This window comes from Micromonospora sp. NPDC002296 (genome assembly GCF_040296145.1).
Taxonomy (GTDB): domain Bacteria; phylum Actinomycetota; class Actinomycetes; order Mycobacteriales; family Micromonosporaceae; genus Micromonospora.
In genome coordinates, this window is sequence record NZ_JBEOWQ010000041.1 from 1 (window position 1) to 45,012 (window position 45,012).

Consider the following 45,012-nt stretch of genomic DNA (forward strand, 5'->3'; position numbering starts at 1 on the left):
GCCGCCACGTACGGGGTGAAGGCGACCGCCTGCACGAGCGGGCCCCGTTCCAGGCCGGTCAGCCGGACCACCGCCCAGGCCAGCCCGGCCGCCGACGACACGTCACACCGACACGCCCCGGAACAGCAACACGGCGAGCCCGAGCGCGAGCAGGAGGTTGAACACGGTGGCGCTGGCGAAGACCGCGACGGGTCGCCAGCCGGCCTCGCGCAGCGCCGTCACCCGGACCTCCAGGCCGATGCTGACGAACGCCAGGATCAGGAACCACACCCGCAGGTCGTTCACGATCGCGATGGTCGCCTTCCCGTCGGCGCCCGCCGCGTCGAGGTACCACGTGGCGATCACCGACGCGGCGACGAAGCCGAGGACGAACTTGGGGAAGCGCCGCCACAGCTCGCCCACCCCCGGCCGGGCCGCGTCGGGCCGCCGCTCCACCCGCAGGGCGAAGTACGCGGTGAGGGCGACCGCCACGACGCCCATCAGGGCGTTCTGGGTGACCTTGACGATGCTGGCGATCTGGAGCGCCTCCTCGCCGGCGAGCGCCCCGGCGGCGGTCACCGCGGCGGTGGTGTCGATGTTGCCGCCGATCCACGCGCCGGCCACCTCGTCGGAGAGGCCGAGCACGCCCGCCAGCCACGGCAGCAGGAAGATCGACGGCAGGGCGAAGACGATGACCAGGCTGGCCGTGTAGGCCAGTTGCTCCCGACGGGCCCGGACCGCGCCGGCGGCGGCGATCGCGGCGCTGACCCCGCAGATCGACACGGCCGACGCGAGCAGGGCGCGCAGCTTGTCGTCCAGGCCGAACCGGCCGGCCAGCCACCAGGTGAACAGGAATACGCCGCTGATCAGCAGGATCGCCTGGGCGATCGCCGGGCCGGCGGCGCTGGCGATGACCGCCAGGTTGATCGAGGCGCCCAGCAGGACGAGCCCGGTCTTGATGAAGAACTCGGTGCGGAACGCGGCGGAGACCCGGTCCCGCCAGCCGAGCAGGGTCACCGCGACGTTGCCGAGCAGGCCGAGCAGGATGGCGTAGACCGGGTACTCGACGGCCTTCGCGACGCCTTCGAGCGCGGTGTCCTCGGCGAGGACCGGCACCTGCTGTTCGAGGTACCGGGTCAGCCCGGCCAGCGCGAGGAGCACCAGGAGGCCGACCGCGATCCAGGCCGGCACGGCGCGGGGACGCGGCGCGGGGTCGATGGCGGGTCCGGCCCCGGCGCTGTCGTCCCCGGCCTGGTCGGGCCCGGCCACGGCGGCACCGGCGGGCCCGGCCGTCGACGTGCCGGCGGGCCGACCCTCGTCGTCCCCGGTGGGGGCGTCCGTCGCCGCCCGGGCGGCGTCGGCGCTCATCAGGGCACCAGCCAGGCGGGGATCGCGCCGACCAGGACCAGGCCGAGCAGGAGCAGGCCCAGCACGGTGGCCGCCCAGTCCTCGTTGACGGCGAACCGGGACTCCGGCGCGGTGGGTGGTGGCTGTTGGTTGTCGCTCATCGGGTTTCCTTCGAATGCGGGAGATGGAGAGACGTCCGTCGGGCGCGGTGGGGCCGCGCGCCGGCGGACGGGGAGGTCGGGAGGCTGCCGAGGGCGGCGGCGCAACCGTGGTGGGCCCGCCGACAGGACGACGGCCATGGCATCGGCGGGCGCGGGACGCGTGGTCAGGCGCGGACGCGCCCCGGGCCGGTACAGAGGTCGGAGGCGACCCGCATCAGGTCGACGACCCGGCGGGTGACCAGCCGGAGAGTGGTCCGCACGGATCGAGTTTCCTACTAATCGAGTAGGAGATCAAGGTAATGCCCAGCATTCGGGCGGCGATCAGCCCTCGACGCGCCGGTAGCGCCGGTCAGCGGGGCGTCGGCGCGTCCTCGGTGGCGGCGCCGAGATAGCCGCTGGCCTGGAGGTGGAACAGTTCGCGGTAGAGGCCGTCCGCGGCGATCAGCTCGTCGTGCGTGCCGCGCTGGACCAGCCGGCCGCGCTCCATCACGCAGATCTGGTCGGCGTGCCGGACGTTGGCCAGCCGGTGGGTGATCAGCACGACCGCCCGGTCGGGACGGCGGCGCAGGTGCTGGAAGAGGGCGTGCTCGGCCCGGGCGTCCAGCGCCGCCGACGGCTCGTCACAGATCAGCAGGGGCGCGTCCCGGTACAGGCCGCGGGCGGCGACGAGGCGCTGCCACTGGCCGCCGGAGAGGTCATGGCCGTCCTTGAACTCGCGGTCCAGCAGGGTGTCGTACCCGAACGGCAGGCCCAAGATCATGTCGTGGGCGGCGGCGGCCCGGGCGGCGTCCTGCACACTCGGCCCCCCGGCGGCCCGGTCGTGCCGGCCGACGCGGATGTTCTGGCCGGCGGTGAACGGGAACTTCCACCAGTCCTGGGTGAGCACCGCGACGTGCGCGCCGGCCTGGTGGGGGTCGAGTTCGGCGGTGTCCACGTCGTCCCAGCGGATCACCCCGCCGGTGGGCCGGTACAGGCCGGCGATGAGCTTGGCCAGGGTGGACTTTCCCGAACCGTTCTCGCCGACCAGGGCGATCACCTGTCCCCGGTGGACGGTCAGGCTCACCTCGTCGACGGCCGGGCTGTCGGTGTCCGGGTAGCACAGGCTGACCCTGTCCAGTTCGATGGCGTCGAACCCGTCGGTCGGCTGGTCGCCGCGGGGGCCGATCCGGCTGAGGGCCCGGTCCAGGAAGTCCCGGTAGTCCTGGTAGTAGAGCGCGTCCTCGTAGAGCGCGTTGGTGGCGAAAACCGCTATTCCGAGGTTGGAGCGCGCGGACTGGAGAGCGATCAGCGCGGTCGCGGCGGCGGCGAGCGCCACCATGCCGGTCAGGAGCAGGCCGGCGAGGACGGCGTACACGCCGAAGGTGGCCAGGCCTGCGGCGGACGTGCCGAGCACCCGGGTCCGGGTCTGGGTGCGGACCAGGCGCAGGTGGGCGCGCGTCTCGGTGGCCATCATCCGCCGGTACTCGCCGAGCAGGAAGTCCCCCATCTGGTACGCCCGGACCTCGGCGGCGGTGTGCCGGTTGGCCATCAGGTTGGCCAGCATCGACATTCGGCGGCGCCGGTTGATCCTGGCCAGCATCTCCAGGTACTGCCGGCGGGCGATCTTCACCGCGGTCGCCGCCTCGGGCACCGCGGCGAGCAGCAGGCAGGGCAGCAGCAGCGGCTGGATCACGGTGACCGCCGCCGCGGTGGCCAGCACCCCGACCACGCCGGTGATCAGGTCGACGGTGTGGTCGACGATCCAGGCCGCCTCGGTCACCCCGCGCTCGCGGGCCCGGTCCATCTCCTCGGCGAATCCGGCGTCGTCGAACGCGGCCAGGTCGACGGCCGTGGTGGCCTCGAACAGCCGCAGCTCGACCTGATAGTTGATCTGCGGGGTCAGCCGGGCCTGCGCCCAACCGGCGGCGATGGTCAGCCCACCCTTGGCCATCACGGCGGCGGCGGTCAGCGCCAGGGCCGGCAGGGCGCCCCGGATCCGGTCCGGCGTGGGGCCGGCCGCGAACAGTTCGCGCAGCGCGCCGGTGGTGGCCAGCAGGCCGAGGGTGGTCATCGCCCCGGCGGCGACGTTCAGCCCGATGGACGCGGCGGTGTCCCGGCGGCTGGTCGCCCAGGCCAGGGCGATCGCCTCGCGGACCAGCCGGGGCAGCCGACGGGCCACCGCCCAGAAGCTGGTGTGGGCGAAGTCGTTCGCGTGGTGCATCCACGCCCGGTCCTCCAGCTCGGGCAGGGTCGACGCCTCGACGCCGTCAGCCGGCGAGCCCTCGGCCGGCGCGACTGGGTCGGTTGGCGGGGTCTGGTCGGGCGCTCGGCGTTGGCGGACGGTTTTCTCCACGGACCCTCCCGGAGAGCTGGCTCCGGACCGCCCGCTACGGTCGGCAGCCACGGGGAGCCTACTGTCCGCGACATCACGGTGTCCCGTCGTAACCGGCGTGTCGTACACGTGTCGCAGGCATCGGTGGCGGGTCGCCCCCTTCCTGCCCGCCCGGCCGCCCGTGTACCGTCCGAACCGGACCGCCGGCGGGTACCGAAAACCGATTAGGCCGGCGCTGACGCCGTTGCCTGTCGACGGCGGATGCGCGGATGCGGTTTTCCATGAGCGGGGACGGCGTGATCCGAGAGCGAATGCGGCGAGAGCTGCGACGGCGGTCTCGGTGGTTTTACCGGGTGCTGATGGCATCGGCGGGTTGCACCCTCGCCTCGCTGCTGATGAGGGGCCCGAACCACAGCTTCGGTGGTCCGGTGCTGTACTTCGCCGTGCTGTGCGAGTCCGGTGCGCTGCTCGTGTTGTCGATCATCTTGGTGCTGCTGCGGGGCGGGAAGGGCCGACCTCCACGGCGTGCCGTTCTCGGCGGCCGTGGTGGCCCGAGCGCGCGACGACGGCCCGGGCGCGGACGGGACGGTCACGTCTCGACCAGGTAGTTCCACGCCGGCGGACCCTGCGGGCCGGGCGGCCGGGCCGCCGGACGGCGTGCGCCCGACTCGGCGATGACCCGCAGCTCCACCTCGTGCCGGCTGGGCACGGCACCGGGCGGGCTGAGCAGGACGGTGGAGCGCACCTGATCCTCCCCCCGGTTCCAGCGCATCGTGTTGGCCGGCAGGTGCGACACGCAGACGGCCGCGTCGATCTCGTGGGCGAACCGGGTCAGCCCGGTCCGCCACGACGCGCCGGTTCCGGCGACGTCGGCGACGAGCAGGAGCTGACGGGCCCGCTGTCGGGACTCGCTCCACCAGCCGCGGACGGTGGCCAGGGCGACGGCGGAGGTGCCGTGATCGGCGGGCTGGTCGGCCCAGTCGACGCCGCCCTCCGCGCCGACGGTCGGCAGCCCCGTCGCGGGGGCGGTTGGCCGGAGCGGGCCCACGGGCCGGCCCGGTTCGGCCCGCCGGCCGCCGGTCACCGACCCGTCCGCCGGCCCGGCCCCGGCCGCCGGCCGCTGCCGCCGCATGGTGATCACCACGACCGGCTGGCCCGCGACCAGCCAGCCGTCGATCTGCTCGTTGACCCGGTGGAACTGGGCGTCCCGGTCGAACCGCTGGCTGGCCACCAGCGGCCGGGAACTGCTCGACAGCCGGAAGCCGGCCTCGCGCAGCAGGCGGCTGACCGACCACGCCGAGACCCGGTGCCCCCGGCCCGCGAGCTCCTCGGCGAGCCGCCGGGTGGACCGGGTGGTCCACTGGAGCACCGGACGGGGCTGTCCCCGGGGCTCCATGAGGCCCACCAGGGCCGTCATCAGGCCGGGGTCGGTCTCGGTGAGCCGCTTGCGACCGCCGCCCGGCCGCCGGGCCCGGCGCGACGGGGTCCCCGGCGACTCCAACTCCTCGATGCCCTTGGAGACCGTGCTCGGGTGCACCCCCGCCGCCAGCGCGATCCGCCCGATGCCGCCGCGGCCGAGGGAGCGGGCCCGCGCCGCGAGCACCAGCCGCCGCTGGCGTTCGTCGAGATGCGGCTCCAACATCCGGAACTCCTCGGCAAAGCCCTTCACCCCATCCCCGTTAGCCATCACGGCCGAAGCGTACACATCTGCATAATCGCTTATCAAGATCATTACAAGGCACTAATTCAGTCGCCCTCAAATTGACGTCTAGTGATGTGGAACATATCCCTCGACTTCCCGCACGAGGGTCGGGCGCTCCCGCCAGACCGCCGCCCCCCGCCCGGGTGCGGCGCTTTTCGGGCGCCACGTCCGGCCCAGAGTCCATCGACGACCGCCTCCGGCCCAGAACAAGTCGCGCAGTTATTTACTCGCGAACTCGGCCACTCTCACCTCACACCGGACCGGCCTTGCGGAGAACCGGCAGGCAATCCCGAAACAAGCAACTGCGGCGCGCGACGACATGCGAGGAAATAGATATTTGCCGCTGTCGCAAGTGCCGTGTTACCTCATGGGTCTGTGCGGAGCGAACTCGGGGGAACACGAACGGCTACTGGGGAGGCGTCTGTGTTGTTCGACCACGACAGGGAGGTCCGGCCGCTGCTGGGCGCCCAGTCCGGTATCTGGTTCGCGGAGTCACTGAACACCACCGGGGCGTCCTACAGCATCGCCGACCGGATCGACATCCCCGGCCAGGTCGACGTCGCCGCCATGACCGAGGCGCACCGCCGGGTCGAGCGCGAGTGCGAGGCCCTGCGGCTGCGCTTCACCGTCACCGACCAGGGACCCGCCCAGTACGTCGATCCGGACGCGTCGTCCCCCCTGCGCCTGGTCGACCTCGGCGACGAGGCCGACCCGGAGGCGGCGGCGCGGCGGTGGATGGCCGACGACCTGGCCGCGCCCGTCGACCCGCTGGGCACGGACCTGTGCACCACCGCCCTGCTCCGGCTGGCACCCGAGCACTGGGTCCTCTACCGGCGGGTGCACCACCTGACCGTCGACGGCTGGAGCCTGGCCCAGCTGCACCGGCGCACGGCCGCCACGTACAGCGCGTTGGTCACCGGCGGCGACCCCGGCCCGCCGCCGCCCCCGTACCGCGTCCTGCTCGACGGCGAGGCGTCGTACCTGGCCTCCGCCCGGCTCGACCGGGACCGGCGGCACTGGCTGCAACGGCTCCCCGACCGCCGCGAGCCGACCCGGCTGGGCGGCCGGCGCGGGCCGCGCGGTGGCCCGGTGATCCGGCGCCGCGCCCGGCTCGGCCCCGACCTGATGGCCACGATGCACGCCTGCGCCCGGCGGCTGGGCGTCGGCTGGTCGGAGCTGGCGATCGGTCTCGCCGCGGCCTACCTGGCCCGGATGACCGGCGAGCATGAGGTCCTGCTCGGGCTGCCGGTCACCGGCCGCACCAGCCGCGCCGAGCGGGACGTGCCGGGCATGACCACCAACGCGATCCCGCTGCGGGTCGGGCTGCCGGCCGGCACCGGCCTCGCCGACTTCGTCGCCGGCGTCGGCGCGGAGCTGCGCGCCGGGCTCATGCACAGCCGGTACCCGGCCGCCCTGCTCGCCCGCGACCTGGGCCGCACGGGCCAGGGCCGGGCGTTCTGGGGTGCCGTCGTCAACGTCATGGGCTCCGCCGCCGAGCTGCGCTTCGCCGGGCACCCGGCGACGGTGCGCACCCTGTCGCTGCCCGACATCGACGACGTCTCGATCGTCTTCTTCCAGCTCCCCGACGGCGACACCGAGCTGCTGTTCGACGCGGACTCCGCCGCCCACCCGCCCCGGGACCTCGACGAGCACCTGCGCCGGCTCCTGTTCTTCCTGGGCGCCGCAGCCGCCGCCGACCCCGGCGAGGCGGTCGACCGGCTCCCGCTGGTGGACGAGGCGGAGCGGCAACGCCTGCTGGCCTGGGGGCGCGGGCCGGTCCACGACATCCCGCCGATCGGCATGCACCAGCTGTTCGAGGACTGGGCGGACCGCACGCCCGACGCCCCCGCGCTGGACGACGGCACGACCACAGTGTCGTACCGGGAGCTGGACGAGCGGGCCGACCGGATCGCCCGGTACCTCGTCGAACGGGGCGTCGGGCCCGGCCAGGTGGTGGCCCTGGCCCTGCCCCGCTCGGCCGACCTGATCACCGCCGTACTGGCCGTGCTGAAGTCCGGCGCGGCCTTCCTCTCCCTCGATCCCGCCTACCCGGTCGCCCGGCTGTCGTTCATGGTCGCCGACGCCACGCCCAGCCTGCTGCTGCTGCGCGCCGAGACCGCCGGCCTCGGCCCGGCGCTGTCCGTGCCGCAGCTGCGCCTCGACGACCCGGTGCTCGCCGAGCGGTTGGCCGTGCTCGACGGCGGCCGGCTGACCGACCGCGACCGGACCCTGCCGACCTCCCCGTGGCAGCCGGCGTACCTGATCTACACCTCCGGCTCCACCGGCCGGCCCAAGGGGGTGGTGGTCCGCCACCGGGGCGTGGTCAACCTGACCGCGGCCATGGTGGACCGGCTCGGCTCGGGCCCCGGCGGCCGGACCCTCCAGTTCGCCTCGGCCAGCTTCGACGCCTTCGTCGGGGAGATGACCCAGTCCGTCCTGGTCGGCGGCACCCTGGTGACCGCACCGGCCGAGCGGCTGACCCCCGGCCCCGAGCTGGCCGCCCTGATCCGGGAGCAGCGCCTCAACGACCTCGTCCTGGCACCCTCGGTGCTCGACGTGCTGTCCCCGGACGACCTGCCCGCCGGCACCACCGTCTCCATCGTCGGAGAGCTGTCCGCGCCGACGGTGGTCGAGCGCTTCGCCCCGGTCTGCCGGCTGATCAACGGGTACGGCCCCACCGAGACCACGGTCTCCACCGCCATGAGCCGGCCGCTGTCCGCCGGGCAGGCGGAGTCGCCCCCGATCGGCACGCCGCTGCGCAACCTCCGGGTCTACCTGCTCGACGAGCACCGGGCACTCGTCCCCGCCGGCGCGGTGGGAGAGCTGTACATCGGCGGCGCCGGGGTGTCGCTGGGCTACCGGGGCGGGAAGGCGCTCACCGACGAGCGCTTCCTGCCGGACCCGTTCGTCCCGGCGGGCGACGGGGCCCGGATGTACCGCAGCGGCGACCTGGCCCGCTGGAACGCCGACGGCGAGTTGGTCTTCGCCGGCCGCGACGACGGCCAGGTCAAGCTGCGCGGCTTCCGGATCGAGCTGGGCGAGGTGGAGGCGGCGCTGGTCCGCCGGCCCGGGGTCGCCCGCGCCGCGGCGACGATCCGCGACGACGGGGCCGGCAACCGGCAGCTCGTCGGGTACGTGGTGGCCGAGGCCGGGGCGACGCTCGACCCCGGACGGATCCGTTCCGGTCTCGCCGAGGTCCTGCCGGCCCACCTGGTGCCCGGGGTGGTCGCGGTGCTGGCCGACCTGCCGCGCAACGCCAGCGGCAAGCTCGACCGGACGGCGCTGCCGGACCCCTTCACGGTGGCGGACGCCCCGCCGGTGGCCGCACCCCGCACCGACGCGGAGGAGGTGCTGACGGGCCTCTTCACCGACCTGCTCGGCGTCCCCACGGTCGGCGCCGGGGACAGCTTCTTCGACCTGGGCGGGCACTCGCTCTCCGCGACCCGGCTGGTCGGCCGGGTCCGGTCCCTGCTCGCGGTCAAGCTGTCGGTGCGGGACCTGTTCCGGCACCCGACCGTGGGCGCGCTGGCGGCTCACGTCGACCGGCTGCCCGTGCCGTCCCGCGGGGCCGCCGTCCTCGTACCGCTGCGGCCGGCCGGCGACCGGCCGCCGCTGTACTGCCTGCCCGGTGACGACGGCCGGGTGTGGCCGTACCGGCGGCTCGTCACCCACCTGCCGGCGGACCTCCCCGTGCACGGGCTCCAGGGCGGGCTGACCCCGGACGCCGGCTTCGACGACCTGGTGGCCGCGTACACCGAGTTGATCCTCGCGGCCGGTGCCGGCCGGCCGCACCGGCTGGTCGGCGCGGGGCTCGGCGGTCACCTGGCATACCAGGTGGCGGTCGCGCTGCGGGCGGCCGGCGAGGAGGTGGGCCTGCTGGCCGTGCTGGACAGCCACCCGCCGGACGAGACGCACCCGCCCCGGGCGCTGACCGCCGACGGGGCGCTACGGGCGGTCCTCGCGCACTACGGCGAGGCCCCCACCGACGCCGGGGAGGCGCCGGGGCCGGCGGACGTCGCCGCGACGCTGCGCGCCCGGGGCGGCGGGCTCAGCACAGTGGACGCGCCCACCGTGGAGCGGCACGCCGAGGCGTTCCAGCAGCTCAGCCGGCTGGCCCACGAGTTCGTGCCGGGCCGGTTCACCGGAGACCTGCTGGTGCTGACGACACGTCGGGGCGGGGCGGGGGACGCGCCGCCGGGCCCGGACTGGGGCAAGTACGCCACGGGCCGGGTCCGCGAGCAGACCATCGACGGCGACCGGCCGGGTTGGCCGCTGGAGCCGCTCGGCGCCGCGCTGACCGACGCCCTGGCCGCCGACACCGCCGATGGCCGGGCCGGGGCGGCCGAGGCCACGGCAGGAGGAGACGGCAGACCGTGAAGACCACCGATGACCAGACCCGCGTTCCACCGGCCAGCCCCGGACCGGGGGGTGACGCGACCGGCGTCCGGCCCGGGGCGGCCACCCGAGCCGACGTACGGAGCACGCTCGGGCACCTGCGCACCGAGGTCGACGGCCGCCGGTTCGCCCTGAAGCTGGCGCTGTGCGCCCTGCTCACCGGGATCGGCGCGGTGCTGGCGACGCGGCCGCACCTGGCGGCCCGGGTGCCGGGGGTGATCCTGCTCGGCTGCATGTTCGCGCACGCCGCGGAGTTGCAGCATCAGACGCTGCACCGGCTGGGCTTCCGGGGACAGCGGGCCAACCGGTGGGCCGGGGTGCTGCTCGGCCTGCCGATGCTCATCTCCTTCTCGGCCTACCGGGCCACCCACCTGCGCCACCACCGCGACCTGGGCACCCCGGCGAACCGGGAGTTCTTCGACTACGGCGACCAGTACGGCACGGACCGACCCCGGTCGCGGACGCGGGTGGCGCGGGACTGGCTGGTCCGGTTCTCGATGCTGCACCACTACGGGATGTTCCTGGCCGACGTCGGGCGGGCGCTGCGCGGGGCCGACCACCCCGGGGAGACCGCCACCACCTCCCGCCGGATCCGGCACGAGCACCTGCTCATCGTGGCCACGCTGGTCGCCCTGACCGCCGTGTCGGCGCTGGTCGGGTCGGCGCTGGTGGGGTGGCTGTGGCTGGCCCCGCTGCTGGTGGCCGGGCCGGTGCACGCCATGGTGGAGCTGCCCGAGCACTTCCGGTGCGAGACGCTGAACGAGGACCCGTTCGCCAACACCCGCACGATCCGGTCGAACCGGCTGATGACCTGGTACACCAACGGCAACAACTTCCACGTCGAGCACCACCTGATGCCGAACCTGCCGATCGAGCGGCTGCCCGACCTGCACCAGCAGGTGCGACATCGGTTGTTGCACTTCCACCCGAGCTACGTCGACTTCTTCCGCACGCTGGTCCGCCGGTGAGCGCCCCGCCGTCACCGTCGGTGACGTTCCAGCTGGCCGAGTCGCCCGCCGACCGGGCCGCCGTGCTGCGGCTGCGCGACGAGGTCTACGTCCGCGACCAGGGACGGCTGCTCGACGCCGCCGACACCGAGGCCACCTTCGACCGCTTCGACCCGTACGCGCACTACATCCTGGCGGTCGCGGGCGACCGGGCGGTCGGCACGGTCAAGGTGATCCCCGACCAGGACGTCGGGCTGCCCTGCGAGGACGTGGTGGACCTCGGCGCGCTGCGGCCCGGCCACCGGCTGGTGGAGTTCGGCCACCTGATGACCCTGCCGAGCATCCGCAACCGGTCCATCGGGATGGGGCTGATGCGGGAGGCGCTGGTGCACAGCGTGTCCCGGTTCGCGGCCACCCACGTCATCGGGGACTTCTTCGTCGACGGCGACTCCGGCCGGCTCCGGGACTTCTACCTGGAGCTGGGCTTCGTGCCGCTGGGCGAGCCGTACCCCGACGAGCGGTTCGCCGGGTCGCCGCTGAGCGCGGTGGCCTACCTCGACCTGCCCGCGGCGGTCCGCCGCTCGCGCACCGGGCCCGGCCGGCAGAACCGCCTGCTCCAGTACTTCTTCGCCGACTACGACTCGTACGCCGGCGCCCGCTAGCGCCGAAGGGAAGGACGAGGGTTGCGCACAGATCGTCAGCTGCTGGCCGAGGCGAAGGCGGCCCACAACCATCCCACCTACTCCACGATGTCCTTCGTGATGGGCTGCGGGGTGCAGGGACCCGGCTCCGGCGCCCACGTCGGCGACGGCGCGGGCAACCGGCTGCTGGCCCTGTTCGACCAGTACGGCAACCAGTCCTTCGGCTACTCCCACCCGCGGATCGTCGAGGCCGTCGCCGACCAGCTCGCGACCGGCCGGCTGAACAGCACCAAGATCCTTTTTGAGGAGGAACAGATCCGGTTGACCAGCCGGCTGGCGGAGCTCACCGGCGGCCGGCTGCCGTACTCCTACCTGGCCAACGGGGGCGGGGAGAGCATCGACAACGCGCTGAAGCTGGCCCGGGCGGCGACCGGGCGCTCCGGCTTCGTCACCGCGGTCGACTGCTTCCACGGCAAGACCCTCGCCGCCCTGAGCGCCTCCGGCCGGCCGGAACACGCCGCGCTGTTCAGCCCGTTCCTGGAACGGTTCCGCCAGGTGCCCTTCAACGACGTGGCCGCCCTCGCCGCCGCGGTGGACGGCGACACGGCGGCCGTGCTGCTGGAGCCGGTGCAGGCCGAGGGCGGGGTGATCGTGCCCGACCCCGGCTACCTGACCGAGGTGCGCCGGATCTGCGACGAGGCCGGGGCACTGCTGATCCTGGACGAGATGCAGACGGCGTTCGGCCGCTGCGGCACGTTCTTCGCCCACGAGCGCTTCGGCGTCACCCCCGACCTGGTCTGCATCGGCAAGGCCTTCGGCGGGGGCGTGCTGCCGATCTCGGCGGTGCTGGGCAGCGCGGACGTGTGGCGGACGCTGCGGGCCCTGCCGTCGACCTTCGGCTCCAGCCTGGGCGGGAACCCGCTGTGCTGCCGGGTGGGTTCGGTGGCCGTCGACATCGCCACCGACGAGTCGTTCCTGCGCGGGGTCGACGCGCACGGGAAGACCATCACCGCCCGGCTCGCCGCCCTGGTCGAGCGCCACCCGGCGGTGCTGGCCGCGCACCGCGGCATCGGCATGATGCACGGCCTGGAGTTCCACGACGAGTCGCTGGGCGGGATGGTGCTCAGCCTGCTGCTGCGGCACGGGGTCACCTCGACCTACTCGCTGTACCACAACCGGGTGCTGCGGGTGCAGCCGCCGATGGTCATCTCCGCCGCCGACCTGGCGCGCGGGCTGGACGTACTGGAGATGGTGGTCGCCGAGGTCGACGCGCGGCGGCCGGAGGGCGTGGACCGGCCGACCGTGCCCTGTTCCCCGGTCACGCGCAGCGCGGTGCTCGCGGCGTCGCCCGGGAGGTTACGGGCGCTGCTGCGCCGCCGGCCGCACCTGCTCGACCCGTTCGCGCTGGACGTCGACCGGGAGACCGGGCCGGGCCTGGAGGAGGAGTTCGCGGGCACGCTGGGCCACGACCGGGTGGTCTGGGGCGACCTGGTCGAGCCGACGGAGGAGGGCGTCGACCTGCGGGCGGTGCCGGACTGGCTGTGGCGACGGCTGGACCGCTCGGTGCGGGTGCGCCCCGTCGCGGGCGACGAGGACCGGTGCGCCGTGGAGGTACGCGTCCAGTGGGACACCGGCTCCGGGGCGTACGAGCCGCTGCTGGCCGGGCACCTCGGACCCTTCGTCACCGATCGGCTGCACACCCTGCTCACCCAGCTGGGCCGGCGTACCGGCGCGGCCGAGACGACGGCGAGGACGTGACCATGAACCTGGCAGACCTGAGCGCCCGGTACCGCCACCGCGAGACCGCGCGGATCGTGGAGATCGACGCCGGTGGGGGGCGGCGCGAGCTGACCCACGCGGAGCTGGGCGCGGCCGTCGAGGACCGGGCGCGTTGGCTGCGCGACGCCGGGGTGGGCGCCGGCCGGCGGGTCGGCATCCGGGCGTCGAACAGCATCGACTGGGTGACCTGGGACCTCGCCGCCCTGGCGGTGGGGGCGGTGGTGCAGGCGTTCCCGGACGAGACCGAGATCGACGACCGGACGGCGTTCGCGGCCCGGCACGGGCTGGCGGTGCTCGTCGACGGCGACGCCGTGCACCGCGCCGAGCCCGCGCCGCCGGCCGAGGAGGTTCTTGGCGACCTGCACAGCCTGGTCTACTCCTCGGGCACCTCCGGCGCGCTCAAGGGGCTGCGGATCAGCCGGGCGGGCACCGAGTACGTGATCAACCGCTTCGTCGACAGCTTCGCGGTCACCCCGGCGGACCGGCACCTGATCTTCCTGCCGCTGGCCAACTACCAGCAACGGCTGTCGGTCTACTGCTGCCTGTGGGTGGGCGCGGACCTGGTGCTCTCGCCGTACCAGCGGGTGTTCGCCGCGATCCGGCAGGAGCGGCCGACCTTCGTCATCGCGCCCCCGGTGTTCTACGACACCGTCCTGCAACTGCACGCCCGCACCGCGGCCGGGACGCCGCTCGGGGAGTTCCTCGGCGGCCGGATCCGCTTCATGATCACCGGCATGGCGCCGATCTCCCGGGCCACCCTGGACGGCTTCCGGGCCGGCGGGGTCCGGCTTCTGGAGGCGTACGGGATGACCGAGAGCGGGATGATCGCCTGGAACACCGAGGACGCCCGACGGACCGGCACGGTGGGCCGGCTCATCGACCCGGACGCGGTCACCTTCCTGCCCGACGGCGAGCTGCTGATCCACCGGCCGACGCCGCTGAGCCTCGGCTACTTCGACGTGGAGCCGGCGGTCGCGGCGCAGACGTTCCGCCCCGACGGCGTAATCGTCACCGGCGACTACGGCCGGCTCGACCCGGACGGCTTCCTGACCCTGGTCGGGCGCAAGAAGGACGTCATCACCCTGGGCAACGGCCGCAAGGTGCACCCGGCGGAGATCGAGGGGCTGTTCGCGGGCGTGCCGGGGATCGCCGACCTGATCGTGGTGGCCACCCCCGCGCAGCGGCTGGGCGCGATCGTCACCCCGGTCGTCGACGGCGACGAGGAGCGGGCCGCGATCCGCGACGGCATCGCCCGGGTCAACGAGCGCCTGGACGGGCACCAGCGGATAAGCGGCGTGGCGTTCAGCGCCGAGCCGCTGCGCAGCGACCGCCGGTTCCTCACCGCCAACATGAAGCTGAGCCGGACCGCGGCGGCCGAGTGGTTCGCCGGGCAGGCCGACGCCGGCCCGCTCACCGTGGGGGCCCGTTCCGCATGATCGTCGACTCGCACGTGGTGCTCGCCAGCGACCGGGTCATCCCCCGGGAGTACCTGGAGGAGCAGGCCGCCAACATGCACCACCGGTTGAGGGCGCACGGCCGGGACGTCGGCCTCGGCCCGGTCACCGACCGGCTGCTGGCCCTGCACAGCGACCACGACGGCGACCGGCTCGTCGCCGAGATGGACTCGGCCGGGGTGTCGCTGGCCTTCCTGGTGGCGGCGGACTTCTCGCACGTCTCCCCCCGGGCCCTGCCCCCGGCCGAGCTGGCCCGGCTGCACGACGCGGTGTGCCGCCGCCACCCGGGGCGGTTCCGGGTCTTCTGGGGGGTCGACCCGCGCGCCGGGGCGGACGGCCCCGCCCTGTTCGAGCAACACGTCACCGACCACGGGTTCGCCGGGATGAAGCTGTACCCGCCGGCCGGGTACTCCCCGAGCGACCGCCGGTTGTACCCGTACTACGAGATCTGCGCGGCCCGCGGCCTGCCGGTGCTGACCCACACCGGCCCGGGTTGGGCCCCGCTGGACTTCACCCTCGGGCCGCCGTTGCTGGTGGACCAGGCCGCGCGGGACTTCCCGGGGGTCGACTTCATCCTCGGCCACGGCGGCGTCACGCACGTCGAGGAGGCGTCGTACCTGTGCGCCCACCGGCCGAACGTGTATCTGGACGTCAGCCAGTTCCCGGCGATGCTCGCCGCGGAGGGCTGGGCGGAGCACCTGAACCGGCTGTTCCGCGGCGGGATCAGCCACAAGATCCTGTTCGGCACCTGCTGGCCGTCGTTCCGGATGTCCACCTCGCTGCCGGCGGTGCTGTCGGCCTTCACCCCGGACACGGTCTTCGCCGGTGTCCGCCCCTCAGTACAGAAAATGATCATGGCGACTACCGCCCTTCGTCTGGTCGGCGACAGCGTCGCCGCCGTCACCCCGGGAGGCCACCAGTGACCGTCGACACCGAGGCGCTGCACGCGGAACTGATCGAGTGGGTCCGTTCCTGGAACGAGGACGAGTCGACGGCCGAGGTCGACCTGGACACGCCGTTGCTGGCCAGCGGGCTGCTGGACTCGATGGGCATGGTCGCGTTCGTGTCCCACCTGGAGGAACGCACCGGCAAGCCGTTCGACTTCAGCACCTACATGCCGGGGCCGACCGCGTCGATCCGCACCCTGCTGGACCACTGCCTCGGTCGATGATCCTCGACGGCCACTGCCACGTCGCGTCCACCGACTTCGTTCCCCGGGCGTTCATCGAGGACGTCGTCGACAGCATGCGGGCGCGGTTGGCCGCCGTCGGCCGGGCGCCGGCCCGGGAGGCGCTCGTCGACTCGTACCTCGCCCAGCACCAGGACCACCACGCCGACCGGCTGGTGGCCGAGATGGACGCCGCCGGGGTGGCCCGTGCCGTGCTGCTGGTGCCCGACTTCGGGATGGTCATGGCGGGCCGGCTGGACCTGGCCGGAATGGCCCGCCGGCACCACGAGATCCGGCAGCGCCATCCGGGCCGGTTCTGGGTCTACCTGGGTGCGGACCCGCGCCGGGGCGAGCGCGGCGCCCGGGAGTTCGCCGACCTGGCGGACCGGTACGCCGTGGACGGGCTCAAGCTGTACCCGCCGTGCGGGTACTCCCCCTCCGACCCGGCCCTCTACCCCTACTACGAGGAGTGCCGGGCCCGCCGGATGCCGGTGTTCGTGCACATCGGACCGACCGCCCGCAGCCTGAGCTTCCCGCCCGCGCACCCGCTGCTGATCGACCGGGCGGCCCGGGACTTCCCGGACCTGGTCTTCGTGCTCGGGCACGGCGGGGTCAGCCACGTGGACGTCACCGCGTACCTGGCCCAGCACCGGCGCAACGTCTACCTGGACACGGGCGGCTTCGCCGGGACGCCGGACGGCGACTGGCCGGCGCGGCTGAACCGGCTGTTCCGGCTGGGCCTCAACCACAAGATCATATTCGGTACGGACTGGCCCCTCAACCAGCTCTCCGGGGGGATGCCGCGGCTGCTCGACCGGGTGGTCCACGGGCCGGAGGTGTTCGCCGGGGTGCCCCGCGGGGACCGGGCCCTGCTGCTCGGGGGGAACCTGCTGCGGGTCCTGCCCCCGGCGCGGGACCGCTCCGGCCGGGAGGCCGGGGCCGGGGCGGCGTCGTGAACCGGCACACCCGCGGCGGCGTCGTGAACCGCGTTCCGGCCGGCCGGCCCACCCGGGCCCGCCGCCGCCCGGCGGACCCGGCAGGCCCGGCGGGACGGCGGACGGCCGGCTCAGCCCCGGGCCGCGCCGGTGGGTGCGCCGCGGCGCACGTCGTCGAGGAACCCGTCGAGGAACGCCTCCAGGTCGTCGAAGGAGTCCGCGCAGAACAGCACCGGCTGGTAGTCCTCAACCCGGTAGGTCAGCGCGCTCATCCGGGCGGCGTCGAGCGGGCGGATGTCGGCGGCCTCCCGGAACTGCTCCAGCTCCCCCACCGACGACAACAGGCTGGCCCCGCAGGCCCGGATCTCCCCGTCCTCGCGGACCAGGCCGTACTCGAGGGCGAACCAGAAGACCCGGGAGAGCGCGGACAGCACCTCGCGGCTCTCCGCCCGCCGGGCCGCCTCGCCGACGCGCAGGTAGATGCCCGCGAGGCGGTCGTTGGCCAGCGCGCTGCCGTGCCCCACCACCTCGTGGATCATGTCGGGCTCCGGGGAGAACCGGGGCATCGAGCAGTGCCGGATGTACTGGGTGGCCTGGAACAGCCCGTCGGCGAGCGAGCCGTAGAAGTCCCGCATCTCCACGATGCCGGCCGCCGGGCGGAACCGGAACCCGGTCAGCTCGGTCAGCCGCGCCGACGCCTCGCCGAGCTGGGGCAGCCGGTCCGTCGGCAGGTCGAGCCGGCGGGCGCCGTCGAGGAACTCCCGGCAGGCGTAGCGCTGGTGCTTCTCCCGCAACTCGGCGCCGACCAGCCGCCACAGCTCGTGCTCCTCGTCGGTGTACCGCACGTCGGGGACCGGCTGGCCGGGCACGTGGTCCAGGGCGAGCTTCGCGATCCGCGCGCGATGCCGCTGGTACGCCTCGTCGTGGCGCCCAGGGTGCTCCTCCGCGAACAGCACGGACACGTGCCCGTTCTCGGTCCGGATGACCGGCGAGTACAACGTCGCTTCCTTGAACATCGTCGCTTCCTTCTCACGCCCCCCGGGCGTGCGTCGAAGAACCACGGCACGTCGGCGCGGCCCGGGGCGTGCCGGCGTCGGCGCCCCGGCCACCGGCGTCACGGACGGGTCCGGACCGCGACCGCGGTGGCCCGGTCGCGCCCCGGCGGCGCCGCGATGTGCGCCTCCCGCGACGGACGAATGCTTTTCCGCTGCCGCACACGAACCCTTCCCGGCACCGCGCGGATGGTCATATGAGCCGAGCATAGCCAGTCGAGCCCAATCGACGCAGCGAGAGAAAATAAGTAAGCGAATCCGCTCCGGAACAATTTTCCGACGCGAGCGGAAGCACAATGCTACCCATATTTCCCGACGCCGTTCCGGCGCTGGGCACCACCGCCGCGACCGCCACCGAATTGGGAGAGCCCGTGACCACGCGAACCCCACCGGCCACCGCCGCCGGGCCGGACTTCGACCCGACCGACCCGCGGCAGTTCACCGGGGACCGGCACCTGGCCCTGTGGCGGCAGGCGCGGGCCCGGCACCCCGTCGCCTGGCAGCCCACCGCCGACGGCGGCGGCTTCTGGTCGGTCACCGGCTACCGACCCGGGGACGAGGTGGTCCGCCGCCCGGCGGTGTTCACCTCCACCCTCGGCATGCGGCTGGGCAGCGCCCCCGAGGCCGTCCGGGCCGCCGCCGACCGGATGCTGGTGGTCTCCGACGGGGCCGCGCACCGCCGGCTGCGCACCGCCCTGGCGTCGTGGTTCACCAGCCGGGCCCTGGCCGAACTGCGTGACGACCTGCGTCGGCGGCTGACCGGGCACCTGGCCGGCCTGATCGAGCGCGGCACGGTGTTCGACGCGGTCGGCGAGCTGACCACGCTGATCCCGGCGTGGGTTCTGCTGCGGATGATGGGCGTGCCGGCCGAGGACTGGGACCGCCTCACCGGGCTGACGATCCAGGCCTTCGACGACTCCGACACCAGCCCCGGTGCCGTCGCCGACCGGGTCGAGGCGCACACCGAGATCTTTCTGTACTTCGGCGAACTGCTGGACAGCCGCCGGGCGGAGCCGGGTGACGACATGGTCAGCGTGCTCGCCGGGGCCGTGGTCGACGGCAGGCCGCTGACCGACGAGGAGATCGTCCTCAACTGCGACGGCCTGCTCAACGGCGGCCTGGAGACCACCCCCCACGCGGCCTCCGGCGCGCTGCTGCTCTTCGCCCGGCAGCCCGAGCTGTGGGACCGGCTGCGCCGGGAGCCGGAGCTGACCGACCGGGCGGTGGAGGAGATCCTGCGGCACACCTCACCGCCGATGCACGCCATGCGGACCGCCACCACGGCGACCACGCTCGGCGGCGCGTCGATCGCCGCGGGCGACCGGGTGGTGGTCTGGTTCCCCTCCTGCAACCGGGACGAGGAGGTGTTCGCCGAGCCGGACCGGTTCGTGCCCGACCGGTCGCCCAACCCGCACCTGGGCTTCGGCGCCGGCCCGCACTACTGCCTCGGCGCCGCCCTCGCCCGGATGGAGCTGCGCTGCCTGCTCGACGTGCTGCGGGACCGGGCCGAGGGCTTCGCGGTCGCCGGCGCGGTGACCCGCCAGCCGTCGAACTTCCTCAACGGGCTCAGCCGGCTGGACCTGGCGGTCACGCCGGCCGGCCGCCGCGGCGCGCCTCGATGACGTGCATGCCGGGCGGCCCCGCGACCGTGCCGTCCAGCACCCAGCCGGCCTGCTCCAGCAGCGCCCGGTACTGCCCGAGGGTGCGCTCGCGCGCCCCGTCGTACAGGACCATCATCACCACGTCGGACCAGGCCTGGGTGGGGGCGAGCGGGCCCTTCTCCGGCAGCAGGTCCTCGAAGAGCCGCAGCCGGGCCCCGGGGGCCGCCGCCTCGGCCAACCGGGACAGGATCCGGGCCACCGACGCGTCGTCCCAGTCGTGCAGCACCCGCGAGAGCAGGTACACCTCGGCGGCCGGGGCGCGGTCGAACAGGTCGTGCGGGAGCACGTCGCACCGGTCGGCGAGCCCGTGCCGGGCGAGCCGCTCCCGGGCCCGGGGCAACACCTGCGGCTGGTCCAGCAGCAGCCCGCGCACGCCGGGGGCCGCCTCGAGGACCGCCGTCAGCAGCACCCCGCTGCCGCCGCCGACGTCGGCCACCGTGCCCCCGGCCGGCCAGTCCAGCAGGGGCACGCAGGGCAGCGAGAGCAACCGGGCCTGCTCGGCCATCGCCTCGCTGAAGACCGCCTGGCGGTCCGGCCGCGCGGCCAGGTACTCCCAGAACCCCTCCCCCAGCGCCGCCGGGGCGGCCGGCCCGCCGGTGCGCAGCGTGTCCACGAGCCGGTGTGCCACGTCCGAGACGCCGAGCGTGGCGAAGGTCGCCCGCAGCGACATCGGGTGGTCCCGGCAGAGCAGTTCGCCCCGGTCGGTGAGCCACGCCTCGTCGGCGCCCGGGTCGTACCCGACGATCTCGTGGCACTCCAGCAGGCGCAGCAGCCGGCGGAACGCGTCGGCGTCCAGGCCCAGCTCGGCGGCCACCCCGGGGACGTCCCGGGGGCCGTCGGCCAGCCGGTCGGGAACCTCCAGCCGGGTCATCGCGCAGATGGCGTGGAAGGCCAGGCCCTGCTGGTACACGTCGAACAGCGCCGCTATTTCCGCTATCGGTTCCCGGTACATCAGAATTCACCCCCGTAGCTCCTCGGAGTCCGCCAGTTTCGAGCGTCTCCGGTCAATGTCAATACGCGTTCGCGGATCGTACCGCGCGGGCGCTGGAGACACGACCGCCGTTTTCCGGCGCCGTCGCGAATTGCGCACGACGCCGCCGGTGACCCGCGTGATCCGTCGATCCATGAAAGGATGCCGATGATGACGTCCCCCACCACGACATCGGGCGCTGCGGCCGACGAGGCCACCCCGGCACCGCTGCCGCTGTCGTTCGCGCAGGAGCAGCTGTGGCTGGTGGACCAGCTCACCCCGGGCGAGTCCACGTACAACAGCCCCCTGTTCTACCGGTTGCGGGGCCCGCTCGACGTCGTCGCGCTGCGCCGGGCGTTCACCGGGCTCGTCGCCCGCCACGACGCGCTGCGGACCACCTTCGGCGCCCGCGACGGCGTGCCGTACCAGACGATCGCCCCACCCGCCGACGTGCCGATCGACGTCGAGCCGCTCGCCGGGGACCACGCCGCCCGGGAGGCGGCCCTGTCCGAGGCGCTGCACGACGAGGTGAGCACCCCGTTCGACCTGCGACGCGGGCCGCTGTACCGGATCCGGCTGCTGCGGGTGGCCGACGAGGATCACCTGCTCTGCCTGACGCTGCACCACATCGTCACCGACGGCTGGTCGACCGGGCTGCTCCAGCGGGACCTGGGCGCGCTCTACCGGGCCGCCGTCGAGGGGCACCCGCCGCGCCTCGCCCCGCCCCCCGGCAGGTACGCCGCGCACGTCCGGTCCCAGCGGGCGCGGGCGACGCCCGAGGCGCTGGAGGAGGGGCTGGCGTACTGGGCCGAGGCGCTGCGCGACCTGCCGACGCTCGACCTGCCCGGCGACCGGCCCCGACCGGTGGTGGCCAGCCAGCGCGGCCGGGCCGTCACCCGGGAGGTGCCGGCCGGCCTGGTCGACCGGCTGCACCGGCTCTGCCGGGAGCGGGGCGTGTCGCCGTTCATGGCGCTGACCGCCGCCCTGGCCACGGTGCTGGCCACCCACGCCGGGCAGGAGGACCTGCCGCTGGGGGTGCCGCTGCTCGGCCGCGACGAGCCGGAGCTGGAGGACGTGGTCGGGCTCTTCGTCAACATGGTCGTGCTCCGCCTCGACCTCACCGGCGACCCGACCTTCACCGAGCTGCTCGACCGGGTCGCCGAGGCGAACCTGTCCCTGTACGACCACGCCGACGTGCCGTTCGAGAGGGTGGTCGAGCGGGTCCGGCCGGTGCGCGACGAGTCGCGCAACCCGCTGTTCGGAGTGTGCGTCCAACTGCTCGGCGAGGGCACCACGGGTGCCGGACCGGAGCTGCCCGGCGTCGCCGTCGAGCTGGTCTCCCCGCCCTCGACGCGCGCGCCGTTCGACCTCTCGGTGGACTTCACCGCCGCCGGTGACCGGCTGACGATGCACGTCCAGTACGCCACGGACCTGTTCGACGACTGGCGGATCGAGGCGCTGCTCGACCACCTGTCGCGGGTGCTGGACGCCGCCTGCGCCGATCCCGACCGACCGCTGTCGGCGTTGCCGCTGCTCTCCGGCGAGCAGGAGCGGGCGCTGCTCGCCCTCGGCGACGGCGGGCCCGCGCCCGCCCACGACGAGCCGCTGGACGCCCGGATCGCGGCGGTCGCGGCGGGCACCCCGGACGCCGTGGCCGCCGTCTGCCGGGGACGCGAGCTGACGTACGGCGAGTTGCTGCGCCGGGCCGACGGCATCGCCGCCGAGCTGGTCAGCCGGGGGGTGGGGCCGGGCCGGGTGGTCGCCGTGGTCGTCGACCGGGACCTGGACGTGCTGCCCGCCATGCTCGGCGTGCTGCGGGCCGGGGCGGCCTTCGCGGTGCTGGACCCGCAGCACCCGGCCGCCCGGCTGGAGCACCTGATCCGGGACACCGCCGCCCCGGTGGTGCTCACCCGGTCCGCCCTGCTCGACCGGCTGCCCGCGGCCAGGGGCTGGGAGCCGGTGCTGACGGACCTGACCCCGCAGGCCCCGCCGGCCGCCCCGCGCAGCGCCGCCGACGCGCTGGCCGCGGTGGTCTACACCTCGGGCTCGACGGGCCGGCCGAAGGGGGTGGCGCTGGAGCACGCCGCGCTCGCCTGCTTCGTCGCGCACTACCGCCGGCGGTTCGACCTCGGACCGGCGGACCGGATGCTCCAGTTCGCCGCGCTGACCTTCGACGTCGCGCTCGGGGAGATCCTCACCGCGCTGACCGTCGGCGCCACGCTGCTGCTGGTCTCCCCGGAGGAGGGCTCGTCCCCGGACGAGGTGGCGGCGCTGGCCCGCGACCGGCGGGCGACGTACCTGGGGCTCACCCCGACCATGCTGGCCAGCTTGGAGCCCGGGCCGTACCCGGACCTGCGGGCGGTGATGAGCGGCGGCGAGGTGCTGCCGGCGGAGCTGGTCAACGCCTGGAACCTGCCGGGCCGCCGGATGGTCAACCTGTACGGCCCGACGGAGGCCGCCGTCGGCTGCGCCGACCACGAGTGCGCGCACGACCAGTGGCGCTCCGCGCCGCCGATCGGCCGCCCCCACCCCGGGCGGCGGTTGTACGTCATCGACCGGTACGGCCGGCTGGCCCCGCACGGCGCCAACGGCGAGCTGCTCATCGGGGGCGCCGGGCTGGCCCGGGGCTACCTCGGGCAGCCGGAGCTGACCCGGGAGCGGTTCGGGCCCGACCCGTTCCGCCCGGACGGCCGGGTCTACCGCAGCGGCGACCTGGTCCGATGGAACGCCGACGGCCGGCTGGAGTTCCTCCGCCGCCTCGACGACCAGGTGAAGCTGCGAGGGCTACGGGTCGAGCCCGGCGAGGTCGAGGCGGCGCTGGTGGCCCTGCCCGGGATCCGCCGGGCGGCGGTGGCGATCCGCCCCGACGCCCGCGGTGAGCCGTGCCTCGTCGGCTACCTGGCCGTGGACGGGACGCCGCCCGAGCCGGCCGGGCTGCGGGCCCGGCTCGGCGCGCAGCTGCCCGCCCACCTGGTGCCGGCCGTCTGGGTGGTGCTCGACGAGCTTCCGCTGACCACCTCGCAGAAGATCGACCGGACGGCCCTGCCCGACCCGGGTCCCGCCGACCCGGGCTTCGCCCGCGGCACGACCGCCCCGGCCACCGCCACCGAGCGGGCGCTGGCCGCCATGTTCGAGGAGGTGCTCGGCATCGCCGGGATCGGCGCCGACGCCGACCTGTTCGCCCTCGGCGGCAACTCGTTGCAGGCCATGCGGCTGATCAGCCGGATCAACCGGGCCTTCGGCGTCAAGCTCCAGCTCCGGCAGGTCTACGGCGCGGCCACGGTGGCCGACGTCGCCGCCCTGGTCGACCCGGCGGGGCACGGGCGGGCGGGGCGATGAGCGCCGACGCCACGGCCGTGATCGCCATGACCGACGCCATCGGGGGCCCGCCGCTGTGCTGCGTACCGGCCGTCTCCGGCTCGCCGTACCCGTACCTGCCGCTGGCGCGGCTGCTCGACGACCAGCCGGTCGTCGCACTGGAGGCCCCGGGGTTCGAGGACGACCGGCCCCCCGCCGGGTCGCTGGCGGAGCTGTCGGCCGGGTACGTCGAGGCGCTGCGGCAGGCCCGCCCCGGGCCGGCCTACGCGCTGCTGGGCTGGTCGATGGGGGGCGTCGTGGCCCTCGACATGGCGCACCGGCTGCGCCGGGCGGGGGCGCGGGTGCCGGCGCTGATCCTGGTCGACAGCGCGCTGCCCACGGCGATGCGCCACCCGGTGGGGCTGCACCGGGTGGCGAGGTTCGTGGTGGACCTGCTCGCCGCCGGGGGCGTCGACACCGCCGCCGTGGCCTCGGTGCTGGCGACCCTGCCCGTCGACACGCGGCCGGGGGCGGCGTTCGCGGCGCTGGGCCGGGCCGGGGTGCTCCCCGAGGACCTCGACGGGCCGTTCCTGGACAGCCGGTACCGGCTGTTCGAGGCGCACCTGTCCGCGCTGATCGCCCACCGGCCGGTCGAGGGGTACCCCGGCCCCGTCACCGTGGTCCGCGCCGCCGAGACACCGGCCGACCTGATGCGCTGGGAGCGGATCGCGGGGAACGTCACGCAGGTCGTCGTCCCCGGCGACCACTACTCGATCTGGCGAGGAGGTGGTCTGGCCGCGCTGAGCACCGTGGTGCGCCGGATCCTGCACGGCATCCGGCGCACCGACGCGGCGTCCGACCCGGACGAACCGCACCTCGACCGATGACCGACCCCCGGCTCAGGGCGCCCGGGCGCCCCGGAAGGAACGGCTGACGAATGTCCTCCAGCACCTGGCGGCGCGTGATCGTGCTGCTGGCCCTCGCGCTGTCCGCGTTCACCTTCAACACCACCGAGAACCTGCCGATCGGCCTGCTCTCGCTGATCTCCGACGACCTCGACGTCTCGCTGTCCTCGGTCGGCTACCTCGTCACCTGGTACGGCCTCACCGTGGCCGTGATCTCGCTGCCGTTCGCGCACGTGAGCCGCGGATGGCCCCGGCGGTACGTGCTCAGCGGCGTGCTGGCCGTCATGGTGGTGGCGACCCTGGTGTCGGTGCTGGCCGACTCGTACTGGGTCCTGCTCACCGCCCGGGTGGCCACGGCGCTGGCCCAGGCGCTGTTCTGGGCGGTGCTGGCTCCGGTGGCGGTGGGGTTGTTCTCCCCCGCCGTGCGGGGGCGGGTGATCGCGGTGATGTCGGTGGGCGGCTCGCTGGCCACCGTGCTCGGCGTGCCGGCCGGCACCTGGCTGGGCCAGCAGGGCGGTTGGCGCGCGCCGTTCCTGGCGCTGACCGCGCTGGGGGTGGTCGCGCTGGTGGTGATCGCGGTGCTGCTGCCGACGACCCGGCCCGAGGACAGCCACGGCGCGTACGCCTCCGCCCCGCACACCGGCCGCTTCGTCATCGTGCTGGCCACCACCGCCGTCTCGGTGACCGGCATGTTCGCCGGGTTCACCTACGTGGAACGGTTCCTCACCACCGTGACCGGCTTCGCCCCGGCGACGGTGAGCGTGATGCTGTTCGTCTTCGGCCTGGCCGGCATCGTCGGGGTGAGCGGGGTCGGCCAGCTTCTCGACCGGTTCCCGCACGGCTCGCTCGTGCTGACGGTGGGGTTGCAGGCGGTCGCGCTGACCGGGCTGTACCTGTTCGCCGACGTCAAGGCCGCCGTGATCGGGCTGCTCGCCCTGCTCGGCGCCTCCGCGGCCCCGGTGTTCATGGCCACCCAGGCGCGCATCCTCCAGGTCGCCCCGGGGCGGACCGAGCTGGGCTTCGCGGCGAACTCGGCGGCGTTCAACGTGGGCATCGCGGGCGGCGCGCTGATCGGCGGCGTGGCGCTGTCCGCGGTGGACACCCGGGGCACGTTCCTGGTCGGCGCGGTGCTGACCTTCGTGTCGCTGGCGATCGTGCTCGCCGAGCGGCTGCTCCCGGGCGGGACCAGCCCGGGCGGGACCAGCCCGGCGCAGGCCGTTCCGGCGCAGTCGAACCCGGCACGGTCGACACCGGAACGGGCCGCCGAGTCCCCCTGAGCGGCGGCGGACCACCCGGCGCGCGCCACGTCGACCGCCGGGGCCCCCACCCCGGACGGCCCGCGGTAGGCCTTCCCCTGCGGAAACGACGGCCGGCCGGCGCGGCGGGCAGCCGCGACGGCCGGCGGAGGGCGAGGTGAGCCGGTGGGAGGGAGCCCCGCCGTGGCGCAGGCGGGGCCCCTTCCACTCCGGTCAGCTGGCGGTGAGGGTGACGTCGTCGATGACGAAGCTGGTCTGCAGCGAGGCGTCCTCGACGCTGGTGAACTTCAGGGTGACGGTCTGCCCGGCGTACGCGGCGGCGTTGAAGGTGCGCTGCACGTAGCCGGTGGCCTTGTTCAGGTTCGAGTACGTCGCCAGCGTGGTGCTGCCGACCTGGACGGTGAGCTTGTCGTACGCCGTGGAGGTGGTGGTCTCGGCGGTGTCGATGTGCAGCCAGAACGACAGCGTGTACGTGGCGCAGCCGGCCGGGACGGTCAGCGACTGGGACAGCGACTCGGTGAAGCTGCTGCCGTTCCCGCCGAGCCACGCCTTGTAGGAGCCGGTGCGGGCGGCCTGGCTGGTGGAGTTGGTGATCACGCCGGTGGACCCCGTCCACGGGCTGGTGCCGCTCTCGAAGCTGGAGTTGCCGACCACCTGGCCGCCGGCGCAGCCGCCGGTGCCGGTCACCGTGATGTTGTAGGTGGCGGTGCGGGTCGCCGACCCGGTGCCGGTCACCGTGATGGCATAGGTGCCGGTGGCCGCCGTCGAGGAGGCGGCGACGGTCATCGTGGACGAGCCGCCGGAGGTGACCGACGACGGGCTGAACGACACGGTCACCCCGCTGGGCGCGCCGGAGGCCGACAGGGCGACGGTCTGGGCGCTGCCGGAGGTGGTGGCGGTGGAGACCGTGGCGGTGGTGGAGGCGCCCCGGGCGACGCTGCCGGAGGTCGGGCTGACCGCGACGGAGAAGTCGTTGGTCGGGGTGCCGCTGCCCACCGCCTGGTCCCAGATGGCGTACGCGATGCCGTCGGCGCTGCGGTTGAGCCCGGTGGCGTTGATGTTGCTGGTGGTGTCGCAGGACGAGTGGTAGCAGGGGTCGTACGAGGCGCTGGCCGTGCCGCCCCACTTGGCGGCCTGCGCGCTGGTCTTGCGGGCGCTGGCGCCCATCGCGTACCCGGAGGTGGGGATGCCGCCCTGCTGGAACGAGTAGTCGTCGGAGCGGCCCTGGCCCTCGACGTTCTCCTCCGGCGCCAGGCCCAGCGAGTCCCAGTACGCCTTCAGCGGCGCGGCGGTGGTGGAGGTGACCCGGTTGATGAAGTAGCCGCCGTTGGTGGAGGCGACCATGTCGAAGTTGTAGTACCCCTTGATGTAGCTCTTCTGGGTGGCGCTCAGCGAGTTGACGTAGAACTTCGAGCCCTGCAGGCCCTGCTCCTCGCCGTTCCACCAGGCGAACCGGACCCGCTTGGTCATGGTCGGGTTCTGCTGGGCCAGCACGAGGGCGTTCTCCAGCAGTACCGAGGAGCCGGAGCCGTTGTCGTTCATGCCGGGGCCGGCGGAGACGCCGTCCAGGTGGGAGCCGAACATGACCACCTGGTCGGCCGGCGCGGTGCCCGGCCACTCGGCGATGACGTTGTTGCCCGGGTAGGTGCAGCTCGTGCAGGTCTGCTCGGTGACCGTGTAGCCGGCTGCCTGGAGCTTGCCCTTGACGTAGCTGACGGAGGCCGTGTAGCCGGCCGAGCCGGCCCGGCGGTGGCCGCCGTTGCTGCTGGCGATGCTCTGGAGCTGGGTCAGGTGGGCCTGGACGTTGGTCACGGAGATGTCCGGGGCGGCCAGCGCGGCGAACGCCGGGGCGGGGGCGGGCGCGGCGGCGGCCGGCAGCGTCGCCGTGGACGCCGTCAGCGCGACGGCGGCGGCGAGCGCGATGCCCGCGGTCAACGTTGTGCGTCTCATGATGCTCCTCGGTGCAGGTCGGGGGTTCGTGCACCTGGGCGTGACCGGACCCCGCGCGCCGGGTGGGCGGCGGGGTCCGGCGGCGTCCGGAGGGGCGCCGCGACGTTCGTTCCAGGGAAGCAAACACTGACATGCGTCTATCCCCTGGTCAACATCCATTACGGTCATACTCCGCACCGATTCCCCGATCGCGGCACGGCGTGGACGCTGCCCGGCACCGACGGGTCGCGCGGCCCGGGGGGGGCGGTGGCGCGGGTCGGGGCGGGTCAAACGGTCGGGGCCGGCCGTCAGGCGGTCGCGGCGGCCACGGCCCGGCCGGCGGTCCGGCCGGAGAAGAGGCAGCCGCCGAGGAAGGTGCCCTCCAGGGAGTTGTAGCCGTGCATGCCCCCGCCGCCGAAGCCGGCCACCTCGCCGGCCGCGTACAAGCCGGGCAGCGGCTGCCCGTCGGCCCGCAGCACCCGGCCGTCCAGGTCGGTGTGCAGCCCGCCGAGGGTCTTGCGGGTGAGGATGTTGAGGCGGACGGCGATCAGCGGCCCGGCCGCCGGGTCCAGCAGCCGGTGCGGCGGGGCCACCCGGATCAGCCGGTCGCCCCGGTACGCCCGCGCGCCCCGGACCGCGGTGACCTGGGCGTCCTTCCCGAACGGGTTGGCGATCGCCCGATCCCGGGCCTCGACGGTCCGCCGCACCTGCGCGACGTCCAGGCTGGGGCCGCCGTCCGGGGCGACGAGGTCGTTCATGCCGGCGACCAGGGCCTCTAGGGTGTCGGCGACGACGAAGTCCTCGCCGTGCTCCAGGAACGCCGCCACCGGCGCGGGGATGCCCGCGCGGGCCCGGTCGACCACCTGCCGGATGCTGCGGTTGGTCAGGTCCGGGTTCTGCTCCGAGCCGGAGAGCGCGAACTCCTTGGCGATGATCTTCTTGGTGAGCAGGAACCAGCTGTGGTCGTGGCCGGTGGCGCGCAGGTGGCGCAGCGTGGCGAGGGTGTCGAAGCCGGGGAACAGCGGCGCCGGCAGGCGTCGGCCGGTGGCGTCCAGCCACAGCGAGGACGGCCCCGGCAGGATCCGGATGCCGTGCTGCGGCCAGACCGGGTCCCAGTTGCGCAGCCCCTCGACGTAGTGCCACATCCGGTCGGGGTTGATCACCTGCCCGCCGGCGGCCTCGGTGATGCCGATCATCCGCCCGTCGACGTGCGCCGGGACGCCGGAGACCATCCGCTTCGGCGGGGTGCCGAGCCGGGCCGGCCAGGCCGCCCGGACCAGGTCGTGGTCGCCGCCGATCCCGCCGGAGGTGACGACGACGGCCTGCGCCGCGTACGCGAACTCGCCGACCTCGACCCGGGAGCTGGGCGCGCCGCGCGGGGCGTCGCTGGGCTCCAGCACCGCCCCGCGTACCCCGGTGACCGCGCCGCCGGTGGTGACCAGGTCGTCGACGCGGTGCCGGAAGCACAGCCGCACCCGGCCGGCGTCCACCGCCGCGCGCAGCCGGCGGGCGAACGGCTCGACCACCCCGGGGCCGGTGCCCCAGGTGACGTGGAACCGGGGCACCGAGTTGCCGTGCCCGTCCGCCGCGCCGCCGCCCCGCTCGGCCCAGCCGACCACCGGGAAGAGCCGGTGCCCCATCGACCGCAGCCAGGCCCGCTTCTCCCCGGCCGCGAAGTGCACGTACGCCTCGGCCCACCGGCGCGGCCAGTGGTCCTCCGCGCGGTCGAACGCGGCGCTGCCCAGCCAGTCCTGCCAGGCCAGCTCCACGCAGTCGCGGACGCCCATCCGCCGCTGCTCGGGCGAGTCGACCAGGAACAGCCCGCCGAACGACCACCACGCCTGCCCGCCGAGGTTCTGCTCCGGCTCCTGGTCCAGCAGCAGCACCGTCCGGCCGGCGCCGGCCGCCTCGGTGGCGGCGACCAGGCCGGCCAGTCCGGCCCCGACAACGATCACATCCGCGTCCATCCCGGAACCCTACGAACCATGGTGCCAAAATCGGTGGTACGCCGGCGCAGGATCGGCCCCGACTTTTGTCATCCGGATGACAAGAACTGCGGAAGGCAGGCGGAGCGTGGCGGACACCCTGGAAGAGTTGGAGCCCCGCCTCGCCGGGCTCCCCCGACACGTCGGCGAGCACCTGCGGGCGGTCCGGCCGCGGCTGCACGAGGAGACGCTCCACAGCGTCCGGGCCACCATGCGGGCCCAGGGCCGCTCGCTGACCGGCGGGCAGGGCCGGGGCCTCGCCCTGGGCGTGGAAACCGCCGTCGACGCGTTCGTGGCGGCCGTCGCCGACCCCGGCCGGTCCCTCGCCGACACCCGGCGGGTCTTCCACGGCCTCGGCCGCACCGAGTACCAGGAGGGGCACCGCGTCGACGCGCTGCGCTCGGTGCTCACCGTCGGCGCCCGGGCCCTCTGGGCGTTCCTGGTCGCGCCCGAGCGGCCGGACCGGCTCGCCGCCGACGAGCTGTACCTCATCGCCGCCGCCCTGTTCGGCTACACCGACACCCTCGCCGGGGCCGCCGCCGAGGGCTACCTCGACGAGCAGCGGGACGCCGCCCACGACTGGACCGTGGTGCGCCGCCGGCTGATCACCCTGCTCGTCCAGCCGGACCCGCCCGGCGACGCCGCGCTGCACGCCGCCGCCGAGGCCGCCCGGTGGCCGCTGCCCGGCACCGTCGCCGTGGTCAGCGTCGACGGCACCGACGACGAGCACCTCGCCCGCGCCATCGGCGGCGGCGCGGTGGCCACGGTCATCGACGACGTGGTCCGGATCGTGCTGCCCGACCCGGGCGCCCCGGGCCGCCTCGCCCATCTGCGCCGGGCGCTGACCGGCCGGCGGGCGGCCCTCGGCCCGGCCGTGCCGCTGCGGCAGGCCCGCACGTCGTACCGGCTGTCCCGGCGGGCGCTGCGCCTGCAACGGGACGGCGTGCTGCCCGCCGACGGCGTGCTGGACTGCGACGCACACCTGCTCACCCTGCTCACCGCCTGGGAGCCGGGGCTGACCGACCGGCTCGTCGCGCGGGCGCTGGCGCCGCTGGCCCCGCTCGGGCCGGCCGCCCGGCGCGCCCTCGCCGACACGCTCGCCGCCTGGCTGGACACCCAGGGCCAGGTGGTCGAGACCGCCCGGCTCCTGCACACCCACCCGCAGACCGTCCGGTACCGGCTGCGCCGACTGCGCGAGCGGTACGGCGCGCAGCTCGACGACCCGGACGCCCGGCTCGCCCTGCACCTCGCGCTGCGCCACCACCTCGGCCGCCGCCCCTGACCACCCCCGCCGCTCCGGCCCTGGTCAGCGGGCCGGGGCGGCCGGACCTGGTCAGGCGGGTGGGGTCAGCGGGCCGGGGCGAGCAGGGCCTCGACCTCTGCCGTGGTGGCCGGATGCGCGGCGAGCAGAGCGACCACCTCCGGATCGACCGCCGTCCCGGGCCCGGTGGCCGGCTCGCCGACCCGCCACTCGCCGGGGCAGCCGAGCAGGTCGGCCACGGCGTCGCAGGTCGCCGGGTGGCCGACGAGCAGATCGACCACCGGCCCGGCCTGGGCGGACGCCGGCGCGGCGGCGGGTGACGCCGCCGGTCGGGCCGCCCACGGCGGCACCCAGGCGTCCAGGGCGGGCAGGGTGGCGGGGAACGTCCGGCCGGCCTCGCGGACCAGCGTCGGCACCAGCTCACCCGCCTGCTCGCGCAGGGTGGTGATCAGCGTCGGCAGCCAGGGCAGCAGCACCGGGTCGGGCAGCCGGGCGAACGCCGTGGACATCAGCTCGACCACGAACGGCGCAAGGCCGGGAACCGGCTCCAGGGCCTGCACGAACCCGCTGAGGTACTGCGGGAACGCCGGCACCACCAGCGGGTTGGCCAGCAACTCCACGGCGCGGGCCCGCAGCTCGGCCAGCGGCAGCAGGCCGAGCTGGTGCTGGGCGGCCCAGTGCAGCGCCACCCGGGCCGGCGCCTCCGGCCGGGACTGCCGCACGGCCAGTTCGAGCTGGGCCCGGTCGCAGCCGAGCGCCAGCGCGAGGCTCTCCATGCCGAACAGGAAGCCCAGCATGGCGGCCACCTGACGGACCCCCGCCTCGGCATCGACGAACGCGGTGGGCAGCAGGGTGCAGTAGTGGGCGTAGCCGGTGGTGACGAAGGCCGCGCACCAGGCCGGCAGCTCCGGCTCGGTGGCCCGGTAATGGGCCAGCAGCCGGCGGATGCGGCGCAGCACCTCCGGGGCCTCGTCGACGGTCCGCTCGGCGGCGAGCAGCTCCACGGCGCGGGCGCCCAACTCGTCGACGAGCCGGCGGCCGTCGAGCAGCAGGATCGCGTCCTCGACCGCCTCCAGCGCGACCGCCGCGGTGGCCTGCGGCCCCCACGCCCGACGGCGCAGCCGCTGTTCGAGGACCTGCTCGACGGTGACACCCTCGTAGCCCAGCTCGATCAGCGCGCGCTGGTGCCGGCCGAGCGCCAGGTCCCAGCTCTCCTGCGTCGAGCGCTCCCCCAGCCGCCGCTCGCCCATGATGGGGCGGACCGCGTCGCGGGGCAGCAGGTGGCGCAGCCGCCACAGCAGGTCGGAGCAGGGGACCACGGCCGGCTGGCCCTGGAGGTCCAGCAGGGCACGTTGGATGGTGCGCTTGTCCAGGTCGAGCCCGAGCGGGGCGAGCCGGTCGAGCACGTCGCGGGCCAGCGGCGGCAGGGCCTCGTAGCCGACCTGGCCGATCCGGTCGCCGCCGAGCAGGATCTCGCAGAGCCGGCGGACGTCCCGTCGGCCCGGCACCACGTCCTTCTCGATGCAGGTCACCGCCGCGTCGGCGAAGTCGTACGGGGTGGGGCGGGCCCGGTTACGCAGCCCGGCGAGCAGGATCGACGTCTCGAACACGGCGATCGCGTCGGCGGTGCTGGCCAGGTACCCGTTGCGCCGCGCCAGCCGGACGATGTCCACGCACCAGCCGCGCAGCTCCGCCTCGTCGAGGCCGTCGAGCACCGGCGGGCGGGCCAGGAAGACCGACAGCCGGTCGGTCACCGGCTCGTCGGCCACCGCGACCGGGGCGGCGGACCTGCGGGAGCGCCCCGACGCCCGCTTGCCGCCCTGCTGGCCGGCGAGCCGGAACGGGACCGCGCCCGAGCGGGACACCGCCTTGGCCCAGGTGGCGGCGGCGATGGACACCGAGCCGGGTGCCAACCCGAACTGCGCCTCGATCGCCGAATGGCTGGACGGGATCAGCCCGTACAGCCAGCGGGTGGCGGTGCGCGGGCTGATCTCGTACGGGGCCGCGTCGGGGCCCGTGCCGAACTGCGCGACGGGGCTGGCGGCGTGGAACGCGCCGCAGACGTACAGGCAGTCGGCCGGGTCGGTGCCGGAGGCGGCCAGGTGCTCCCGCATCCGGGTCCACATGTAGCGCTCGCGCTCCTCGTCGCGGTCGAGCCGCTCGGCGTCGGCCGGGCGCAGCCGCCGGAACAGGCTGCCGATCAGCACCATCACCTGGCGGTACGTCTCGTGGTCGGCGCCGACCAGGGGCTGCTCGACGTACTGGTCCCACCACTCCGACCAGTGCCGCACCTTGCCGTGGTGCAGCAGGTACGTCTCCAGCTCGGCGAAGCGGGGCCGTAGGTCGCCGATCTCCACGCCGACGGCGTCGCCGTGCAGCGCCGCCTCCTCCTCGTGGGTCGCCGGTGCCTCCTGCGGCGCCCCGTCGGCGGGGCCGGCCGCCTCGCCCCCGGCAGGGTCCCGGGGCGACCACTGGAACACGTGGTCGACCGAGCGGTCCACCAGCACCAACTCCACGCCGGGGGTCTCCAGCGCGTACGCGATGGCCTGGTACTCCGCCGACGCCTCGGTGATCGGGGCGACGACGCTCAGCGGCGCCCACTCGACGGGGAACCCGTCCAGCTTCGAGGCGAACGCCTGCACCGCAACCGGCAGCCGGCAGTTGCGCAGCTCCCCCAGCAGGGGTTGCAGGTCCTCGCACAGCTCCAGGTAGATGACCTTCGGCCGCTTCGCGCGCAGCCGGCGCACCATGGCCAGCGCGGAGGCCGGCGAGTGGTGGCAGACCGGGAAGATCTCCAGCCGCTCGCCGAGCGCCCGGTCGACGTCGTCGACCATCCCGGTGAGGATGCCGGCGAGCGCACCCGGGCTGCCGGCGAACGTCTCGGCGGCGTCGGTGAGCTGCTCGCGCAGCCCTCGGAACGCGCCGGACGCGGCACCGGCGGCCGAGGGCCGGTCCCCGGCCGGCCCGGTGGCGTCGGCCGGCGACCCGGCCGGTGGGATCACGCCGGGCGGCGGTGGTGGGGTCGCGCCGGGCGGCGCGGTCGTCGGGCCGGTCACGACAGGTTGGCAATCGCCTGACGGCCGCCGTCGAGGAAACCCTCCCAGGAGCCGCCGTCCTTCTTGGCCCGGGGCTCCACGACGCCGTGCAGGTACTTGTTGAGGATGGCCAGGTCCTCCGGGCTGCGCCGGGCCAGCGAGCCGACCAGCGAGCCGGCGAGGGTCTCGGCGCTCAGGGTACGGTCGCCGAAGAACTGGCTGTGCAGGATCGCGTCCTCCAGCACGCCGATCTGCTCGGCGGTGGACAGCGCCGACTCCAGCTTCTCGTCGTCGCTGGTGGCCGAGGCGGCGGCGGCCCGCAGGTCGGCGAAGCTCTGCAGCAGGATGTCCAGCAGGGTGGGCGGGACGTCCAGCTCGATGCTGTGCCGGCGCAGCAGTTCCTCGGTGCGGAACCGGACGATCTCCGCCTCGCTGCGCTTGTTGGTCACCACGGGGATGCGGACGAAGTTGAACCGTCGCTTCAGGGCCGAGGACAGGTCGTTGACGCCCCGGTCCCGGCTGTTGGCGGTCGCGATGATCGAGAAGCCGGGCTTGGCGAAGACGATGTTGTCGTCGTCCAGCTCGGGGATGGAGACGTACTTCTCGGACAGGATGGAGATCAGCGCGTCCTGCACGTCGCTGGTGGAGCGGGTCAGCTCCTCGAACCGGCCGATCACCCCCTGCTCCATCGCGGTCATGATCGGCGAGGGGATCATCGAGTCCCGGGACTGACCCTTGGCGATCACCATGGAGACGTTCCACGAGTACTTGATGTGGTCCTCGGTGGTGCCGGCGGTGCCCTGCACCACGAGGGTGGAGTTGCCGCAGATCGCGGCGGCGAGCAGCTCGGCCAGCCAGCTCTTGCCGGTGCCCGGGTCGCCGATCAGCAACAGGCCCCGGTCGGAGGCGAGGGTGACGATGGCCCGCTCGACGAAGCTGCGGTCGCCGAACCACTTCTGGGCGACCTCCCGGTCGAGCCCGTCGGCTCGCTCGGAGCCGAGCACGAACAGCCGCACCATGCGGGGGCTCAGCCGCCAGGAGAACGGCTTCGGGTCGGTGTCGACCGACTCCAGCCAGGCCAGTTCCTCGGCGAACTTGACCTCGACGGGGGCACGCAACATCTCGGACATGTCAGGGGTCTCCTAGGTGAGGAAGTTCTTGAGCTCGAAGACGAGTTTGCGGATGTGGCCGGAGATGACCGGGGTGCCCAGGTCCTTGAGGCGCTGGCGGAACCAGGGGTTGACGATCTGGCTGCCGGAGCTGTTGACCGAGCCGACCGGGATGAACTTGACCCCGGAACGGTGCACCGCCTCGATGCCGTCGAACAGCGGCTGCGAGCGGTTGAACTCGTAGAAGTCCGAGATCCACACCATGACGGTGTTGCGCGGCTCGACGATCTTGGGCCGGGCCATGGCCATCGCCACCGGGCCGTCGTTGCCGCCGCCGAGCTTGGTGCGCAGCAGCACCTCGAACGGGTCGTGCACCCACGGGGTCAGGTCCAGCGCCCGGGTGTCGTACGCGATGAGGTGCACGTCCACCTTGGGCAGCCCGGCGAAGATGGACGCCAGGATGGTGCAGTTGACCATCGAGTCGACCATCGAGCCGGACTGGTCGACCACCACGATCAGCCGGGCCGGGGTGGTGCGCCGGGCGGTCTGCCGGTAGTAGAGCCTGTCGACGTAGAGGCGCTGGTCCTCCGGGCTCCAGTTGGTGAGGTTCTTCCAGATCGTGCGGTCCAGGTCCAGGTTGCGGAACACCCGCTTCGGGGGCACCGACCGGTCGATCGTGCCCACGCTGGTCTGCTCGACCTGGGTGCGCAGCACCTCGGCGACCTCGTCGACGTACCGGCGGATCAACGCCTTCGCGTTGGCCAGTGCCACCCCGGACAGGTTGGACTTGTCCCGCAGCAGCTGCTCGATCAGCGACATGCTCGGGGTGAGCTTCGCGGCCAGCCTCGGGTCGGCGAGCACCTCGCGCAGGTGCATCCGGCGCACCAGGTCGCCCTCCAGGCCGGCCAGCACTCCACCCAGCCCGCCGCCGGCCCCGGCCTGCCGGCGCAGCTCACCCGGCTCGCAGCCGAGCGCCCGCTCGAACCAGCCGGCGTCGGACTGCCACCGGGCGAGCTCACTGGCGCTGACGCTGCCCCCGCCGGTGGCGAAGACGTTGAGCAGCAGCTTGGACACCAGCGCCGCCCGCCGCACCTCGGCCTCCCCCGCCGGGGTTGACTGGCCGTCCACCGCGGCCGGCTCGCCGTCCGCCGGCTGACCGGGGGTGAGCAGGCCGTCCAGCTCGTCGGCGAGGCCGGGGAAGCGCTGGACCACGGTGTCGACGGAGACCGACGGGTCGAGCAGCGCGGCCGGCAGGCCGAGGTCGTCGACGACGGCCACGCTCGCCGCCTCCAGGGACGGCTGCTCGTCGGCGGGGTCGAAGAGCCGGGCCAGCAGCCGCCAGTAGAGCACCTGCCGACGGTTGGCGTCGGCGTTCGCCTGCGCGCCTCCTCCGCGCGCCTCGGGGGTCGCGCTCATCGGCGCAGCAGCCGTCCGGCGCGTTCCCGCAGCACGGCGACGGAGTCGCCGGCCTTCGCCTCGGCCTTGGCGACCTTCGGGTCGGTGGGGCCCTGCGCCCAGTCGCCGTTGTGCGCGGCGACCGTGGCTCGCTTGACCGTGGCCTGCACGGCGAGCGGCTGCACCGCCCACCGGCCGTCCCAGCGCAGCAGCCCCAGGCAGGCAGTCGAGGCGGCGACCAGGGCCGGGGTCAGCGGGCCGCAGGCCGGCAGCCGGTCGACGTCCACCGCGACGCGTTCCCCGTCGACGGTGAACCGGAGGCCGCCGTCCTCGTCGGTGTCGACGGCGTACCCCTCCAGCAGCACCGGCTCGGTGACGGCGACCGGGTGCCGGCCAAGCGGCGGGACCGGCGCGGCGACCGCGGTGGGCAGCAGCACCCGGGCGGTGGCGAACGGGTCGGCCGGCTCGCCGGGGCGGGCCTGCCCGTCGCGCCACCACAGGTCGCCGCCGGACAGCGGAAGGTCGGTCACCTCCAGGCTGCGGTGCTCGGCGAGCGCGCCCAGCAGGACCGGGTGATCGGTGAGCAGCCGCCACAGCGCCGGCCCGACGATGGTGTCGACCTTGGTGGCGGTGACGCCGGTGCGCACGAGGCGGGCCGGGCCGCCGTCGGCCGGTTCGAGGACGGCGTGTGCCTGCACCTGGACGGCGGTGGCGTGCTCGTGCACGTCGACGCCGAGCACCAGCAGCCGCCCGGAGACGGTCTCGACGCCGGCGGCGGACGGGTCGGGGACGCCGGCGGCCTCCTGGGCGAGCAGCACGGCGCGGGCCCACAGGTCGGCCCAGCGGCGGGCCGGCACCGCTGGCATCGTGGCGACCGGGCAGGACGCGCGCAGCTCGGCGGCCAGGCCGTCGAGGAGGACGGCCAGCCGACGCAGCGCCGGGACGGCAAGGGTCGCCTCGACCGGCCGGCTGCCGGCCGCGACCAGGTCGTGGTCGACGCCGCGCCAGCCGGTGATGGCCAGCTCGGTCAGCCAGGACCGGGCGGCGGACAGCGGGGCCGCCGCCTCGGCGGGCAGCGGGCCGGCGGGCGGGGTCGGCTGCGCCACGCGTTCCCGGCCGAGGGCGGCGTCGGCCCCGGCGAGCAGGGCGTCGTGCGCCGCGCCGAGCAGGGCCGTGCGCGCCCCGGCCAGGGCGGCCAGGTGCTCGTCGGCCGGCGACCCCGCGGTGAGCTTGGCGACCGCCTCGGCGACCCGGTCGCCGAGCGGGGTGGCGGCCAGGGCGGCGACGAGGTCGCCGAGCGCGGCGGCCTGCGCCTCACCCACCCGGGCCAGGCCGGCGACGAGCGCGTCGTCGAGGCCGGCGACCAGGTCCAGGGTCGGGGCGAGACCGGCCGGCGTGGCGTCGCGCAGCGCGGTGAGCTGGGCCCCGCGCATCAGCGACCCGCCCCGGTCGCCGGAAACCAGTGCAGCTCGGGCAGCGGGCCGTCGGCGGCCGGCAGCTCCAGGTAGGCCAGGTGACGCAGGAACCGGCTGAACACCACCGCCGCCGGGGTCGGTTCGTGGTGGCCGTCGAGCCGGCGGGCCAGGTCGGCGCCCGTCTGCACGCCGTCGGTGACGTCGATGCGCAGGTACCGGCCGACGCGCTCGACACCGTACTGGAGGACGGCCTCGTCGAGCAGGGCGTGCAGGTGCTTGCAGGGCGCGCCGCGCAGGCCGCCGCAGGGCCGGTTGTTGTTGGTGGAGCAGTTGAAGCCGTGGCTGCCGGCCGCGATCGAGGAGACGTAGACCCGCTCGATGTCGGAACCGCTGGACACCACCCCCTGCAACCGGCCGTCCGCCAGCTCGACGAAGGGAACCTTCGCCAGCTTGCGGGAACGCACCGCGGGCAGCACCGGCGCGAGGCTGCGCCGCTCCCACGGGACGTGCTCCGTCTCCAGCACCTACGACCTCCGCACCCGGTGCGCCCGCGGGCGCACCGACTCCGCGCCGACGACGGGCCGGCGCACGACAAAAGGGGGTGACGGGCGCGACGACCCGCCGGAACCGGGGCCACCGGGGCGCCGCGTCCTGAGAAGGATCTTGCCTCAGGGGTACGACAGGAAACGCCCGCCCCTGGGGGCAGGATCGGCGGCCGGTGCGGGCCTGTGCACCCTGCGTCCCGGCGCGGCGCCGACCCGCCGGCCGGGGGCATCGCCCGGGTGGCCCGAGTCGGCCCGGGGTGCGACACGTCCCGGCTGGTGGCAATCTGGCCCGGGCGGGCCGGCACGCACAGTACGGTGACGGCCGCGCAACGGTTGAGCAGGTGCGGGAGGAGAGCCGGAGAATGGCCGAGGACATCACCACCACCGACGAGTGGCGGGCGCTGGCGGCGCACGCGGAGAAGGCCCGGGAAGCGCACCTGCGCGACCTGTTCGCCGCCGACCCGGACCGGGGTGAACGCCTCGCCGGTGAGGTGGCGGACCTGCACGTCGACTGGAGCAAGAACCTCGTCACCGACGAGACGCTCGCGCTGCTCGCCGCCCTGGCGCGGCGGGCCCGGCTGACCGACCGGATCGCCGCAATGTTCTCCGGCACGCCCATCAACGCCACGGAGCACCGGGCGGTGCTGCACACCGCGCTGCGCCTGCCGCGGGACGCCTCGCTGAGCGTGGACGGCCGGGACGTGGTGGCCGACGTGCACGAGGTGCTGGACCGGATGGCCGCGTTCGCCGACCGAGTCCGCTCCGGGCAGTGGATCGGGCACACCGGCGGGCGGATCCGCACGGTGGTCAACATCGGCATCGGCGGCTCCGACCTCGGGCCGGTCATGGCGTACGAGGCGCTGAAGGCGTACCGGGACGCCGGGATCTCCTGCCGGTTCGTCTCCAACATCGACCCCACCGACATCGCCGAGGCGACCGCCGATCTGGACCCGGCGAGCACCCTGTTCGTGGTGGTGTCGAAGACGTTCTCCACCCAGGAGACCCTGGCCAACGCCCGGCAGGCGCGCGACTGGCTGCTGGCCGGCCTCGACGGCGACGAGTCGGCCGTGGCCCGGCACTTCGTCGCGGTGAGCACCAACGCCGATCGGGTGCGGGACTTCGGCATCGACCCGGAGAACATGTTCGGCTTCTGGGACTGGGTGGGCGGCCGGTACTCGCTGCCCTCGGCCGTCGGGCTGTCGGTCATGCTGGCCGTCGGGCCGGAACGCTTCCGCGAGCTGCTGGGCGGCTACCACGCCGTCGACGAGCACTTCCGGACCGCGCCGGTGGAGCGCAACGTGCCGGCGCTGCTCGGGCTGCTCAACGTGTGGTACACGAACTTCCTCGGCGCGCAGACCCACGCGGTGCTGCCGTACTCGCAGTACCTGAACCGCTTCCCGGCTTACCTGCAGCAGCTCACCATGGAGAGCAACGGCAAGTCGGTGACCCTGGACGGCACGCCGGTGTCGTACGACACCGGGGAGATCTTCTGGGGCGAGCCGGGCACCAACGGCCAGCACGCCTTCTACCAGCTCATCCATCAGGGAACCCGGCTGGTGCCGGCGGACTTCATCGGGTTCAGCCGCCCCCGGCACGACCTGGACGACATGCACGACCTGTTCATGTCGAACTTCTTCGCGCAGACCGCCGCGCTGGCCTTCGGCCGGACCCGGGAGCAGGTCGAGGCGGAGGGCACGCCGGCCGAGCTGACGCCGCACAAGGTGATGCCGGGCAACCACCCGACCACCTCGATCACCGCCGCCGAGCTGACCCCGGCGGTGCTCGGCCAGCTCATCGCCCTGTACGAGCACATCGTGTTCACCGAGGGCGCGATCTGGGACATCAACCCGTTCGACCAGTGGGGCGTGGAGCTGGGCAAGGTGATGGCCAACCAGCTCGCGCCGCTGCTCACCGGGGACGAGGCCGACCTGTCCGGGCTGGACTCGTCCACCCGCGCCCTGATCGCCCGGTACCGGGCGCAGCGGCACACTGACTGATCGTCACCGCCGTCCCACCTGATCGGCCGACGCCCGCAGGGGCGTCGGCCGATTAGTCTTCTCGCGGCCCCGAAATTTCTCCGCCCCGGGCCCGGCGATTTCCTTCCAGATCACACGGCCTCGCGCTGACTTTTGTCACCCCCGACCCGTGTAACACGCATTCCGCTTCGTGACTTAGGGCACTGGGTTCGGGCGGCCACCTCCACGAAACTCGATTCAACGCCGGAGAACAGAACCGGCCGGGATCGCGGAGGGGGCCACGGTGGACGAGCGCTACGACAACTACTGCGCCGCTGACCGGCTCTTCTACGACTCGCTGGGCAGCTCGGTCGCGCAGCCGGCCTTCGCCGCCGCCGAGCGGGACGTGCCCGCGGGCTGGCGCCGCGAGTCGCTCGACGACTGGCTGATCCACGCCCCGGAGGGCGGCTCGCTGCCGCAGCAGGGCTGGAAGATCCACGTGTCGGCCACCCTGGCCAACGCCGAGCGGGTGCTCGACGCCGTGTGGGCGTACTGCGTGCCGCGCGGGCTGTCGTTCAAGTTCCTGCGCGGTCCGCGCACCCTGCTGCTGCGCAACTCCAAGTACGCGGCCCGCTCGGCCAGCGGCAAGTTCGTCACCATCTACCCCCGGGACGCCGCCGAGCTGGAACTGGCCTGCAAGGAGCTCGACGCGCTGCTGGGCGGGGAGGCCGGGCCGTACATCCTCAGCGACCTGCGCTACGGCGCCGGCCCGGTCCACGTACGCTACGGCGGCTTCGCCCGCCGCTACTGCCTCTCCCCGGACGGGCAGGTGGTCCCCGCGATCGCCGACGGCGCCGGCACGCTGGTGCCCGACCGCCGCGACCCCGTGTTCCACCTCCCGGACTGGGTCACCCTGCCGGACTTCCTCGCCCCGCACCTGGCCGCCCGTGGCGCCACCAGCACCACCGAGGTGCCGTACCGGATCGAGAAGGTCATCCACTTCTCCAACGGCGGGGGCCTGTACGTGGGCCGGGACCTGCGCACCGACACCGAGGTGGTGCTCAAGGAGGCCCGCCCGCACGCCGGCCTGGACGCCGACGGCATCGACGCGGTGGCCCGGCTGGAGCGGGAGGCCGCCGCCCTGCGCCGGCTCGCCGACCTGTCCCAGGTGCCCGCCGTGCACGACGAGTTCGCCCTCGGCGAGCACCGCTTCCTGGCCCTGGAGTTCATCGAGGGCCGGGCGCTGAACAAGGTCGTCGTCGACCGGTACCCGCTCATCGACGCCGACGCCACCGAGGCAGACCGCGCGGCGTACGCCGACTGGGCGCGGGACGTCCTGACGCAGGTCGAGGCGATCGTCGCCGCGATCCACGAGCGCGGCCTGGTCTACGGCGACCTGCACCTGTTCAACATCATGGTCCGCCCCGACGACCGGGTGGCGCTGGTCGACTTCGAGGTCGCCGCGCCGATCGAGGGGCACCGCCGGCCGGGGCTGCGCAACCAGGGCTTCGCCGCGCCCGGCGACCGGACCGGCCCGGCGGTCGACCGGTACGCCCTGGCCTGCCTGCGCCTGGCGCTGTTCCTCCCGCTGACCCAGCTCGTCCGGATCGCCCCGGACAAGGCCGCGCACCTGGCCGACGTGATCGCCGAGAGCTTCCCGGTCCCCCGACCGTGGCTGGCCGAGGCGGTCGCCGAGATCACCGGGACCGCCGCGCCCACCGCTCCCGACCGCGAGGCCGCGACCGGGGCCGCCGGCTCGACCGCCCCCGACCCGCGCCGGTACGACCTCGACGGCGACTGGCCCGACGTGCGACGGCGGATCGCCACCGCCATCCTCGCCAGCGCCACCCCGGATCGCGACGACCGGCTCTTCCCCGGCGACATCGCGCAGTTCCACACCGGCGGGCTCAACCTCGCCCACGGCGCCGCCGGGGTGCTGCACGCCCTGGCCGTCAGCGGCGCGGGCCGCCGACCCGAGCACGAGGACTGGCTGGTGCGGCGGGCCACCGCCCCCGCGTCCGGCACCCGACTGGGCTTCTACGACGGCCTGCACGGGGTGGCGTACGCGCTGGAGCACCTGGACCGCCGGTCCGACGCCCTCGACGTACTCGACATCTGCCTGCGCCAGCCCTGGGCCGAGCTGGACCTGAGCCTGGCCAGCGGCCTGTCCGGGATCGCACTGAACCTCGCCGAGCTGGCCGGGCGCACCGGGGAGACCGGGCTGCGCGACGCCGCCGACAGGGTGACGGCGGCCGTCGTCGAACGGCTCGCCGACGACCCCGGCCCGGACATCAGCGGCGGACGCAACCCGTACGCGGGCCTGCTGCGCGGTCGTACCGGACCGGCGCTGCTGCTGCTGCGGCTGCACGAGCTGACCGGCGAGGAGGCCCTGCTGGATCACGCGGCCACCGCGCTGCGCCAGGACCTGCGCCGGTGTGTGGTGCGCCCGAACGGCGCGCTGGAGGTCAACGAGGGCTGGCGGACCATGCCGTACCTCGGGCAGGGCAGCGTCGGCATCGGGCTGGTGCTGGACCAGTACCTGCGCCACCGCGCCGACGAGCGGTTCGCCGAGGCGAGCGCCGGGGTACGCCGCGCCGCCCGGTCCCCGTTCTACGCCCAGTCCGGCCTCTTCGCCGGGCGGGCCGGGATCATCGCGTACCTGGCCACCCTGACCGACGACCCGGTGCAGCGCGGCGAGCTGGACGCGCAGTTGCGCCGGCTCGCCTGGCACGCCCTGCCGTACGGCGGCGGCACCGCCTTCCCCGGCGAGCAGCTCCTGCGGCTGTCCATGGACCTGGGCACCGGTTCCGCCGGGGTGCTGCTGGCGCTGGCCGCCGCGCGGCACGACGAGCCGGTGGCCCTGCCCTTCCTCGCGCCGCTGGCCGGCGCGCCGAGACTCCCTCGCATCAGCGGGGGCCAGCCTGACCGCACCCACCACGGATGGAGGTGATTTGACATGGCGCTCCTGGACCTCCAGGGCCTCGAGATGGCCCCGGCCGACCGCACCGGCGGCGGCTCCAGCGCGAGCCTGCTGCTCTGCGGCGACAGCTCGCTCTCCATCACCACCTGCAACTGACCACACCGACCGCACCGACCACGCCACGGATGGAGGTGATTTGACATGGCGCTCCTGGACCTCCAGGGCCTCGAGATGGCCCCGGCCGACCGCACCGGCGGCGGCTCCAGCGCGAGCCTGCTGCTCTGCGGCGACAGCTCGCTCTCCATCACCACCTGCAACTGACCGGGTCGATCCGCGGCGCCCCGGGTGGACAGCACGAGTCCACCCGGGGCCGCCCGCCGTTCCAGGGGGAACCGATGCGCACGGGCGACAGGCTGTTGCGGCGGGCGGTCCGCGACGCCGGGGGGTGGACAGCCACGCTGGCCATGGTCACGTTGACCGGCGCCGTCGCCGAGCTGCTGCTGCCGGCGGTGCTCGGCCTCGCCGTCGACGCGGCGCTGACCGGCGGCACCCGGTGGTGGCCGGCCGCCGCCTGCGCCCTGGTCGTCGTCCTGGTCGCCACCGACACCCTCGGCGACCTGGCCAGCGGGTACGGCGCCGCCCGCGCCACCGCCCGGATCCGGACACGCCTGCTGCGGCACCTGTTCGCCCTCGACGTGCGCGCCGCCCGCCGGCACCCGGTCGGGGACCTGGTCGGCCGGCTGGTCGGGCAGGCCGCCGACGCCGGTCAGGCCGGCACCGCCGTCGTGCTCGGCGCGATCGCGGTGCTCCCCCCGCTCGGCAGCGTCGTCGCGCTCACCCTGATCGAGCCGGTGCTCGGGGTCACCCTGCTCGCCGGGCTCGTGCTGCTGGCCGGCCTGATGCGCGCGTTCGTCACCGATGCCTCGGCGGCCACCGCCGGCTACCAGAAGACCCTGAACTCGATCGCCGGCCGGCTGCTGGAGTCCCTGACCGGCGCCCGGACCATCGCCGCCGCCGCGACCCGCAGCCGGGAGGAGCAGCGGATCCTCGCCGCGCTGCCGGAGCTTCGCGGGTACGGCCGGCGCGGCTGGGAGCTGCTGGCCCGGGCCAGCGCCCGCACCGCCGCCGTGGCGCCGCTGCTGCAACTGAGCGTGATCGCCGTCGGCGGGTACGCGCTGACCGCCGGCTGGCTCACCCCCGGCCAGCTCGTCTCGGCGGTCCGCTACGCGGCCACCGGTGCCGGGCTGGGCGCGGTGCTGGCCACCCTGAACCGCCTGGTGCGCAGCCGCTCCGGGGCGGCCCGGGTCGCCGAGCTGCTGGCGTACCCGACGCCGGCCGACGGCGACCGGCCGCTGCCGCCGGGCCGCGGGGCGCTGCGGCTGAGTTCGGTGAGCGTGTACGCCGACGACGGCCGGCCCGTCCTCGACGGCGTCGACCTGACCGTCCCGGCCGGGGCGACGGTGGCCGTGGTCGGCCCGTCCGGCGCCGGCAAGTCCACCCTCG

General features: G+C 74.6%; 31 protein-coding genes. 18 read left to right on the forward strand and 13 right to left on the reverse strand.

Translation table 11 applies throughout. The features are described from left to right. Positions 1 to 102: 102 nt before the first annotated feature. The 4 genes from ABT023_RS23985 to ABT023_RS24000 all read right to left on the reverse strand — a co-directional run bounded on the left by ABT023_RS23985 (position 103) and on the right by ABT023_RS24000 (position 5,485). Positions 103 to 1,347, reverse strand: a complete 1,245-nt coding sequence (locus ABT023_RS23985) for a YeiH family protein (RefSeq protein WP_350888643.1) — start codon at positions 1,345 to 1,347, stop codon at positions 103 to 105. Next, positions 1,347 to 1,487: a hypothetical protein gene (locus ABT023_RS23990; RefSeq protein ID WP_350888644.1), complete on the reverse strand. Its 141-nt coding sequence runs from the start codon at positions 1,485 to 1,487 to the stop codon at positions 1,347 to 1,349. The genes ABT023_RS23985 and ABT023_RS23990 overlap by 1 nt, the downstream gene beginning before the upstream one ends. 349 nt (positions 1,488 to 1,836) lie before the next feature. Further along, positions 1,837 to 3,819, reverse strand: a complete 1,983-nt coding sequence (locus ABT023_RS23995; RefSeq protein ID WP_350888645.1) for an ABC transporter ATP-binding protein — start codon at positions 3,817 to 3,819, stop codon at positions 1,837 to 1,839. A 568-nt stretch (positions 3,820 to 4,387) separates the two neighbouring features. Then, positions 4,388 to 5,485 (reverse strand): ISAzo13-like element transposase-related protein, encoded by a 1,098-nt coding sequence (locus ABT023_RS24000; protein WP_350888646.1) that lies wholly within the window; start codon positions 5,483 to 5,485, stop codon positions 4,388 to 4,390. 438 nt (positions 5,486 to 5,923) lie between these two features. On the opposite strand from ABT023_RS24000, the gene ABT023_RS24005 reads away from it, so the two are divergent. The 8 genes from ABT023_RS24005 to ABT023_RS24040 are packed head-to-tail and all read left to right on the forward strand — an operon-like array spanning position 5,924 to position 16,840. Beyond that, complete coding sequence (locus ABT023_RS24005; RefSeq protein ID WP_350888647.1) at positions 5,924 to 9,877, forward strand: non-ribosomal peptide synthetase; 3,954 nt, start codon at positions 5,924 to 5,926, stop codon at positions 9,875 to 9,877. Continuing rightward, entirely contained in the window at positions 9,874 to 10,863 is a 990-nt protein-coding gene (locus ABT023_RS24010) for a fatty acid desaturase family protein (RefSeq protein ID WP_350888648.1), read from the forward strand. Before ABT023_RS24005 ends, ABT023_RS24010 begins: the two co-directional genes overlap by 4 nt. After that, a complete protein-coding gene (locus ABT023_RS24015; RefSeq protein WP_350888649.1) occupies positions 10,860 to 11,504 on the forward strand; it encodes a GNAT family N-acetyltransferase in 645 nt (214 codons plus the stop codon). The genes ABT023_RS24010 and ABT023_RS24015 overlap by 4 nt, the downstream gene beginning before the upstream one ends. A gap of 21 nt (positions 11,505 to 11,525) precedes the next feature. Next, positions 11,526 to 13,241 (forward strand): aspartate aminotransferase family protein, encoded by a 1,716-nt coding sequence (locus tag ABT023_RS24020; protein WP_350888650.1) that lies wholly within the window; start codon positions 11,526 to 11,528, stop codon positions 13,239 to 13,241. 2 nt (positions 13,242 to 13,243) lie between these two features. Continuing rightward, complete coding sequence (locus tag ABT023_RS24025; RefSeq protein WP_350888651.1) at positions 13,244 to 14,698, forward strand: AMP-binding protein; 1,455 nt, start codon at positions 13,244 to 13,246, stop codon at positions 14,696 to 14,698. Beyond that, positions 14,695 to 15,639, forward strand: a complete 945-nt coding sequence (locus ABT023_RS24030; protein ID WP_350888652.1) for an amidohydrolase family protein — start codon at positions 14,695 to 14,697, stop codon at positions 15,637 to 15,639. The genes ABT023_RS24025 and ABT023_RS24030 overlap by 4 nt, the downstream gene beginning before the upstream one ends. Then, positions 15,636 to 15,887 carry an acyl carrier protein gene (locus ABT023_RS24035; RefSeq protein WP_350888653.1) on the forward strand — a complete coding sequence of 84 codons (252 nt, stop codon included), beginning with the start codon at positions 15,636 to 15,638 and terminating at the stop codon, positions 15,885 to 15,887. The genes ABT023_RS24030 and ABT023_RS24035 overlap by 4 nt, the downstream gene beginning before the upstream one ends. Continuing rightward, complete coding sequence (locus tag ABT023_RS24040) at positions 15,884 to 16,840, forward strand: amidohydrolase family protein (RefSeq protein WP_350888654.1); 957 nt, start codon at positions 15,884 to 15,886, stop codon at positions 16,838 to 16,840. The genes ABT023_RS24035 and ABT023_RS24040 overlap by 4 nt, the downstream gene beginning before the upstream one ends. A 110-nt stretch (positions 16,841 to 16,950) precedes the next feature. Here ABT023_RS24040 and ABT023_RS24045 read toward each other — a convergent pair whose 3' ends face one another. Next, complete coding sequence (locus ABT023_RS24045; protein WP_350888655.1) at positions 16,951 to 17,835, reverse strand: phenylalanine 4-monooxygenase; 885 nt, start codon at positions 17,833 to 17,835, stop codon at positions 16,951 to 16,953. 407 nt (positions 17,836 to 18,242) lie between these two features. Between ABT023_RS24045 and ABT023_RS24050 the strand changes: the two genes are divergently transcribed. Further along, positions 18,243 to 19,493 (forward strand): cytochrome P450, encoded by a 1,251-nt coding sequence (locus tag ABT023_RS24050; protein WP_350888656.1) that lies wholly within the window; start codon positions 18,243 to 18,245, stop codon positions 19,491 to 19,493. On the opposite strand, the gene ABT023_RS24055 is transcribed toward ABT023_RS24050, so the two are convergent. Beyond that, complete coding sequence (locus tag ABT023_RS24055) at positions 19,459 to 20,484, reverse strand: methyltransferase (protein WP_350888657.1); 1,026 nt, start codon at positions 20,482 to 20,484, stop codon at positions 19,459 to 19,461. The genes ABT023_RS24050 and ABT023_RS24055 overlap by 35 nt on opposite strands. A 189-nt stretch (positions 20,485 to 20,673) precedes the next feature. On the opposite strand from ABT023_RS24055, the gene ABT023_RS24060 reads away from it, so the two are divergent. The 3 genes from ABT023_RS24060 to ABT023_RS24070 are packed head-to-tail and all read left to right on the forward strand — an operon-like array spanning position 20,674 to position 25,981. Beyond that, entirely contained in the window at positions 20,674 to 23,841 is a 3,168-nt protein-coding gene (locus ABT023_RS24060; RefSeq protein ID WP_350888658.1) for a non-ribosomal peptide synthetase, read from the forward strand. Continuing rightward, positions 23,838 to 24,686: a thioesterase domain-containing protein gene (locus ABT023_RS24065; protein ID WP_350888659.1), complete on the forward strand. Its 849-nt coding sequence runs from the start codon at positions 23,838 to 23,840 to the stop codon at positions 24,684 to 24,686. Before ABT023_RS24060 ends, ABT023_RS24065 begins: the two co-directional genes overlap by 4 nt. A gap of 50 nt (positions 24,687 to 24,736) precedes the next feature. Continuing rightward, positions 24,737 to 25,981 (forward strand): MFS transporter, encoded by a 1,245-nt coding sequence (locus ABT023_RS24070; protein WP_350888660.1) that lies wholly within the window; start codon positions 24,737 to 24,739, stop codon positions 25,979 to 25,981. Positions 25,982 to 26,173: 192 nt separating this feature from the next. Here the strand turns inward: ABT023_RS24070 and ABT023_RS24075 are convergent, their stop codons facing one another. Next, positions 26,174 to 27,910 carry a M28 family peptidase gene (locus ABT023_RS24075; RefSeq protein ID WP_350888661.1) on the reverse strand — a complete coding sequence of 579 codons (1,737 nt, stop codon included), beginning with the start codon at positions 27,908 to 27,910 and terminating at the stop codon, positions 26,174 to 26,176. 287 nt (positions 27,911 to 28,197) lie between these two features. Further along, complete coding sequence (locus tag ABT023_RS24080; protein WP_350888662.1) at positions 28,198 to 29,856, reverse strand: FAD-binding dehydrogenase; 1,659 nt, start codon at positions 29,854 to 29,856, stop codon at positions 28,198 to 28,200. A 106-nt stretch (positions 29,857 to 29,962) separates the two neighbouring features. On the opposite strand from ABT023_RS24080, the gene ABT023_RS24085 reads away from it, so the two are divergent. Then, positions 29,963 to 31,156: a PucR-like N-terminal domain-containing protein gene (locus ABT023_RS24085; RefSeq protein ID WP_350888663.1), complete on the forward strand. Its 1,194-nt coding sequence runs from the start codon at positions 29,963 to 29,965 to the stop codon at positions 31,154 to 31,156. Between the two features lie 65 nt (positions 31,157 to 31,221). Here the strand turns inward: ABT023_RS24085 and ABT023_RS24090 are convergent, their stop codons facing one another. The 5 genes from ABT023_RS24090 to ABT023_RS24110 are packed head-to-tail and all read right to left on the reverse strand — an operon-like array spanning position 31,222 to position 38,565. Beyond that, a complete protein-coding gene (locus ABT023_RS24090; protein ID WP_502890745.1) occupies positions 31,222 to 34,134 on the reverse strand; it encodes a DUF5682 family protein in 2,913 nt (970 codons plus the stop codon). 53 nt (positions 34,135 to 34,187) lie between these two features. Beyond that, the gene (locus tag ABT023_RS24095; RefSeq protein WP_350888664.1) at positions 34,188 to 35,300 is read right to left on the reverse strand and encodes an ATP-binding protein; all 1,113 of its coding nucleotides are present in this window, start codon (positions 35,298 to 35,300) and stop codon (positions 34,188 to 34,190) included. Positions 35,301 to 35,312: 12 nt separating this feature from the next. Beyond that, a complete protein-coding gene (locus tag ABT023_RS24100) occupies positions 35,313 to 36,695 on the reverse strand; it encodes a VWA domain-containing protein (protein WP_350888665.1) in 1,383 nt (460 codons plus the stop codon). Continuing rightward, complete coding sequence (locus ABT023_RS24105) at positions 36,692 to 38,107, reverse strand: hypothetical protein (protein WP_350888666.1); 1,416 nt, start codon at positions 38,105 to 38,107, stop codon at positions 36,692 to 36,694. Before ABT023_RS24105 ends, ABT023_RS24100 begins: the two co-directional genes overlap by 4 nt. Next, positions 38,107 to 38,565, reverse strand: coding sequence for a hypothetical protein (locus ABT023_RS24110; RefSeq protein WP_350888671.1), 459 nt, complete (start codon positions 38,563 to 38,565; stop codon positions 38,107 to 38,109). The genes ABT023_RS24105 and ABT023_RS24110 overlap by 1 nt, the downstream gene beginning before the upstream one ends. A gap of 431 nt (positions 38,566 to 38,996) precedes the next feature. Here ABT023_RS24110 and pgi point away from each other — a divergent pair, with 431 nt between their 5' ends. The 5 genes from pgi to ABT023_RS24135 all read left to right on the forward strand — a co-directional run. Further along, a complete protein-coding gene (gene pgi, locus ABT023_RS24115) occupies positions 38,997 to 40,631 on the forward strand; it encodes a glucose-6-phosphate isomerase (protein WP_350888667.1) in 1,635 nt (544 codons plus the stop codon). A gap of 262 nt (positions 40,632 to 40,893) precedes the next feature. Next, the gene (gene lanKC, locus ABT023_RS24120) at positions 40,894 to 43,539 is read left to right on the forward strand and encodes a class III lanthionine synthetase LanKC (RefSeq protein ID WP_350888668.1); all 2,646 of its coding nucleotides are present in this window, start codon (positions 40,894 to 40,896) and stop codon (positions 43,537 to 43,539) included. A 6-nt stretch (positions 43,540 to 43,545) separates the two neighbouring features. After that, entirely contained in the window at positions 43,546 to 43,665 is a 120-nt protein-coding gene (locus ABT023_RS24125) for a SapB/AmfS family lanthipeptide (RefSeq protein ID WP_117669281.1), read from the forward strand. A 45-nt stretch (positions 43,666 to 43,710) separates the two neighbouring features. Beyond that, positions 43,711 to 43,830: a SapB/AmfS family lanthipeptide gene (locus tag ABT023_RS24130; RefSeq protein WP_117669281.1), complete on the forward strand. Its 120-nt coding sequence runs from the start codon at positions 43,711 to 43,713 to the stop codon at positions 43,828 to 43,830. A 74-nt stretch (positions 43,831 to 43,904) separates the two neighbouring features. After that, on the forward strand, positions 43,905 to 45,012 hold a 1,108-nt coding region (locus tag ABT023_RS24135; RefSeq protein WP_350888669.1), incomplete at its 3' end, for an ABC transporter transmembrane domain-containing protein.

What these genes read in the sequence shown, in the direction of transcription:
- ABT023_RS23985 (WP_350888643.1), bottom strand. Translation starts at nt 1,347, where the DNA reads ATGAGCGCCGACGCCGCCCGGGCGGCGACGGACGCCCCCACCGGGGAC.
- ABT023_RS23990 (WP_350888644.1), bottom strand. Translation starts at nt 1,487, where the DNA reads ATGAGCGACAACCAACAGCCACCACCCACCGCGCCGGAGTCCCGGTTC.
- ABT023_RS24000 (WP_350888646.1), bottom strand. Translation starts at nt 5,485, where the DNA reads ATGGCTAACGGGGATGGGGTGAAGGGCTTTGCCGAGGAGTTCCGGATG.
- ABT023_RS24025 (WP_350888651.1), top strand. Translation starts at nt 13,244, where the DNA reads ATGAACCTGGCAGACCTGAGCGCCCGGTACCGCCACCGCGAGACCGCG.
- ABT023_RS24030 (WP_350888652.1), top strand. Translation starts at nt 14,695, where the DNA reads ATGATCGTCGACTCGCACGTGGTGCTCGCCAGCGACCGGGTCATCCCC.
- ABT023_RS24040 (WP_350888654.1), top strand. Translation starts at nt 15,884, where the DNA reads ATGATCCTCGACGGCCACTGCCACGTCGCGTCCACCGACTTCGTTCCC.
- ABT023_RS24045 (WP_350888655.1), bottom strand. Translation starts at nt 17,835, where the DNA reads ATGTTCAAGGAAGCGACGTTGTACTCGCCGGTCATCCGGACCGAGAAC.
- ABT023_RS24055 (WP_350888657.1), bottom strand. Translation starts at nt 20,484, where the DNA reads ATGTACCGGGAACCGATAGCGGAAATAGCGGCGCTGTTCGACGTGTAC.
- ABT023_RS24060 (WP_350888658.1), top strand. Translation starts at nt 20,674, where the DNA reads ATGACGTCCCCCACCACGACATCGGGCGCTGCGGCCGACGAGGCCACC.
- ABT023_RS24065 (WP_350888659.1), top strand. Translation starts at nt 23,838, where the DNA reads ATGAGCGCCGACGCCACGGCCGTGATCGCCATGACCGACGCCATCGGG.
- ABT023_RS24070 (WP_350888660.1), top strand. Translation starts at nt 24,737, where the DNA reads ATGTCCTCCAGCACCTGGCGGCGCGTGATCGTGCTGCTGGCCCTCGCG.
- ABT023_RS24075 (WP_350888661.1), bottom strand. Translation starts at nt 27,910, where the DNA reads ATGAGACGCACAACGTTGACCGCGGGCATCGCGCTCGCCGCCGCCGTC.
- ABT023_RS24080 (WP_350888662.1), bottom strand. Translation starts at nt 29,856, where the DNA reads ATGGACGCGGATGTGATCGTTGTCGGGGCCGGACTGGCCGGCCTGGTC.
- ABT023_RS24095 (WP_350888664.1), bottom strand. Translation starts at nt 35,300, where the DNA reads ATGTCCGAGATGTTGCGTGCCCCCGTCGAGGTCAAGTTCGCCGAGGAA.
- ABT023_RS24100 (WP_350888665.1), bottom strand. Translation starts at nt 36,695, where the DNA reads ATGAGCGCGACCCCCGAGGCGCGCGGAGGAGGCGCGCAGGCGAACGCC.
- ABT023_RS24105 (WP_350888666.1), bottom strand. Translation starts at nt 38,107, where the DNA reads ATGCGCGGGGCCCAGCTCACCGCGCTGCGCGACGCCACGCCGGCCGGT.
- pgi (WP_350888667.1), top strand. Translation starts at nt 38,997, where the DNA reads ATGGCCGAGGACATCACCACCACCGACGAGTGGCGGGCGCTGGCGGCG.
- ABT023_RS24125 (WP_117669281.1), top strand. Translation starts at nt 43,546, where the DNA reads ATGGCGCTCCTGGACCTCCAGGGCCTCGAGATGGCCCCGGCCGACCGC.
- ABT023_RS24130 (WP_117669281.1), top strand. Translation starts at nt 43,711, where the DNA reads ATGGCGCTCCTGGACCTCCAGGGCCTCGAGATGGCCCCGGCCGACCGC.